The organism is Gilvimarinus gilvus, from assembly GCF_030518155.1.
GTDB lineage: Bacteria > Pseudomonadota > Gammaproteobacteria > Pseudomonadales > Cellvibrionaceae > Gilvimarinus > Gilvimarinus gilvus.
Map to the genome: position 1 here is coordinate 57,672 of NZ_JAULRU010000570.1, position 57,671 is coordinate 115,342.

Genomic DNA, 57,671 nt, shown 5'->3' on the forward strand with positions numbered 1-57,671 from the left:
AGCGATGGAGCAGGCGGAGCGAGAATTTCAGAAAGCACAGAAACAGCAAAACTCCCAGATGCAACAGCGCAATCAACAAGTACAGCTTCGAATGCAAAGCTTTGTCAAAGCCTTTGAAGGCGAAGTGGCCTATACCCTGTGCCGTTTCGGTGCGGCGCTAAAGTCTCTGCCGGATGATCAGTATATTTCCTTTGTACTAAAGGGCATGGGAGCGGAAGTAGCACATACTGAACCGCGGGATAACTTAGTTTATGTTTTTCGCAAGGAAGATGTTCTGAAGTGCGTGATAGGTCAACTGAACGAAGAATCCTTGCTCGAGGGCGCCGCAAAGGCGCGATAACGTAGACGAGTAGATTCGCAGACAAATTGGAAGCGAAAAAAGGTAGTAAGAATGACCGAAGACGCTGTTCAGTGGGCGTGCGAATCTGTTCGGTGGCTTGGCAAGCTAGTAAATCGACAGGAGCGTAACGTTGGCCCGCTCAGGGATGTACAAGCTGTGTTGCCACAGTCAGGTAGGTTGCTAAACTAGGTAAATACCCGCCGAGAGAAGCATGATTTACGGCATGTGAGCTTACACTTGCAGTGTCAAAAATTGAGTGAAAGATGTTTCAGTCCGATGATTTCGTTTTAACATAGAGAGCCTGGTTATGGGTATGCAGAGTAAAAAATTGAAATTGGCGCTTTTTTTGGTGTTCTATTTGTTTGCTGCAACGACAACATATGGGAAAGTCTTATTGGATACTGATGGCGCAGGCTTTAAGGCGACTTACTTCGCATCGGAAAATTCGAACAGGTATGGGGTCATAGTCTTAGGGGGATCGTCCGGAGGAAAGCCAAATAAGGAGGCGATCCAAATAAGGAAAATGGGATACAGCGTCTTATCATTGTCTTACTTTGATAGAAGTGGAGAGAACGAATTTCCGGAAACTTTAGAACTTATCCCCGTTGAGTATTTTGACAAGGCAAAAAACTGGCTGCTTTCGCGAGAGGAGACGAAAGATAGCGGTGTTATTCTGATTGGACTCTCTAAAGGTGCCGAGTTGTCGTTGCTTCTGGGGTCCCTTGATGACACCTATAAAGCAATCGTAGCCATTGCTCCAAGTCATGTAGTTTGGCAAGGTATTCCGAAGAATTTTTCTAATCTTACAAGTGCGCCATCTAGCTGGAGTCAAAGTGGAGAAGGCGTACCATTCTTGCCTTACGTTTCCAATGAAGAAAAGAAAAGACTTGGATTCGAAAATCGCCATAAGGCGTCTTTAACAAATGAAGCAGCTGTAACAAGAGCAAAAATTGACGTGCATGCCATTGAGGCGGATGTGCTATTAATATCTGGAGATAAGGATAAAGTTTGGCCTGCTTCCGAAATGGCGCAGAAAGTGTGCTCAGAGATTAATAGTTTCGAGAGTTCAGGTTGCGCTCACATTAGATACAAAGATGGCGATCACTTGCTAAGCGGTCATCAAAAAGAAGTGTTTTCAGAAATAAATCGCTTTCTCAAAAAGCAGGAAAATGGTAGTCATCCGTCCCCATAGCGATCGAGCTGTGAATGGCAATCGCTATGTTTCATTCTCCCACCTGAGCTGAAACATAAGTGCAATGTGTCTAGCGCTTTAATCAGTCGGCCTGGTTAACATCTACCAGGATAACCTGAATGTTTTCATTTTCGAAGTACTTCACCAATGCCGGATCTGCTTCGCTGTCGGTTATTAAAACATCGACTTCCGAGAGGGGGCAGAGGATAAAGTTACTGCGCTTGCCAAGCTTGGTACTGTCGGCCAGTACGATTAACTGATCAGCCTGTTTTTTTAGTTTTTGTTCAGTCTGAATGAGCAGTGGGTCGGATTCCATGACCCCGAACTTACCAATACCGGGGGTTCCCATAAACATCTTACTAGCTTGGTAATACTGAATGGTGTCATTTTCGAAAGCGCTCAAAATAATACCCTGCTTGCGGTAGAGTTCACCGCCGGGCAGTGTGATTTGGTTGTCGCTGGTCTCGACTAGCTCCTGCGCCAATACGAAAGAGTTGGTCAGTACATTCAGGTGCCGCTCGGCGAGAAATTCTCGCATCATATAGGTGGAGCTGCCGCCATTGATAATAATGAACTCTCCGTCTTCGCAAAATTTTACCGCTTCTTTAGCCAGAAGACGCTTAACATCGGCTCGCTGTTCTTTAGCGGCTAGAAACGCTGTGCCCGATAATTGCGGGCGACGCGAGCGCCTTTCCGAGCCGTGAAGGACTTCGGCTCCGCCGCGGATTTTTCGCAGCTGCTCGTGCTTAGCCAGTTTGGTTATGTCGCGGCGGATGGTCGCTTCTGAGGCATTGAGCTGAGTGGACAGGTCGTTCACGCTGGCGAACTGTTGTTCGTCGAGGATATCCAGAAGTAACTGGTGGCGTTGTTTTTCGAGCATAAGGAGTCGGTTCGCTGTAAGTGCAATCACTGAACGTAAGTTTGATCAAAATTTATCATGTAAGACGGTTGTTAACAAGCAAAATCAGTCGTTAATAATCATACAAGTGGTTGCATGATTACTCCACAGGAGAGTATGAGCTGTTTGCCCAGAGCTTCCCGGTACTGCAAATGGTTTTGCCTGATGTGGCTAAAGGGCCTTGTAATTAAGTCAGTATGCGCCGGGTCATGCGTCCCGCCTGTGTCCCCGGCGCAGTCCGGGTTGATGGTTATTGTCGTTAAGGGCTGTCAATAATTAGATAGTCCGCTTCCCGGGGGCCGTGTGCGCCTATCTGAATTTGCTGCTCAATATCCGCCGTGCGCGAGGGCCCGGTAATCCAGTTGACCGTGCGAGGGAGGGCGCTGCAGGCTCTGAGTCTTTGCCAGGCATCTTCCTGATAGCCGACGATATCTTTTCTGGCAATGACAATCACCAGTCGCTCTACCAAAAACAACAGCCCGCTGGGGCACTCATTGCTCAGAGACATCACGGTCCCGGTTTCGGCGATGCCGGTATGCGCCTGCACCACGCCCCAACTTCCGGCTGCGGCCGGTGTTTGCTCGGTGGTGTTCAAGCCACTCCAGTCCAGCGAGCGGTCGATAATATTCGGGGCTAGGTGAAAGCGGACCTCAGTGCTTGTGTGACGGGCATTGTCTCGCAGCCACTGGGTGACTTGATCCATGCTTTTAAGATTGGCGACCCGGGCACCGTTGCGGCGGGCCTCTTCGATGAAGGTGGCGATCGGGTCGGTCAGTCCCATTTCGGGCTGTACGGAATTCACGGTCTGACTTTGGGCGAGTGCTTGAAAGCTTGCCTCGATGCTGTCCGCGTCATACTCGCCACCGGTGTGGCGGGCGATGCGATCGAGAATTCGGCTGCGACTGTCCGTCATTATTTTTTCCCCTTTTGCCGTTGCTGCCACTGCGATTGAAAGCTGCCTTTGTCCGGTGCGGGAAAATCTCTGTGTTGAGTCCAGTCGGACATCAGCGGCAGTTTTTTAAAGCGGGGCTTTTGGCCGCGGACCATGGATACCAGCTTCAGACTGAACTGAGTGAGCTTTCGATACAGCGCTGGGTGCCGGCTTAGACGGCAGAATAACTTCACCGCCAGCGTAGAGGCGTTAGCATGTTTGGCTTCGCGCTGCTCTCGGTCACGCAGTTTACGCATCAGGCCGGGCAGGGGAATACGCACGGGACACACCGATTCGCAGCGACCGCAAAAGGTGCTGGCGTTGGGCAGTTGATTGTCTTGTTCTTCGTTGCGTAGAAGGGGTGTTAGCACTGCACCCATGGGACCGGGGTACACGCTGTTGTAACTGTGCCCGCCCACGGCTTGATACACCGGGCAGTGGTTCATGCAGGCACCGCAGCGGATGCAGTGCAGCATTTCCTCGTACTCGCTGCCCAGCAATTCGGAGCGGCGGTTGTCCAGCAATACAATATGAAACTGATCGGGTCCGTCTTTATCGCGCTGCGAGCGCGCGCCGGTAAAAAAGGAGGTGTAGGTGGTAATGTCCTGACCGGTGGCGCTTCGGCCCAGTACTCGCAAAATAGCACTGGCGTCTTCCCAGGTCGGGACGATTTTATCAATAGAGGTGGTAATAATGTGAGTGCGCGGGAGCGTTGCGGTCAAATCGCCGTTGCCCTCGTTAGTCACAATGGCAGCGGTGCCAGTTTCGGCAATCAGCATGTTGGCGCCGGTGATGCCTACGTCTGCCTGTAAAAAGCGATCGCGAATCACCGCGCGGGCTTCGTTGACGATATCGGCAACTTCATCCAGGGCGCGCTCACCGAGCGCATGATTATCGCGAAACAGTGACTGCACCTGGGCCTTGGTTTTGTGCAGCGCCGGTGCCACGATGTGGCTGGGCCGCTCATGGGCTAACTGCAACACATACTCGCCCAAGTCGGTTTCCTGGGGTTCCACGCCCGCCGCTTCCAGCGCCTCGTTAAGGTCCACTTCCTCGCCCACCATGGACTTGCCTTTGGTGGCGGTCTTGGCGTTCTGTTCTTGGCAAAGCCCGATCACAAGCTCGCGCATCTGTGCCGGGGTCTCGGCCCAATGCACTTGGCCGCCTGCCTGCTGAACTTTTTTCTCAAAGTGCAGCAGGTAAAGGTCTAGGTGTTGCAATGCGCGAGCACGCACACGCCGGGCCTGATCGCGCAACTGTTCAAAGTTACCGATTCTCTCGGTGGCGGCTTGTCGCTTGTACACAAAACCCGAACCGGCTTTTTCCAGCGCTTCTTGCAGATGATTGTCTTCCAGCGCTGCGCGGGAGCGAATAATAAAGTCGGGTTGTGTTTCCTGAATCTGGACCTGGCTCATGTCACTCTCCTTTCTCGACAGGGGAAGAGGATTCACCAATGGCGGGTGTATTGAGTTCGCCCGCCAGCACTTCTGCAATATGACGCACCTGAACCCGGTTCGGGTTGTCTGGCTCCAGGCGTTGTAGCTTGCCCGCGATATTGAGCAGGCAGGAGAGGTCGCCCCCCAATACCATGCTGGCGCCCGACTGGCGGATGTTGTTCACCTTATTGCCAACCATTCGGTTGGATACATCGGAGTACTTGACGCAAAAGGTGCCGCCAAAGCCGCAGCAAACGTCGGTTTCCTGCATTTCGGTCACATCTAAATTGGCGCAACGCTTTAGCAAAGTGCGTGGCTGTTGCTTAATGCCTAGCTCCCGTAAGCCGGCGCAGCTGTCATGATAAGTCACGGTTTGCGAACTGAGATCAACTCCGGCCTGAGCGGGGGAGTAGTCCAGTACCTGGGTTAAAAATGTGGTTAGTTCATAGACCTTTTCGCAAAACTCTACTACCGCCCGGTGTCGTTCATCCTGTTTATTAAATAACTCCGGGTAGTGGGTTTTGATTGTGCCGCCGCAGGAGCCGGACGGGATCACAACGTAATCGTACTCTCCGAACTGCTCGACAATATTCCAAGCCAGCGCGCGGGTTTCTTCCGGCTGGCCGTTGTTAAAGGCCACCTGGCCACAGCAGCTTTGTGGCGGTGCGTGGACATCACACCCGGCCTGTTCAAGCAGGCTGGCGGTGGCGAAGCCAATACTGGGGCGAATAAGATCAACCGGGCAGGTGACAAATAGCCCGACCTGAAGTGTGCGTTCTGATTGTTTTGGGGGCGTCTCGGTCATAGGGCTCGATCGCGTTGTGCAGAAACAGAGGTAAGAAAAAAGTGCCGACCGAAGAGAGAGTCGACACCAAAGCGAGAGTTACACAATGCCAGACCGGTTGCCGCCAGTATCCGGGCGTGCTTTGGCGGCCTGCTGGCGGTAGCCAGAGGCGCGGTATGTCGCCAGAGAATCAATGGCGGCGCCCTTGTTTTTACGGGCCATGGCCAGGATGGGAGAGACATCGGTGTTGAAGGCCGCCTTCAGGGTGTTGCTCGCCATGATGGCGTCGTTATCGCTCTGATAGCGCTCAAGCGCCTTGCGATCCACTAACAGCGCCTTGATAAAGGAACGCTGAACTTCCGTGGCAGAGTTGATCAGACTTTCGATCGGGTCGGTGACGTTGTGAGATTGATCCAGCATATAAGCGGGGGCGAAACCCGGTTGCTTGCGATACTCCGCATCCACCAGCTCGTTGAAGATCAGAAACTGCTGGTAGGGGTGCAGTGAGCCGCTGTCCAGATCGTCATCGCCGTATTTGCTGTCATTGAAGTGGAAGCCGCCCAGCTTTTTAAACTGAATTAAGCGCGAGACGATCATCTCAATATTGACGTTGGGCGCGTGGTGTCCCAAGTCCACCAGAGATTTACAGCGCTCGCCGGTTTCCATAGCGGCGAGAATGTTTGAGCCCCAATCTTGTATGACGGTGGAATAGAAAGCGGGCTCAAACATCTTGTGTTCGATGTGCATTTCCCAGTCCTCTGGCAGGCCTTGATAGATGGCTTTGGCGCTGGCGAGGTAGCGCTCGAAAGCGCGCTGGAAATGCTGCTGACCCGGGTGGTTGGAACCGTCACCCACCCAAACGGTGATGACCTTGGAGCCCAGTTGCTTGCCCCATTCAATCACCTGAAGGTTATGGGCGATTGCCTGCTCGCGCACGGCGGCGTCCGCGTGACTCAGGCTGCCGTATTTGTATGAGCATTCCTGATCGGGTTGGTCCTGAAACGTGTTGGAATTAACCGAACTCCAGCCCAGCCCGTATTGCGAAGAGTGCGCTTTCAGTTCGCTGAAGTCGTCTACTTTGTCCCAGGGAAAATGAGGGGAAATCTCGCTGGCGCAGCCGGACATTTGATTAATGACCGCGCAATCTTCTACTTTTTCAAAAATGTTGCGCGGCTCGCCCTCGCCGGGAAAACGCGCGAAACGTGTACCACCGGTGCCTGTGCCCCATGAGGGAACGGCGATGTCAAAGTCTTCGGCCTGGCGGATCAGCGCCTTGATGTCCAGGCCGCGGCGCTCAAGTTGCTCGCCCAAGGCGTCGTAATCTTTTTGCAGGTCGGGGGTCAGCTGATCGTTCTTCTCGGCGACCAAGTCGGGGGAAATTGGGTATTTCATATTATAGTCCCGTTGTTTCCGGTGGTTATTCTGTGAGCGCCCCCGCAGTGATGCGGGGCACTGTTCAATAGTTGTGCTTACACTCGCTTAGTTAGCGGGTAAACGATGGGGCATGGCCCGCGTCAACGTTGATAATATTGCCGGTAGACTTGGCTGACAAATCCGCGGCAAAAAAGTAGGTGGCCTCGGCGATGTCTTCGGGCAGAACGGAGCGCTTGAGCATGCTGCGCTGACGGTAGTGTTCTTCCAGCTCGTCATTGCTGATGGCGTACGCTGCTGCACGTTCTTTGCGCCAGTCGCCGTCCCAGATTTTGGAGCCGCGCAGCACGGCGTCGGGGTTGACCACATTGCAGCGAATACCTACGGGGGCGCCTTCTAGTGCAATACAGCGGGCCAGTTGGATCTCCGCTGCCTTGGCTGTGCAGTAGGCCGACGCGCCAGGTGAGGCGACCAAGCCGTTCTTGCTCACCACGAAGACCACCGAACCGCCGGTGTCTTGGCGCTTGAGCAATTTAAAGCCTTCGCGTCCCACCAGAAAATAGCCGGTGGCCAGAATATCGATGTTTTTGTTCCAAAGATCCAGCCCGGTTTCGTCCAATGGCGCCGAACTGGCTATGCCGGCGTTGGAGACCAGAATATCGATACCGCCGTATTCGCGCGCAACGCTCGCCATGGCGTCAATGACGGTTTCTTCTTTGGTGACGTCACACTGAACCTGCCGCACGGCATCTTTGCCAAAGACACTGATCAGCTCACCGCTGGCGTTTTCCAGCGCTTTGGTGTCGATGTCTGCCAGCATAACGCAGGCGCCTTCGCTCAGCATGCGAGCGGCGGTGGCCTTGCCAATGCCGCCCGCGCCGCCGGTAATAAACGCCACCCGGCCGGCCAGAGATTTGGGTTTGGGCATGCGCTGCAGTTTGGCCTCTTCAAGCAGCCAGTACTCGATATCGAACGCCTCTTGCTCCGGCAAGCCAACGTATTCGCTGACAGCGCTGGCCTCGCGCATCACATTAATGGCGTTGACGTAGAATTCTCCTGCGATGCGCGCGGTGGCCTTGTCTTTGGCAAAAGTGACCATGCCCACACCGGGTACCAGGTAAACCACGGCATTGGGGTCGCGCATGGCCGGGCTGTTATCGCGTTTGCAGCGGTCGTAGTATTCGGCATAGCTCTGGCGATAGGCCTCCAGCTGTTGATCGAGACCTTCGGTGCAGCGCGCCAGCTCGTCGTCTAAGTTGCTGGCTGTGGGGTCAAAATCCACCACCAGTGGACGGATCTTGGTCCGCAGAAAGTGGTCCGGGCAAGACGTGCCGAGCGCGGCCAAAGGTTCCAACTCTGCCGAGTTAACGAACTCGATCACGGTGTCCGAATCGTTAAAGTGACCTACTTTATATTGTTCGTTGGTAATCTTGCCGCGAATCAACGGCATTAGCTGACTGGCCACGGTTTTGCGTTGATCTGTTTTCAGCGGCTCCTGGTATTTGGGCCCGCCAAAAGCGTCGCTCGTGTTGTTGGTTTCCAGCCAGTCCTGTGCTTTTTGAATAATATCCAGCGTGGTCAAGTAGCACTCTTTGGCGTTCTCACTCCAGGTGAAAATACCGTGGCCTTCCAGCATGATGCCTTTGAGGTTCGGGTTGCTACGGGCTACTTCCTCTAATTTCAGGCCCAGGTCATAGCCCGGGCGCTGCCAGGGCAGCCAGCCCATCTGGCCTTCGAAAATGGTTTCGGTCAGCTCTTTGCTGTTTTTAGTGCAGGCGATAGCAATGGCCGCATCGGGGTGCATGTGATCCACATGCTTGTGCGGAATATAGGCGTGCAAAGGCGTGTCGATGCTCGCAGCCCGGGGGTTTAGGTTGAAGGTGCAGTGGGGCAGATAGCCCACCATTTCGTCTTCATGCTCAAGGCCCCGGTACAGAGACTTCAGCTGCTGCAGTTTTTCCATATAGAGCGTGGAGAAGCCGTTCAGCGCAATGGAGCCCAAATCGCCGCCGGAGCCCTTGACCCACAAGACCTCAGTGTCACCGCCGGTGAGGGGGTCGATCATACTGATCTTGGCAGAGGTGTTGCCACCGCCGAAATTAGTGATGCGTAAGTCGGAACCAAGCAGATTTGATCGGTACTGCAGCAGTTCCGGCTCGCTCATGTTGGCGGCTTTCTGATCATCCCATAGGTTCTGGAGTTTAGAGGACATAATCATTGGCTCTCGTTATAGGTGAACGGTGGGCGGCGTCACGGGGCCGCCTTTCTGATTGGCAATGATTGTATGTGATTGAAAGTGGGCGGTCAAGGAAGATATTTGTGTCTAATGTGCTTTTTTAAGGTTGTTTAAATTCATTTTTAACGTTAGTGTTCATTAATAATCAAATGCGTTCATTTTGCATGCATTGTTCTTCGATGATGTCGGAGATTTAACGCTTACGAGATAATAATGACGAATAATAATGAATTCGAGTGTACTCCGGTACGCCCCGAATGCCTCCAGCCGGCCCGCCATTTTGCGGCCAGTTACTCGGGCGAGCATGTGGCGGGAACCGAGTTTGTGATTGGCGCCCTATTCGTAGTTTGGGGTGTGGGCGTTCAGGACATATTGTGGGGGCTTTTGTGGGGTAACCTGCTGGCCGTTCTGAGTTGGGGGCTGATCTGTGCGCCCATTGCCGTCAGTACGCGCCTGACGTTGTATGCGTACCTTGAGCGAATCGGTGGCAAGGGCATTATCAATCTTTATAGTATCGTCAACGGCATCCTTTTCTGCGTGTTGGCGGGCACAATGATTACGGTGTCCGCTTCCGCCGCCCGAATCCTGTTTGATATTCCCCCTCAAGTCGATTGGTATCCCACCAGCCCCGGGTTTGTGGTCGTCGCTGTGCTGGTCGGCGTCCTGGTTACCTTTGTTGCTGCCAAGGGATTCCGTCGGGTGGCGATCTTTTCTCAAATCTGCGCACCCTGGATGATTCTGATGTTTCTGGTCGGAGCCTTGACCATGTTATCTATACTCGCAGCCCAGACGCCCGAGGTCCCCGGACAGGGTGTTGGGCAACGATTGCTGAGCATAGCCGACTCCCATATATGGCAAGGTGAAAAGGACAGTGAATTCAGTCTGTGGCACGTTGCCGCTTTCGCCTGGGTCGCCAACCTGGCGATGCACGGTGGGCTGTCTGATATGACCTTGTTGCGCTACGCGCGGCGCTCGTCCTATGGCTTTTTCTCTGTGTTGGGAATGTTCATCGGTCACTACGCGGCGTGGTTGTGCGCCGGTGTTATGGGGGCGGGCGCGGCCTTTTTACTTAAGACATCAATTCAGCAACTTGACGCGGGTGCCGTGGCCTATCAGGCTCTGGGGGCTACGGGCATTCTGGTGGTGATTATTGCTGGGTGGACCACTTCAAACCCCACCATATATCGCGCAGGACTCGCGTTTCAGTCCCTGCACCCGCGCTGGAACCGTTCAGTTGTAACAGTCGTCACCGGCGTGGTGACTACGGTGATTGCCTGTTTTCCGTTTGTATTTACCCAACTGATGGATTTTGTTGGTTTGATGGGATTAATTCTCGCACCGGTGGGGGCCGTGATTGTGACTGAGCACTGGCTGTTCCCTCGCATGGGGTTGACCCGTTATTGGAATCTCTACCGGGGTGGTTACCTGAACTGGCCCGCCTGTCTCGCATGGGGGTTATCACTGTTGGCCGCCTGGGGCTTTAACGCCCTGGGGCTACACCTGTTTTTCCTGTTACTGCCTACCTGGATTACGGCCACCCTGATCTATATCGCCCTGGCGACACTGAGCGGCGCGCGCGAGCTTTTTACTGAACAGGCCGCCAGGTACGAGCTAAATGAAGCCGATCGGCGTCAACGTGAACGTGAATACCTGATGCGCCAGCGAGGCAAGAAGTCGACTGCCGCTAGCGACCATCGCCCTGTTATACAGACGGTTGCGATCAGTGTCGCCGCGCTTTCTCTGGTGTGGTGTCTGGCTCTTGGAGTACAGGGGCTGCGCACCGGCAGTATCGAGTTGGTAAAAGACTGGCTGCTGATTCCTACGGTACTCTATATGGTTACAGCAACGCTCTGGTCGTTTTTGAAAGAGCAGCAGGGGCGTTCTTTTGGTAGTGATTAGAGAGTCGTGTTTGAATCGCAGATTCTGATCGTTGCCGTGAGACGATCAGGTCGTTAGATCCATGTTTGATAGTTGCCGTCGGCGTATCTGAGGTTAGTAAGCAGTATGAGTTGTGTTGTGGTACTGGATATTGGCAAAACCAATATCAAAGTGCATGTGCTGGATAAGCATATGGAAAGCGTCTTTGAGCAGGCAAAGCCAAATATAGTGATGGACGCCGATCCGTATCCGCACTTTGATGTGGATGCAATCTGGGATTGGTTTCTCTCGGTTTTGCAAGATGTGGCTGAGCAGTTCACGGTTCGTGCCATCAGTGTGACTACACATGGCGCGACGGCCGCCCTGATCGACCGATTGAGTGGTGGCAATGGTCTGGTGCTTCCCATACTGGATTACGAATTCACAGGTCCTGACAGTGTGAGTCATGATTACGCCGAGGTTCGCTCCCCGTTTGCTGAGACCAGCTCTCCCTCGCTGCCAGCCGGTATGAATCTGGGGCGCCAGCTTTATTGGCAGCAAAATCGCTTCCCGGATCAGTTCGGACAAGCGACGGATATTTTGCTTTACCCTCAGTATTGGGTTTGGCGTCTAACGGGCCGTTGTTGTTCGGAAGTAACGTCTCTGGGGTGTCACACCGACTTGTGGGCGCCAGCGAAAGGGGGCTACTCCCAGATGGTCGATCGCATGGGCTGGCGTTCGCTGTTTGCTGAGATCAAGCCTGCGGCCAGTATGGCGGGAGCGGTGTCGGCCGAGGTGAGTCAGAAAACCGGTTTGCCCGAGTCCTGCCTGGTGACGGTGGGTATTCACGATAGCAACGCCAGTTACCTGAGGTATGTCAAAGCGAGCAAGGGGGAACCTTTTTCGGTCATCTCTACCGGTACCTGGGCAATCACTATGACCAATGGTGGTAAGGATGTCGTTTTAGACGAATCCCGGGATATGTTGATGAACGTCGACTTTCAGCGCGCACCTGTGGCGTGTGCCCGGTTTATGGCCGGCCGGGAATACGAGACTATCTGCCATAAAATGGGGTCTTTCCCCAGTCAGCTCTTTAGTCTGCGTGAGATTGAGTTGATTCTAGAAACCGATTCCTACGCATTGCCGGCATTTTGCCAGGGATCGGGCCCGTTTTCCGGAAAAGTCGGTGCATTGCATGCGGACGCAAAGCTAATAAACGGGGCCGCTCTGGCGTCCTTATACTGCGCCCTTATGTTGGATTTTGAATTGGATCTGCTCAAGGCCGAGGGTGATGTTTTTCTTGAGGGTGCGTTTTTGAAAAACGCGCTGCTTTGCCAGTTGTTGGCCACTTTGCGTGGTGAGCAGCGACTATTTCTTTCCAGTGATTCCACGGGCACGGTCAGAGGTGCGGCCGCGTTGGCCGACCCTGAGGCGCCGCTCGCAGAGGACAGAGCAAGGTGTGAACCACTGTCGTTGCCCGGCCTCTTGTCTTATCGCGAGCGGTGGAGAGATCGCTGCCAGTCTTTGTAAACAATGAGGTATAAACATAATGAGAATCCGCGAACATCTGTCTTTGCAAACGGTGATAAAACGTAAAGGGGCGAGTGCTCTGCTCTGCGCTTTGTCACTGGCGATAGCCGCTTGCAGCTCGGAGCCCGAGCCGGCAGAAAACCAAAGTAATATAAAGAAGACTGACGCCGGCGCCCGTCAACTTGAACAACTGGATCGCGGGTTGATCGCCGTTCCGGCCGAAGAGGGCGTTTTGGTCTCCTGGCGAAAGCTACAACGTGATTCGGATCAGTTATCGCTTGTTTTGTACCGTAACGGTGAGCTCTTATCCAATCAGTTCGTTTCGCAAAGAACCAATTTTTTGGATCGACAGGGCGACACTGGCGCCGAGTATGAGCTGCGCTCGGGCGAGCGGGTGTTGGCCAGTGTAACTGCGTGGGACACTCCCTATCTCACTCTGCCCCTTGATCAGCCGCAGGGCGGAGTGACTCCCGACGGCGAGCGTTACTCCTATACCGCCAATGATGCGAGTGTCGGCGATTTGGACGGCGATGGGCGTTACGAGATTATTCTTAAGTGGGACCCCACCAATGCCAAAGACAACTCTCAGAGCGGTTACACCGGCAATGCTCTGATTGATGCATACACCCTTGAGGGGGAGAGACTATGGCGCATTGATATGGGGCGCAATATTCGCGCGGGCGCTCACTATACCCAGTTTATGGTGTACGACTTTGACGGCGACGGTCGCTCGGAAATCGCCATGAAAACCGCCGACGGCACAGTAGACGGCCAGGGCGGTATCATCGGCGATCCCGAGGCCAACTGGGTATCGGGTGAGAAAAAGCAGCAGGTTCGCGATCGCACAGGCTCAGAGGTGACTTCAGATGGACGCTACATTGGCAATCTTAAGGGGCGCATTCTGAATGGGCCTGAGTACTTCTCGGTATTTGAAGGCGCCACGGGCCGCGAGTTGGATACCGTTGCCTACATTCCCCAAAGAGCGCCCGGTAATGACAACCCCAGCCCCGAACAGATGAAAAAAATCTGGGGCGATGGCTATGCCAACCGCTCCGAGCGCTACCTGGCCGGCGTCGCTTATCTGGATGGCGAGCGTCCCAGTGCGGTGATGGCCCGAGGCTACTACGAACGCAGTGTGATCGCCGCCTACGACTTCAGTGATGGCGCCATTTCGCCCCGTTGGGTGTTTGACTCAGCGGTCGAAGGTGTACCGGAAAATTTCGGGGGCCAGGGTAACCATCAGTTGTCGGTCGCCGATGTTGATCGTGACGGTAAAGATGAAATTGTCTACGGCGCCATGACCCTCGATCATGACGGCTCGCCCAAGTGGACAGCGGCACTGGGGCACGGTGACGCCATGCATGTCTCCGATCTGGACCCAACGCGGCCCGGGCTGGAATTGTTCGGTGTGTACGAATCGGTTCGTCGTAATGGCGGTATTGGTTCTGCACTGATCGATGCGGAAGATGGTACTGTGCTGTGGAGCATGAGCGCCGAGAAAGACAATGGCAGGGGCCTGGCCGCCGACATTGACCCCCGGTATCCGGGGGCGGAAGTCTGGGCCTTAAACGCGCCGGAGTTGTTTAATATAAAAGGTGAAGCCGTCTCTGCCCAAAGGCCGCCTCAGGTTAACTTCGCCATTTGGTGGGACGGCGATTCACTGCGCGAACTGTTAGACGGTACCACTATTTACAAGTGGAATTGGAACACCGGCTCATCCGAACCTATTTTGCAGACCGAAGGCACCAAGTCCAACAATGGTACTAAGGCTAATCCCGCATTGGCCGCCGATATTTTGGGCGACTGGCGCGAAGAGGTCATCTTCCGCACCGAGGATAACCAGGCTCTACGCATCTACTCCACGCCCACTGCCAGCGATATCAGCCTGACAACGCTGATGCATAACGCTCAGTATCGTTTGTCGGTGGCCTGGCAGAATACTTCCTACAATCAGCCTCCGCATTTGGATTATGATGTTGGCGCGAAGGTGGATAGCCTAAAACATTAGTGTTTGCTACCGGTTCGATCAAAGAGCCTCCATTAAATAACCGGCTCCATTGGAGCCGGTTTTTGCATGTCTGGACAAGCTATGCATCAATTGCTTGAGAAGCTGGTATGGTGTTGATCAAGAGAAAAACCGGCCCTCGGAAATAGTGGCGTAAACTCAAGCATTAGAATCCAATTATGGGGCACGGGCTGCGCACCAGCTCGGCCTGTAGGGCTTCTAACAGCAAAACGTGCGTATAGCGATGCTATATCGCAGTCGCGGGCCGAGTAGCGATAGATGGGGGGTGATAGATGGGTGTTGATAGAAGCCGGGCGGGCAGTTGATCGATTGTTCAATTTTGGTATTACGCAACAGTGGAGGCTATATGCCGCGATTAAAAACTAAAGGCCCGGTGCGATGGGCGACGAGTTTTTCTGTAGGGTTGATGTGTTGTGCGAGTATGATTTCATACAGCTCTAATGATATCTCCTCTGAGAGTGACGATTGGAAGTCCCTGTTTAACGGCGAGGATCTTGATGGTTGGGTCGTAAAAATTCACCGTCACGAAGTTGGCGAAAATTATGCGAATACGTTTCGGGTTGTCGATGGTGTTATCCAGGTCAATTACGATGACTACGACGGATTCGGCGACCGTTTTGGTCACATTTTTTATCAACAGCCTTTTTCATCTTATCATCTGAAATTCGAGTATCGTTTTACCGAACAGTGGCTTGACGATGCACCGAGCTATGCTTATCGCAACAGTGGGGTTATGTTTCATTCACAGGGGCCCGATACAATTCTGAAAGAGCAAGACTGGCCAATCTCCATTGAATATCAAATGCTGGCAGAGAGGGGCGACGGAAAACCCCGGCCCACCGGGAATATGTGCTCCCCCGGCACTGATGTGTTTTATAAGGGCAGGCTTGATGAGCGCCACTGTATCAATTCGTCTTCTGCTACCTACCCGCCGGGCGAGTGGGTTATGGGTGAGCTTATTGTTTATGGCGACTCCCGGGTCGTACATAAAGTGAATGGAAAACAAGTCCTGGAATATACCAATCCCCAGATCGGTGGCGGCGTCGTGAGCGGGTTTGATCCAAAAGTTTGGGTTGAGGGACAGCCGTTAAAAGAAGGCTATATTGCGCTGCAGTCTGAGGGGCAGGGCGTTGAGTTCCGGGATATAAAAATTAAGCAGTTTGAATAAAACCTATTAGGTTTTTGCAGACGGCTAGTCTCCCTCTATGAAAAAGCCCCGGTATGAGTGCCGAGGCTTTTTCGGTAGTCAAAGGCACCTCGCGGCGCCTTTGTGAGGCTGCGATAATTACATTCTATAGGTGAAACCTAGCGAGAATGCACGGCCAGACCACTGCAGGTCATTGGTCCGTCCGGGGCCTGAGGTTTCCAGTTTAACTTCGCGGCCCAGGTTTCGGGCATCCACGTAGAATTTCAGATTTTCGTTTAATGTGTAGGCAATCTTACCGTCGATGTAACCGCTGGCATCAACAAAAACGGGTAGGCCATCAAATACTCGTGAATAGAATTCATCACGATAGTTATAGGCCAGTTTGATGCTCCAGGATTCATCCTCGTAGAAAGCTTCCAGGTTATAGGAGTTCTCTGACTGACCGCGTAGTGGCATTTGTTCGCCTGTCAGCGGGTTGAAGTCGTCAACGTTATCAGCCGTTATATAGGTGTAGTTTGCTTTTGCACCGGTGTTGCTGAGAAAGCCGGGCAAAAAGTCAAAGAAAGTAGAGGCCTGAATCTCAAAGCCTTTGGTCGTGATACCTTCTTTGTTCACTTGCTGCCGAACATCCCAAACAGTGCCATCGTTAAAGAAGTCAACATCTTGCTGCGTTTCCGCGCCAAAGATATAACTGGTGATATCTTTGACGAAGTAGGCGGCGGACAAAATTGACGCGTCATTCGGATACCAGGTCAGTGCGACTTCGCCCTGAGTGGCTCGGTAAGGGTCCAGATCCGGGTTGCCTGCGGTGCAGGTGTTGGGGGTCATCTGATCTACGGCGAGCGGATAGTCGCGCAAGGTACAATCGGCGTTGATGTTAAGGTCGTTAATATTTGGACGGGCCATTACCTTCGCCACACCTACGTATGCCTCAAGCCCTTCCATCATTTCCAGTGTCAGGTTCAGGCTGGGAAGAACGTCAACAAAGTCCTCTTCGACGGTTTGACGCCCCTCAAACGCGCGCGGATCATCGGGATCTTCAACCCCCGCTAGGTCTTCGCCGTTGGGTCCGTAGATGGGGTTGCCACTTTCGTCGGTCTGTTCCACCAGCACGCGGATGCGGGTGAAGCCTTCCGAAGCCGTCTCAGTGCGCGCTACGCGAACACCAAAATTACCGCGCAGAATCATGCTGCCGATGTCGGTTTCAAAATCTGCCTGAACGTAAGCGGACTGAGTCTGAACGTTGATATTGTAGCGGCTGTCAATGGGTTGCAAGTTGCCGCGTGCAGCCTCGGCGGAGCTGTAACCACTGCGCTCAAGCAGGGTGTTTAAATAGGGGTCAGTATCAATCGCCATATAGCTTTCGATAACGTCTACGTCCAGGTCGTAGTCGCGGAAAAACATATCGGTAGCGAAGCGGTTGTCGACTAATACGGCTTCATGATCGTCCTGGGTCCAGACTCTGGTTTCCCCATCGACTGTATATGGATTGCCAACGGTCTGCATGAGGTTGTAGCCCCAAGAATTGTTGGCAAAATCTTGGTCGGTGGCGATAAAACCGGTGCGGTATGCCTTAAAGAATGAGTCTTCGGGGCTGTAGATCAAATCAACCTGAGCAATGTTTTCGGAGGCCTCGTTCTGATATGGCGAGTACTTAAAGCGATCCAGAGAGGTGTACTGCGTACCATCGTTGTAATTGAAGGTGTCGAACGTGTCGTTTTCATCGTTTTGATTGATGATGTAAGCATCTGTGAAATCAATTTCCGGCAGTTCGCCGACTTGGGTGACCACAATACCGCCGACATTGTTCTGTGCCGATTGGGTGTCGCGAGAATCAATGTCCTCAAAGGTTGATGATCGCGCGATATAACCATCAATTTTCCAATTGTCATTGATGTAATCAAAGCCAGCGTGCATTACCTCACGTTCTTGGTCCCAATCAAAGTTCAACGTCCGATTTCTAATTGTGGCACCAATCGGTGTTCCCGCCGCGTTTACGCCATTGGTGACGAACTGCACAACGTTTTTGTCCCCATCGACCACGGCGCTGTCTAAATTGAATGCTGAGCCCACTTCAACTTGAAAATTGCGGTCGGTGGCAACCTTATGACGGCTACTGTCGGTGTAAGATACGTCGAAAGACCAGTGGTCGGTAAGTTGATATTGCAACTCAATGTTTGCGGATAAGCGATCCTCTTCGCGGCCCCAGATGCTGTAGCGAGGTGTGCTTGGGCTGTACTCGTACCACTGCTCCAGACACGCTGTTTCCCCCGCTGCATCGAGTCCGGCGTTCATACACTCTTGTTGGCTAGAGTAGTCTGCGTACAGTTGATCTATGGAGGTTTTATTGGGGTCCATGTCAACGTCGTGATACTTCTGCCAGTTGGTATTGCGCAGGCCGTTTAGCATGGTGTGTACTTCGGATCCGGTAATGTTGACTAATACGCCAAACTTATCGGTAACTTTATAGACGCCCGTCAAATTATACTTGGGCATTACCTCATCAATCATCGTGTTGTACTGGGCTTCCCCATTGATTGACAGAAAGTTTTCGTCGAATTCATTGGGCTTGCGAGTGTTAATTTGGATGGTACCACCCACGCCACCCTCGGTGAGGCGGGCCTCGGAACCTTTATAGACATCGATGGATTTGACCAGCTCTGAGGCCATATCCCGGAAATCGACGCTGCGGCTGCCGCCCATACCCATGGCGGTTACACCATTTAATTCAACGCGTACCAAACCAGATTCGACACCGCGAACGCTTACAGAGGTACCTTCACCCATGTCGCGTTCAAGTTGGATGCCCGATATCCGTTGCAGTGCTTCACCAATATTTTTATCGGGGAACTCACTAATATCTTCGGCAACGATGGAATCCATCATAGTGCCGGCTTCTCTTTTTCGATCCAGGGCGCTGGTATAACTATGGCGAATCCCGGTGATAATTACTTCTTCGAGTTGGAAGTTTTCACTCTCCTCTGCTTGAGGTTGGGCCTGATCTTCTTGCGCATATGCATGGGTGGCAGCAAGTGTGCCAATTGCGGCGCCCGCCAATATGGACGTTATACGTTTGGCCAACGAATTCTTTTTAAACAGAGAAAACTCTGAGTTGATGCAGTCAAGGTTATTAGACTGATTGTAATTATTCATTATGAAGTCCCGCCCTAATTGTTAGTAAGTGGAAATTTTATTGAATAGTGACTTTTCTAACAGAGGCCATGTTATAACCAAAAAATGTCAAATTCAATAAAATGCAGCCATAAATGAACGCGAAGCTTCAAGGGTAACGGTGCGCGATGATCGGTAACGATTGGTAACAGTTTTGTGGTCGTGGGGAAACAATGCACGCATTGTTCGTCGAAAAAGGTATGAGTGGTAATCATGGAGAACGATATTTTCAAAAGGTTGTATTGACCATAAGTGCGCGCGCTAGTGAATTCATGCCCTGTAGAGCCTTTGACCTGGTATTGCTGGTGTATTGAGGCTTAACGGAGGTCGAAGTTGGCGGGCACTTGGTCACATTGCGTTAGAGCTTGCAGTCGTGGGATATGCCCGGATATCGCTTTGCTTGTAGTGCTCCGCAATTGCCAGATGGTGCGGGTTAAAGAGAGCCTATAGATTGATTTTGCTGAAGAGTGTTGGAAACTACAGCCAAAAAACACTAGAATCGTGATCGAACCTGATGTAATGTGATTGTTGGTGGCTAATTCTTAGTGCGAAAATAATTATAAATGATTAAGATCGTTGCTATTTACCATTTATAAAAATAAATCGGATTCATCGCCACATGGTTTTCAGGCTTAGCTCTAACATCACTTTCTTAGAATCACTTTCGGAGACAGCATAATGAGAAAAGACGGAAGGTATTTCAAAGGCAAACGTTACACTTCGGCAGCACCGTTTGTGACACTGGCGTTCACCGCCGTGCTCGCCGGCTGCGGTAGTGACGATTACACACCCGCCGAGCCGTATCAGGCGCCTCCCGCGGAGGATGCCGAGCGCGATACCAGTGGCGGCTCTAACGTTCAGTATTTAGACCGGGGGCTGGTCGCTATGCCCGCCGAAGATGGAGGCAATGTTCTCAGCTGGCGCTGGTCGGGTCTCGATGAGCAACGAATTCGGTTTGAAGTTTATAAGAACGATGAGTTCTTCAGGACAGTTCGGCCCGGTGAGCCGACTTTCTTAGAAGATATTAACGGCGAGGCTGGAGACAGCTACCGTGTGGTCGCTCTGGTTGACGGCGAAGAGAAGGACTCTTCAGATATAGTTCAGGTCCAAGAAGGTCCTTATCTGGACATACCATTGAATAAGCCGGCAAACGGTTTTGTCGATGGCGTCGAGTACAGCTATATCGCCAATGACGCTTCTGCAGCTGACTTAAACGGTGATGGTCAGTACGAGCTCATTCTAAAGTGGGAGCCGGATAACGCTAAAGACAACTCTCAGGGCGGCAAGACCGGTGACGTGCTTATCGACGCGTATACCCTGGAAGGTGAACTTCTGTGGCGCATCAATCTAGGCCCCAATATTCGCGCGGGCGCTCACTACACTCAGTTTATCGCCTACGACTTTAACCAGGACGGCCAGGCGGAAGTTGCTATGAAAACGGCGGACGGCACCGTTGATGGTCGAGGTACCGTCATTGGTGATGCCGAGGCTGACTATCGCAATGATAGCGGGTACGTGCTGGACGGCCCCGAATTCCTAACCATATTTGAAGGTATTTCTGGTGAGGCGTTAAGCACTGTGGATTACAATCCACCGCGCGGCGACGACATTAATGCTATTTGGGGTGACGATTACGGCAACCGAGTCGATCGCTTTTTGGCGGGTGTTGCTTATTTAGACGGCAAAACACCAAGTCTGGTAATGTCGCGCGGCTACTACACGCGTTCGGTTGTGGCGACCTATAATTTTGACGGCAACAACCTTATCCAAAATTGGGTTTACGATTCTAATGAGGATGACTCAGCGGCCAGCTTGGCCGGTCAGGGAGCGCATAGCCTGAGTATTGCCGATGTTGACAGCGATGGTAAAGACGAAATTATCTTTGGTGCCGCCACGTTGGATAATGACGGTACGGCGCTTTATAGCACTGGGCTGGGTCACGGCGATGCGCTTCATGTGGCCGATATTATTCCGGGCAATGCAGGCCTGGAAATTTTTATGGTGCACGAAAGTTCTACGTCCTACATTACCGAAGAAGGTAATTTTGGTGTTGAAGTGCATGATGCCGCAACCGGTGAAATTCTGATCTCGCAGCCGAGTAACGGCGAAGGTGACGATGTCGGTCGTGGTGTTACCGGCGATATCGATCCAAACTATCCGGGTCTCGAAAGCTGGGGCTCGCGCGGTGGTTTGATGGCGGCCGACGGCTCGATCATTTCTGAAAACAAGCCCGCCATGAATTTTATGGTGTGGTGGGACGGTGATCTTAATCGGGAAATGTTGGACGGAACCGAAGTGACTAAGTGGAATTCGGAATCGCTTCTGGTTGAAAAAGACGCTTTGTTTAACGCCGGCACCTTCTCCAATGGTTTGGCTGTGTCTAATAATGGTACAAAGGCCACGCCTTCATTGTCTGCGGATATTCTTGGAGACTGGCGCGAGGAAATGGTGTTCGCCAATGAGGCCAGTACCCGCTTGATGGTCTACTCAAGTAACATTCCTACCGACGTTAGGTTGCCGACACTGATGCACGATCGGCAGTATCGTACGGCTATCGCCTGGCAGAATGTTGGCTACAACCAGCCGCCGCACCCAAGCTTTTATATGGGTTCGGACATGGAGTTGTATGATCATGTCATCAAAGAGTTGCCTCAATTTAAAACACAGGCCGTTAACGGTCAGATGGCAACCGGAGTTACCGCACAAGGTAATAACGACAATATTCTGGTCAAAGTTTTCCCTGGTAGCGCCGAACTTGGCTCGGCTACTATTTTCCGGGCTGAAGTCAATGATCGCGACGCCGCGGCACAAGTGGGCATGCTCGAAGGTGGTCAGACGTCTTTTGTCGACGAGTCTGCCGTTCCGGATGTGACCTATTACTATTGGGTTGAGGCCGACGTTGCCGGGTTGGATGGTGCCTATGCCGCCCGAATGACCTCCACGCTTATTCCACGGGTTGCCGTAGCGAGTCTGGATAACTATGTGGATCTGACCTGGGTCACAAGTCTCAATCTGAGTGATGTCTATATTTATCGAGCTCAGACCGAAGAGTTCGGCATGGTGCCCAATAAGCCTGCGTCTTCTTATGCGCGAGTGAATGGCAAAGCCAGAACTTGGAGTGATGCCGGTACCGAGGAGGGGCATAAGTACTATTACTGGGTTGAACTGGTTACGGCTGCGGGGGACTCCATTGTGGCCGATCCGGTGTTTGGCGAGAATTTGATTGTTGCCAAGACAAATCTTGATGCCACCTATCAAAACGGCATTCTTACCGTTTGCTGGAATCTCGAAAACGTCGAGCCGGGCGCTACCTATAACGAACTCTACCGCAATGACCGAAATCAGGCCGGTGGCCGCTCTCGGATCTTTCCCAACAGTGATCCGGCAACCATCTATAATGGCTGTTTTGACGATGTCGGGCCCGAGGGTGGTTTCGCAGAGGGGCAAGGCTACTGGTATATGTTCAAGCAGGTCGCTAGCAATGAGATCGTAGGGCCATTCGGTAACGGGCTCGAGAGCAACTTGACCAACCTTTCTGCCGGGCTAGATACTGAACTGGGTACAATTAATCTGACATGGGAGCTTTGGAATTTTGGACAGAGTATTGTCAGCGTTGACCTGTACCGTAACACCAGTGACTCGTTAAGCGGCAGAACTCTGGTGAGCGCGGACGTGCGCAGCAGCGATGGTCGTCTGCGTGACACGGGCGGCGACAACGGTTTCATCGAGGGCGAAACTTACTGGTATTCGTTTGAGGTGACGCTAGCTGATAGCACTGTGATCAATACCGATCCAGAGGGTGAAGTGTTGTTTGAGTTACCTGAGCCGGAAACCAATCTGATTACCCGTCTGGAAGATGGTGGGATTCGCATCGACTGGAATCTGGAAAATTTCCAGGGTGAGCTTAGCCAAATCGAGCTTCTTCGTAACACTGAAGCCTCGGATATGGGCGCTATCGTGGTTGCTTCTGAAGGGCTCGAGCCTCGCGGTGTGTTCGGCGAGTACGACGGCCTTGTAGAAGGGCAAACCTACTGGTACATGATGCGCGTTACTATGGCGGATGGCGAGGTTATAACCGGCCAGCCTCTGGGTGAGATCGTGTATGAAGCGAACCCAACCTCGACCAGTTTGACCATTAACGAAAACGAGGATGGCTATTGCGAGATATCGAACGGTGCCATTGAAAGCAACTGGGCAGGCTATGAGGGCGATGGTTTCTCTAACACGGATAATGCCGAAGGTGAGTTTGTTTCCTACAAGGTAAATATTCAGGAAGCCGGTACTTATCGCTTACTGCTGCGCTACGCCAATGGCGCTGGTGACAACCGCTTCGCTCTTGTCGATATCAACAGTCAGATAGGGGCTGCGACAATCGATATGGAAAGCACCAGTGGTTGGGATGTTTGGATGGAAACGCACGTTGATGTTGAGCTTGAATCGGGCGAAACGGACATCAAACTGCGTGCCGGTTCTGGCGGTGGTTTGGGTAACGTCGACTACCTGTTTATCGATGCCTTGACAACAGACGGTGCTCCGCAGGGGATTGCTTGCACACCGTAAGCATTGGGTTGCGGGGTGAATGAACCCCAACCTGTTAGACAAAAAAGCCAGGCTTACGCCTGGCTTTTTTGTCTGTACGATAATATTCAATTGCGTAGAGGGGCAGCGCAAAAGGCTTGCGAGACAGACCGCCGGTAATTTTCTATAGGCTTTTAAAATACGATTTCATCTTTTATAAGTCCGGAAAAACCCTTTGCGCCTAGTGCAGTATTTTCTTTGCTTCCGGTCACTAAGCAAGTGTCGTTTTGCCTTTACGTTATTTGATGCTTAATTTAAATAAGCTCCCATCCTTTTGTATTTCATTTGATTATTCCGTGGGTTATACTTGGCTGAAAATGATCGTACATGACGTAACATGATAAAAATGTTCCCGTTCACTTAAGTGGGTTCGCCGGCTTGCAATGGTAGGAGAATAATAATGAGGGCTTTTCCGAAGTGGCCCCATGCACTGAAAGTGCTGAGCGCAGGCGCTGTCATTGCAGTGACGGTCGCATACATTGTTTACACTGCGGTGGTTTCGAGTACCAATCGGGGAACGACTCTTTTTGTCGCCTACGCGCAAAACAGTCAGCCCGTCATCGATGCGTTGCAATTACTTGGTGAGAGAATAGAAAAGAAAACTGACGGGGCGGTGACTGTCCGTTTTTTTCCAGACAGCCAGCTCGGCGGTGAGCGCGAACTGGTAGAGCTGTTGCAAGTTGGCGCCATCGACATTACCAAAGTGTCAGCCGGCTTAATGGAAAGTTTTTCGCCTATATACGGTGTCTTCTCGATGCCGTTTCTTTTTGACGATACCGAGCACTTCTACCGTGTCATGGACAGCCCCAAAATCATGGCGCCGATCTATGAGTCTACTCAGCAAAACGGATTTGTGGGCATGGGCTATTACGACTCAGGTTCACGCAGTGTTTATGTCAAGGATCGTCCTGTTCGTTCGGTGGAGGATTTGGCCGGGCGGAAGCTCAGGGTCATGCAAAGTGAGGCGGCAATCGAAATGATGCGTCTTCTCGGTGCTACGCCGGTGGCCATGGGCCAGGCGGAGGTGTACACCGCTATGCAGCAGGGTATTTTGGACGGGGCCGAGAATAACGAATTCGCTTTGACCATCGCCCGCCACGCTGAAATTGCTAAACACTATACTTATACCATGCACACTCGTATCCCGGACGTGGTTTTGATCAGCAATAAAACGCTGGAAAAACTGACCGATGATCAGGTGGCCGCGGTTTATGAGGCCATGGAGGAGTCTATTGAATTTCAAAAGCGGGCCTGGGGCGAGTCAATCGAAGCGACTCGCAAAATGGCTGTGGATGAATTCGGGGTGACTTTCTATAAGGTTGATCGCAAGCCTTTTGTCGAGGCGGTTCAGCCCATCTATGAAGGCTTAAAGCCCTATCCCAAACAACATCAACTCTACCTTGACGTACGGGCGATGGGCGACTGAGCTCTGGCTCAGTCTGTGGCATAGCTTGGTAGTAGATCGGAGTAACCTATGATTAATCTGGTTCGAAAAATGCTCGACCGAACAATCGTGGCGGTGTGTAGTGCTTGGTTATTGGCCATGGTCGCCATGACGTGCTGGCAGATTGTCAGTCGGTATTTGCTGGACGTTCCGAGTACCTACTCGGAAGAGTTTCTCCGTTTTTCCTTGGTCTGGGTATCTATGCTCACCATGGCCTATGTTGTGGGCCTGCGCAAGCACGTTAGATTTACATTGTTTTCGGATAAAGCCTCCGAGCAAATGCAACGTTATTGGCAAATTTTAATCGAGCTGGCATTTTTGGCGTTCGCAGTTTTTGTGTTGGTCCAGGGCGGCTATCACGCGAGCAGTATTACCATGAATCAAATTTCTCCATCGCTCGGCCTGGCAATGGGCTATGTCTATTTAGCGCTGCCGATCGCAGGTGGATTTTTAGCGATGTACAGCCTGTTGAATTGCATACAATTGTTTACGGGTGAAATTGAGCCGTCTGAGGAGGGAGCCCAAGATGCTTGATGCAGCTTTTGTGTTAATGGCTTCTTTCGCGCTGTTGCTGGTGCTGGGCATTCCTATCGGTATTTGTATTGCAGTGTCATCGGTGATTACCATTGCTTTAGTGTTGCCGATGGATGTTGCACTGTTTACGACGTCGCAAAAGATATTTTCCAGCCTGGATAGTTTTTCTCTGTTAGCGGTTCCTTTTTTTATTCTGTCTGGCGTGATTATGAATTCCGGCGGCATTGCCATGCGCTTGGTCAATTTTGCCAAGTTGTTTAGTGGGCAGATCCCCGGTTCCTTGTCTCATACCAATATTGCCGGGAACATGATGTTCGGTGCCATATCAGGTTCCGCTATTGCTGCCTCTACCTCCATTGGTGGTGTTATGGTGCCCATGAGTAAAAAAGAAGGGTACAAAAATTCCTTCGCCGCGGCTGTTAATATTGCCTCGGCTCCTACCGGTATGCTGATTCCTCCCACAACGGCGTTTATTTTATATGCGTTGGCCAGTGGCGGCACTTCGATTGCGGCGCTGTTTGCCGGCGGCTTGATCGCCGGTTTGCTTTGGGGCGGCGGTTGCATGGTTGTGACTTATTTTATTGCCCGCCGCCGCGGGTACCGTTCGGAACGATTGGTGGAAAAAGGAACCGCTTTGCGAGTCACGTTAGAAGCGCTTCCCAGCTTGCTACTGATTATTGTGGTTGTGGTGGGCATCATAGGGGGCGTGTTTACCGCGATTGAGGCCTCAGCCGTTGCCGTCGTCTACACGGCTTTTCTTACCATGGTTGTGTATCGCTCGGTGTCGTTGAATGACCTGCGGGATATTCTTATTCAATCTCTGGTGATGAGCGGCATCATCATGTTTTTGTTGGGAACCTCTTCAGTCATGTCCTTCGCTATGGCCATTACAGGTCTGCCCGATTTGATCAGCAGCATTATTCTCGGCCTGTCCGATAATCCCGTTACCGTGCTGCTGGTTATAACCGTCTTCTTATTGCTGATTGGCACCTTTATGGATATTGGTCCGGCGATTTTGATTTTTACGCCGATTCTTTTACCCATTGCCTTAAAGATTGGTGTAGACCCGGTGCACTTTGGCATCTTGATGGTTTACAACTTGTGTATTGGCACTATCACACCGCCTGTAGGCAGTGGGTTATACGTTGGGGCCAGCGTGGCCAATGAGAAAGTCGAGAAAATTCTTCCCTCTCTTTTGCCGTTCTATGGGGTCATTGTTTTGGCTTTGATTCTAATTGCTCTGTTTCCACAGATTACCCTGTTTTTACCAAGGTTGTTGGATTTGTAGCTGCGCTTAATTGAACCGGCAAGCACATTTCCACAAGACCTTGCTAAGACAATGACCACCAGTGAGAGAACAATAAAATGCAGATATCGAGACGAAACGCCATGAAGCTGATGGCTTCCGCGACGGGCTTGGCGGCAACAGGATCCTCTTACATTTACGCCAGCGGCACTCAAACTCAGGGCGGCGGTTCTGTTGCGCCGCCATATCAAATGCGCAAGTTAGTACACGGCGTCTGCTACTACCCGGAGCTGTGGCCGGCGGAAGATGTGGACCGCGACATTGTGGAAATGAAAAAGCTGGGTATTAACCTGATTCGCATTGGTGAGTTCGCCTGGTCGAGCATGGAGCCGGAAGAGGGCAAAATATCCACCCGATTTTTTCGCGAGGTGATGGACAAATATCACGAGGCTGGAATCTCCGTGGTCTTTTGTACCCCCACTCCAACGCCGCCGGTTTGGCTGACTCATGGTCACCCGGAGCGCCTGTTTGTAAATTCTGACGGTGAACGGCTTATTCACGGAGCCCGGCAACACGTCAGCTACGAGCATCCGGTCGTGCGCGAGGCCTGTTTTCGTATTATCGATGCCATTGCCCGCGACCTCGGTGATCATCCCGCACTGATCGGTTGGCAAATTGACAACGAATTAAAGTGCCACGTGGCTGAAGATTTTAGTCCGGCGGCCGTTGCCTCCTGGCATCGCTGGCTAAAGGATCGCTTCGGTACCATTGATCGGCTGAACAAAGAGTGGGGCACCCACATATGGAGCACCTACTATCAATCCTTTGAGCAGGTTCCCGCACCGTTCAAAACCCCGTTTTTACACAATGCCTCGCTGAGCACAGCCTATCGAATGTTTAACCGCGAGCGCATTGCAGAGTTTTCGGATCAGCAGTGTGCGATTATCAGAAAGTACTCTGAGCACCCGATTACTCACAATACCAACCCGATGTTTTCGGTTAACCACGAACGTCTGTTCGAGAATTTGGATTTCGCTTCTTACGACGCTTACCCATCGAGCGAACAGTGGGATGCGCTGGTGTTTCGCAGTGATATGTATCGTGCGGCGAAGCCTGGACGTCCCTACTGGCTAATGGAAACCAGTGTGGCTCACAACGGTTGGTTGGGAAATCATAGCCCCATGCACCCGGAAGGTTTTCTCGCGGCCGAGGCGACTTTGGTGTACGCCATGGGGGGCGAGGGCTTTTGCTACTGGTTATGGCGCCAGCAACGCACCGGAGCCGAAATTAGTCACAGTGCCGTGCTCAGCAGTTGGTATAAGCCGTCGATTGGCTACTCTCAGGTTCAGAAAGTAGAACAGATGCGCCAGAAGCTGGAACCCCTGTTATTGCAAAGTAAGCCCTGGGTGCCAGAAATTGCGGTGACCTGGTCTGACCACGCCCGCGCCATGATTGAAACCGAGCCCATGGATCGGGACGAAGAATTCCCCGATAAGTATCAGGGCGTTGTGCAGCTGTGGCACAAAAAGATTTTTGAGTTGGGCTACCACCGCGAGGTTCGGTTTGAAGGCGCCGCCCTGGACGGTTTGAAATTTCTGGTTACCCCGGCCATGCCTTATGTGAGTGAAGAATTTTTGCAGCGGGTTATTGAGTTTGTAAAAGCAGGTGGCGTATGGCTGGTGGGGCCGGGTACGGGCATCCGTGGGCGCGAGCACACGGTGCCGACTACCTCGGGCCTGGGAATGGTCGATGATGTGGCCGGTGTCACCACCGAATATGTCTTCCCCCTGACCAATACCGGCATTCAGGGTAAAGCGAATGGTCAGGTGCTTGATTTCACCGGCTGGTGTGCAGCGGTTAAGCCAAATCATACGGACACTCGGGTGCTCGGAACCCTGCAAACCGAACTGGCTCCGGGCACCGCATTCCTGACCGAAAGAAAACTGGGCAAAGGCAAGGTGGTTCTGTTGTCCGCGCACCCGACCGGAGACGCCGGCGAGAAACTTCTCAACCAGCTCATCACCGGCTATGCCCAGGAGCTTGGGCTGACCGAGCCCTTCAACGTAAGCCCCGGGACCGTGGTCTCCCCCCGGGTGGATCATCAGGGAAATCCGTTGTGGGTGGCGGTCAATATGGATGGCGAGGGCGGTCGACTGGGTGTTCCCGATGGCGCGCAAGATGCCACTACAGGGGCGCGCTTACGGGGCTCGCGCATTGACGTGCCGGCCTATGGCTGGAGGGCTGTTGTAAAGCCGCAATAAAGGTCAATACGGCGTCCCCGGAGCGCCGCATGCCGTCATAGAAGTAGGGCTGGCCTCTTAAATAATCACAAAAATTCAAAACAAATCAATAGTTGTCATTATGTGTCGGTTGTGCTAGTTTCTGATCTTGCCAGTAGACAGCCTCAGGCCGTCGAAAAACGATAAAAGTAGCGCTGGAGTAGGCCGGATGAACCGACGTGAATTTCTGAAAAGAGGTGGTGTTGCCGCCTCGCTTCCTTTGACCCTCCAGGCTTTACCTAGCGGCTGTGCTACATCCTCTTCAGTGGCCTTACCCGCCCGTCAGTCCGGGCATCTGAGCTGGCTTGAGGGTAAACAGCCAAATGTCAAAGCGGGTACCACCTGGGGTCAGCCCTGGTCCCAAGGTGAGCTCGCGCCAGATCAAGCGTTGCGCTTGATTGCGAGCGACGGACAAACGATTCCCCTGCAGAGTTGGCCCACGGCCTATTGGCCGGACGGCAGCGTCAAATGGACGGCTCACGCGGTGCCGGCGGGTGTAACACTGGGTCAACAGTTTAGGGTGGAGAAGGGCAGTGGCCCCGCCCCCGCCCCACACCATCCGGTGCGCGTCAGCGTCGCAAACAGTACTATCGAAGTGGATACCGGTCTGGTCACTTATTCGATACCCAAAACCGGTGAGTACCTGATCCGCGCCATGTCACGAGGCGGAGCCGTGGTGGCGAAAAACGCCCGTATGGTGGGGCTGGTTCAGGATGAGGTAGACCCAAGCGCAGCGGTCTCGCGGGTTTCGTCTTTCCAGTCCCGCACCGATCGGGTCACCGTGGAGCAGGAAGGCCCCGTTCGCGCGGTGCTTAAGCTTGAAGGTGTACACCAGATTGAGGCGGGTAAAGAATGGCTGCCTTTCACCTTGCGCCTCTACTTTTACAGCGGTGCCGAATCGCTGCGCGTCAGCCACAGTTTCGTCTTCGATGGCGACGACCAAAAAGACTTTATTCGCGGTTTGGGGTTGCGTTTTGACGTCGTACAGCGCGACGAACTTTACGACCGTCACGTTCGCTTTGCTGGGGAAAATGACGGTTTGTGGGCCGAGTCCCCCAAGGGTATTACCGGCTTGCGCCGGGATCCGGGTAAGGCTGTGCGCGCTGCCCAGATTGCGGGCCGCAAAACGCCACCTCTGAATGAGTGGGAGCCGGGTGTCGCCGATCGACTGCACTGGGTACCGGTTTGGAATGATTTCACCTTGTCGCAATTGAGCGCCAATGGTTTTGCCATTAAAAAGCGCACCAAGGCCGGTCATGCCTGGATCAATGCCGATCAGGGCCACAGAGCCTCGGGTGCGGCCTATGTGGGCGGCGCTTCCGGGGGCGTATTGTTTGGTATGCGCGACTTCTGGCAACTGCATCCGGTGCAGATTGATATTCGCAATGCCGGCCTGGATGAGGCCGAAGCGACACTGTGGTTCTGGTCGCCAGAGGCGCCTCCCATGGAGGTGCGCTTTTACCACGACGGCCTGGGGCAGGAAACCCACGAGCAGCAATTGGATGCGCTGCGAATTACCTATGAAGATTACGAGCCCGGTTTTGGAACCGCTCACGGTGTCGCGAGAACAACGGATTTTGTACTGTGTGTATTGGCCGCTACTCCCTCGCGCTCGGCGACCGTGGACTGGGCCCGGGAAATTCGCACACCGGGACAAGTGGTAGCTGCCCCCGAGGATATTCTGAAAACCGGAGTTTTCGGTGGCTTGTGGAGTTTGCCCGATCGCTCCAGCGCGCAGAAAAAACAGATTGAAGACCGCTTGGCCTGGCAATTGGATTACTATCATCAGCAGGTAAATCAGCGCCACTGGTATGGCTTTTGGGACTATGGCGATGTCATGCACACCTACGATGTCGATCGCCATGTGTGGCGCTACGATATCGGTGGTTACGCCTGGGACAATTCCGAACTCTCGCCCGATTTGTGGCTGTGGTATTCATTTTTGCGTAGCGGCGACGCTCAGTCCTTTCGACTGGCCGAGGCTATGACGCGTCACAACCGGGATGTTGATATTTATCACCTGGGCCGTTTCAAGGGGCTGGGCACCCGGCACAATGTACAGCACTGGGGTTGCAGTGCTAAACAGTTGCGGATCAGCACGGCGGCGTACCGCCGGTTTCATTATTTCCTGACCGGCGATGATCGTACCGGCGATGTCCTGAACGAAGTGGTCGACGCCGGCGAAGCTCTGACCCGAGTCGACCCCACCCGCAAGCTTTCCAACCGAGAGCCGGTGCCGGGGCCCGAGAGAATGCAGGTGGGCACCGATTGGGGTTCGGTGGCGTCCAACTGGCTCACCGCCTGGGAGCGCACCGGAGACGACCGATATCGGCAGCGTCTGGTGGATGCGATGCGCACTATCGGCGGCCATCCGGATGGTTTTTTCGCGGGCACCTATGGTTTTGACCCAGAGACGAAAAAGCTATTGGCGCCCGCTGATCGCGAGGCGCAAGTGTCACACCTCAGTGCGGTATTCGGACTGGTGGAAATCAACGCCGAGCTGATTCAACTGCTGGATGTGCCCGAGTACAAAACCGCCTGGCTGCGTTACTGCCGGTTGTACAATGCCAGCGACGAAGAAAAGCAAGCCGCTGTGGGACGGGCATTCGGAACACATTTGGAAGCACCGCATTCGCGCCTTACCGCCTATGCGGCGGCGCAGGGCAAAGATTCGGCCCTGGCAAAGCGCGCCTGGAAAGAGTTTCGCTTACCGCAGGAGTTCGCTCTGCAGTGGACGGGCGAGCGCCAGGCGATTTTGGATGTAAAAGGCCCTCAGGTGCTCAACCCGGTGGTAGAGGCACCTTGGTTATCCACCAACGACAGCTCCCAGTGGGGCTTGGCCGCCATTCAGAATTTGGCGCTCATTGGCAACGACTTATAAGCGCCGGGCCGGTTTTTCACTAGGGCCTGTTGACACTAATTTAATACGACTTAATAGATTACTACTTTAGAGGTTTTAACGAGTATGCCAACTGTTGCACACAACATCGAGTACGCCACGGTCCGGGGCAGCATTGATAAGCTGATTGATAACCTGGTTAACATTAATGATGAAACCGGAGAGTTCCTGCTCAAGCTGGAAGACGGTCGGGTCATTGATACTAAGGGTTGGGCCGGTTGGGAGTGGACCCATGGTATCGGTCTTTACGGGTTGATGAAGTACTGGGACATCACCGGCGATGATAAGCCAAGGCAGATTATCGAAGACTGGTTTAGTGATCGTTTTAAGGAAGGCACCACCACCAAAAACGTCAATACCTACTCACCTTTTTTGACCCTCGCTTATATGCACGAGCGCACCGGTGACCGCTCCCATCTGCCGTACCTGGATGTATGGTCGGAGTGGGTGATGCGGGATATGCCGCGCACCACCGAAAATGGTCTGCAGCACATCGTCTACAACTCAGAGAACTATCAGCAGCTCTGGGACGATACCTTGATGATGTGCGTCATGCCTTTGGCCAAAATCGGTTTGGTTATGGATCGTCCTCATTATGTGGAAGAGGCCAAACGTCAATTTATGTTGCACGTGAAATACCTGGCCGATCGCAAAACCGGTCTCTGGTTTCACGGCTGGACTTTCGATGGTAATCATAACTTTGCCGACGCTCTGTGGGCGAGGGGCAACAGTTGGGTCACCATTGCCATTCCCGAATTTATCGAACTTCTGGATCTGGAAAAAACCGATGGCCTGCGCATGTTCCTGGAAGAAACCCTCGAGTCGCAGGTTAAGGCGTTAGAGAAAACCCAGCACAGCGATGGCCTCTGGCACACATTGCTTGACGACCCCGACTCCTACCTGGAAGCGTCCGCCGCGGCTGGGTTTGCCTACGGCATTCTCAAAGGTATCCGCAAAGGTTATCTGGACAAAAAATACGAAGAGGTCGGTATCAAGGCGGTCAAAGCGGTGCTGGATAACATCAGCGCGGATGGCGAGTTGCAGCAGGTTTCTTTCGGCACGCCGGTGTTCGATGACCTGCAGGGTTATCGGGATATTCCGCTTACGTCCATGCCCTACGGTCAGTCCATGGCCATTCTACTTCTTGTGGAATACATGAACTACTACATCTAATCGATGTTTACCCCGCCGCACCTGCAAAAGTGGGGCGGGGTTGTGATTCTCGATCTGATTGATCGCCGACCACTGAACCATGTTAATCCGGAGTGCGAGTAATGGAAAAGATCGCTTTGGTCATGCAGCTTAAGCCGGGCTTTGAACGCGAATACGAAAAACGTCACGACGAAATTTGGCCGGAGCTTGAGAGAGAACTTCGTAGTGCTGGCGTTTCCGATTATTCCATTTTTCTGCACCCGCAAACCCTACAGTTATTCGCCGTCTTAAAGCGCGAAGATAATCACACCATGGATGCGCTTCCGCAAACCGAGATCGTGCAGAAGTGGTGGCGCTATATGTCCGACATAATGGAAACGCAGGCCGATAACAGCCCGGTGACAATACCGTTAAACAAAGTGTTTCATCTGGAGTAATTCATGGGCGTGAGCAATAACACCAATTTGCGTCCGCAAGGGCTTTGCTTTCTGCTGCTCGCTTTAACTCTTATGTGGGTTGCGGGCTGCTCAACAACGTCCAGCCAAACAACACCCAACCAAGCAGCGCCCAATCAAACATCGGTAACCGACACCCGGCCAGAGCCTGGCCAGTTGCTTTATCGGGCGGACTTTGCCAGCCGCGAATCCGTGTCCGATTGGGTGATGGAAGGCCCGGGTGAAGTTTCTTTCGAGCAGGGCTGGATGGAAATGCTGTCCCCCGACGAGCAGGGCCATCATGTGTTCTGGTGTCCGCAAGACTTTCCCGATCACTTTATTGCCCAGTGGGATGCGCAAAATCTGGACCTGGAAGCGGGGCTGGTAATCGTCTTTTTTGCGGCTACCGGCGTCGATGGCCAAGATATATTTTCTCCCAAACTGCCCCCAAGGGATGGCGCCTTTACTCAGTACACCCAAGGCGAAATTACGAGTTACCACATTTCTTATTACGCCAATGCCGCCCACAACCCGGGCCGTGGTTATGCCAATTTGCGCAAAAACAATACCTTCAGTTTACTGCAGACAGGTGAAGTGGGCATACCGACGCAGTCCACGCGCCCACACGAGGTAACGCTGATAAAAGAGGGCGCCCGGATTCGGCTTTATGTGGACGACCGAAAGGTGATTGATTACACCGATGACACCCCGGTGGTGGGCGATGTCGATACGGGGCGCGCACTGGACACCGGCAAAATCGGATTCCGACAAATGAAGTGGACACACTTTCGCTACCAAAACTTTCGGGTGCGCGCCATTGATCAGTAATAGATCCAAATCTACAACCGGTATTTGTCAGTTCGCGCGGCACTGTGTTCACAAAAGACATAGTTCTGCAGCCAGTCAATAGCGTCGCAGTCATAAAATAAAATCTTAATGATCAAAGACAATGGATTGGATGCTTACTCGGTAAAGTTTTACTGCGCGTTTGAAAAACTGTTTGAGCGTCTCGTTATACGGTCTGTTGTCACGGTAAAACAATTGCAAGGCACGAAGATTATAAAAACCACGAATCTAGGATGGCCATGAAAAATGAAGTTTTCCAGAACTTTCGCATTGCTGACAATCGCGCTCTTGCCTTTTTCCGGGGCGACTCAGGCGCAAGACAAGCCCCAAATACAATTGCATTGGCTAGAACACGATAGTGCCCGTGCTTCCGTGGGCACCACTTGGGGCGTGCCCTGGCCGCAGGGAGCGGTCCAGAAACAGAGCGAATTCACTCTTAATTCGGAAGCCGGCCCTTTACCCGTGCAGAGCTGGCCCTTGGCCTACTGGCCCGATGGTTCTGTGAAATGGAGTGGCCACGCGATAGCGCCGCTTGCAGTGGATGCGACCGCACTGACTCTGCGCCCCGGCGCTAGCGCTTCGCCAGAACAGGCGCTTACGGTGACCGAAAATAGCGAGAGCATTCGCGTGGATACGGGCACAATTGAAGCGGTGATTGTTAAATCCGGTGATCGCTTGATTCAATCCATCACCCGGGACGGTCGTAAAACTTTAAATAACGGCCGCCTCGTGGTTCTGTCCCAGAATCGGGCTGAGCCCGAAGTGGGCGAACCGCTGACCGTAAACGCGTTTAACGGTCGCGTCGATAATGTCACTCTCGAACAGCAAGGGCCCCAGCGCGCGGTGGTCAAACTCGAAGGTAAGCACGTTGGTGACAAAGGGCGGGCCTGGATTCCTTTTGTGGCGCGCCTGTATTTTTATGCCGGCGACGACTCTGTGCGGTTAATGCACACCATGATTTACGACGGCGACCAGAAACAGGATTTTATTCGCGGCGTGGGGGTTCGTTTTGATGTCCCTATGGATGGCCCGCTCCATGATCGGCACGTGCGTTTTTCCGGGCAGGACGATGGATTATTTGCAGAAGCCGTGCGCGGGATTACCGGCTTGCGGCGCAACCCTGGCGAGGCCGTGCGCCAAGCGCAGATCGACGGTCGCGCTACTGCGCCTTTGGACGAGTGGGCAAAAAGTGTTTCCGATCGCATTGATGTCATCCCCGCGTTCGGTGATTACACGCTTACACAACTAACCGCCGACGCTTTTGAAATTCGCAAACGCACCCAGCCCGGTTTGGCCTGGCTGGATTCTGCCGAAGGCGGACGCTCGAGTGGCCTCGGTTACATCGGTAGCCCCGAGGGCGGGGTGGCCTTCGGTATTCGCGATTTCTGGCAAAGCCATCCGTCCCAACTGGATATTCGCAACGCCAGAACCGATAACGCCGAAGTGACCCTGTGGCTCTGGTCTCCCGAGTCTCGCGCCATGGACATGCGGTTTTATCACGACGGCATGGGGTTGGATACCCACGAAAAACAACTCGATGCCATGGGCGTGACCTACGAAGATTACGAGCCTGGGTTTGCCAGCGCCACCGGCGTGGCCCGTACCAGCGAATTGCGGATCTGGGCTTTGCCCGCCACACCGAATCGCGAAACCATGGTGCAGATGGCACGCACCCTGGCCGAACCACCGCAGATGGTGGCTCGCCCCACAGACTATGAGTCCGCCGGTGTTTTCGGTGCGGCCATTTGGGATCTGCAGGATCGCTCCACGCCCGCCAAAACCGCGGTTGAAGATCAGGTGGACTTTTATCTGGATCATTACCTGACTCAGGTAGAAGAGCACAACTGGTTCGGTTTCTGGGACTACGGCGATGTGATGCACACTTACGATCACGATCGCCATACCTGGCGTTATGACGTCGGTGGTTTTGCCTGGGCCAACTCCGAACTTTCTCCCGACATTTGGCTCTGGTATTCCTTCCTGCGCACGGGCCGGGCGGATGTGTTCCAGATGGCCGAGGCCATGACCCGCCACACCGGCGAAGTGGATGTTTACCACCTGGGGCGTTTTGAGGGGCTGGGGTCGCGTCACAATGTTAAACACTGGGGCGACAGTGCCAAGCAGCTGCGCATCAGTACGCCCGCCAACCGTCGTTTCTATTACTACCTGACGGCGGACGAGCGCGTGGGTGATTTGATGCGTGCGACCCTGGGTGCTGAACGTCGTCTACTGGACGTACCGCCGCTGCGCAAACTCAACCGCGACAGGCCGGACTTCACGGGGAAACCGTATTCCATGATGATGGGGCTGGGCACGGATTGGAACTCTGTGGCCGCCGCCTGGCTGACCGAGTGGGAACGCACGGGCGAGCCGGAATATCGGGACAAGCTATTGCGCGCGATGCGCAGCATCGGAGAGTTTGAGCACGGCTTGCTTTCATCGGGCACCGCTTACGATCCGGACACAGGTCGCTTCTATCGGGTGGGCGAGGGCGTCTCCGGTTCGCATCTGGCCATGGTATTCGGGGGCGTGGAGATTAATGCCGAACTGATTCAACTGCTGGATGTGCCCGAGTACGAGGCAGCCTTTATTCAGTACGGTCAATTTTTTAACGCCGACTCTGAAGAGAAAGCCGAGATTATCGGCCAGCCCTATAACCGAAACTTGAATTTAGGGCAGGCGCATTCACGCATGACCGCTTACTCCGCCTGGAAATTAAAAGATAAAGCGCTGGCGGAAAGGGCCTGGAATGAATTTTTCGGCGCGAGAGCCGGTATCGGGATTTACGGTACGCCTTACCCAACAAGAACGGTCACGCCGCCTGATGTTTTGGCGCCTGTGACCGAAGCCCGTGGGGTATCCACCAACGCTGTGTCCCAGTTCGGTTTAACGGCAATTCAGATTATGGCGTTGATTAGCGAGGAGGCCCCGGAAGAAGTTCCGGCGCGCGATTAATATGGAGTGTCGAATGATAGCGAGCGTTTCAAATCTTCTCGGCAGGCTTAGGCGGCGACTGCTATTTCTGTCCCTTCTGTGTCCGCTTTTTGCGCAGGCCGCAATCCAGCCGCTTGCTTCGGAGATATCTAAAAAGTCGCCGCTCAATGCGTTTGCACTGGTTGCCGGGAAACATGCCGCGCCTCTGGTGGTGAGTGAGGATGCGCCCACAGTGATTAAAATCGCCGTGCGCGATTTCGCCGACGATGTTGAGCGCGTAACCGGCGTGCGGCCGGACGTTCGTAAACGGCCACCCAACAATGCCCCTTACGTTCAAGTGGAAATTGCCCCCGAGCTGGAAGGTCGTTGGGAAGCCTTCCGACTTTCCGCCGATTCGAAAGTTCTGAGCGTTGAGGGCGCCGACCCTCGCGGTGTGGCCTATGGTGTATACGAGCTGTCGCGTCGTATCGGTGTTTCTCCCTGGTACTGGTGGGCCGATGTGCCAGTGGAACAGCGCGAGCAACTGTATCTTAGTGCCGGCACTGAGCCCATTGATGCCCCCGCCGTGCAATACCGCGGAATATTTATTAACGATGAGTGTTGGGGCTTGGAGGCCTGGGCCGAGAAAACCTTTGAGGCTATCGTTGCCGAGCAACCGGGCGTTAATAAAGAGGTGGGTACGCTTGGGCCGAAAACCTACGAACGGATTTTCGAACTTATGTTGCGCTTGCGCGCCAATGCCATCTGGCCCGGCATGCATCCCTGCACCACGCCTTTTCATCAGGTAGAAGGCAATAGCGCCTTGGCCGACGACTACGCCATTGTGGTCGGTTCAAGTCATGCCGAACCTATGCTGCGCAACAACGTGGGGGAGTGGGATCTGCCCAAGGATCAATACAATTTTCTGACTCACCGCGACACTGTTATGAATTACTGGGAGCAGCGGGTGAAGGAACGCCGCTCCGGCGAAAGCCTCTGGACCCTGGGTATGCGCGGCATACACGACAGCGGCATCATCGGTCCCAAGTCGCAGCAAGAGCGTATCGGTGTACTGGAAGACCTTTTCGATGCTCAGCGCAATCTGCTGGCGAAACACCTGGGCGACGGTGATCCCACCCGGGCGGCGCAAATCTTTGTCCCTTACAAAGAAGTGCTTAAGGATTACAACGCCGGCCTGAAAGTGCCGGAGGATGTCATCATCGTCTGGCCGGACGACAACTTTGGTTACATGCGCCGTTACGCCACGCCCGCAGAACGCGAGCGCCCCGGCGGACTCGGTGTTTATTATCACCTGTCCTATCTGGGTTCGCCGCTTTCCTGGCTTTGGTTCGATTCCCAGTCGGTGTCTCTGGTGTGGTCGGAAATGGTGCGCACCTACGAGCAGGGCGCGCGCTCTTTTTGGATGGGGAATGTGGGCGACCTAAAAGCTCATGAGCTGAGCACGGAGTTTTTTCTCGATCTGGCCTGGAACGCGAATCGGACTGATTCCGACGCGCCGATGCAATTCTTGCACGATATGGCCGCGCGGGATTTTGGCTCCGAACATGCCGAGGCTATTGCCGCACTGTGGAAACGTCATCAGCATTTGGCGTTTGCTCGCAAGCCGGAACATCTGCAGTGGCACCTCTCTTTGCAACCTTACAAGCCGACCGAATTAACGGATGCGGAAATAAAACATCGCCTTGCAGCCTATCAATCCCTGGTAGCGGATACCGCAAAAGTTGCCAGTGCGTTACCGGCCGCTGCGCAGGATGCGTTCTTCCAGCTGGTGGAGTATCCGGTACGCGCCGCCGCCGCTGCCAACGAACGCTATTTTCTGGTGGAGCTGGCCCGTCGGCAGAACGCTCGAGGTGCGCCCGCCGCACCGGCAACCTTTGCGGCAGCCGGGCAGGCCACGCAGCGAATCGAAGCGCTGACCGAGCGATACAATCAAGAGATTGCCGGCGGCAAATGGCAACATATTCTCACCACCGGGGGCGTCTCCCCGAATGATTGGCTGCGCTTCCAACCGGAGCCGATCCCACCCTTGGGTTCACAGGAAGCGGTGGTACGAAAATCGCTCACTACTGAAACAGGCGCGAGTGACTTCGCGGTTCATAACGCGCCCTCAGATGCTGGGACAGGGGATTTCTTCGAGTCTGAAGGTGTGGTGTCCATCAACGCCGGACATTTCACTGACCGCGAGGATAGTGGGAAGGGCGGTTGGCGTTCGGTGGAAGGCCTGGGCCGCACCGGCTCGGCGGTAACCATACTGCCGTCCACCCTCAAGTTTGATGCCGGTGATGCCCCGCGACTCAGCTATCGCTTTTATGTGGCCAGTGGCGGTCAAGCCCACGTTCATGTTCGGCTGCTGCCCACGCATCCGATCGTGCCCGGTAACGGATTGCGTTTGGCGCTGGCGCTGGATGATGGCAAGCCGCAACCGGTGACCGTGACCGAAGGTTTTGATACCTATAGCAGTGAGTGGAAAGAGCGGGTGTTGGCCAACGCTACCGAAGCCACCGTGAAACTTCCGCAGAACCTTGAGCCTGGCTGGCATACATTACACTTGGTGGCCGTAGATGCCGGTGTTGTGGTGGATAAAATCGTGATGGATTTTGGAGGGCTTGAGCCGTCCTATAACGGCCCGCCGGAGACCCGCGTGCAAAAGGCCGATACAAAAAAAGTCGAGCCGGTTTCCTACCGATTTGATTTCGGTAGCGTCAATGTGGCGGAAGGTGACACGGGCATTGGGTCAGATACTCGCTATTCCCCCGATCGCGGCTACGGCTGGGTGGGCGACAATACCCCCGAATGCGATACGGGCGATGCGTGCGTTGCCGATAAACCGTTTACCTTGGCGGTGGATGTCCCCGAAGGAAACTACAAGGTAACGGTTATTTTGGGTTCAGGTGAAACCTCAGCCGAGACCACGGTAAAAGCCGAGGCGCGTCGGTTATTGCTCCGCGGCGTTGCTACCGCAGGCGGTGAGCGCAAACAGGCGAGCTTTACGGTAAACCGGCGAAGCCCGCTACTTGAAGGCGATGGGGTAGTGGCACTCAATTCGCGCGAAACCGGCCCACCCATGGTGGCGCACTGGGATAAGCACCTGACTCTCGAATTTCTCGGTAACCCCGCCGCCGTGACCGCGCTTACTATTGAGCCGGCACCTAAGACGACCACGGTGTTTATTGCCGGGGATTCCACGGTCACCGATCAGCGCAATGAACCCTGGGCCGGTTGGGGACAGCTGCTACCCGCGTTTTTTAATTCGGATGTGGCCATCGCCAATCACGCAGAGTCGGGCCGGGCGCTGTTCAGCTTTGAGGCGGAACATCGGTTGGAAAAAGTTCTGGGCGCCATGAAACATGGTGATTATCTGTTTATCCAGTTTGGCCACAACGACCAAAAGGATAAAAGCGAAGGTGCCGGACCCTTCACCACGTATCAGCAAGATTTGCGCGAATATATTTCAGCGGTGCGCGCCAAGGGCGGCATACCGGTATTGGTCACGCCTATGGAACGTCGGCGCTGGCATAATGATAAGCCGAGAGAAACTCTTACCGATTATGCCGAAGCGGTGCGTCAGATTGGGCAAGAGCAGGGCGTGCCGGTGATTGATCTGCACCGGATGAGTCTGGAGTTTTACGCTGCACTGGGACAGGAAGATTCTAAAGAGGCGTTTGTTCACTATCCGGCCAATACGTTTCCCGGTCAGAGTAAAGCGCTAAAAGATGATACTCACCACAGTGCTTACGGCGCCGACCAGCTAGCACGCGCTGTGGTATCAGGTATCAGAGAAAATATACCGGCCTTGGTCGTGCATTTACGGGATGAGGTGCCGCCCTTTGATGCCGCGCGGCCGGACTCGCCGGAGGCTGTCGCCATACCGAAAAGACCGATGTTTAAAATACAGACACCTGAGGGAAATTGAGCGACCTGCAGGGCTTACTCTGCGCACTGACGCAGATGCTTTAAAATGCCCTGCACATTTTGGGGGTTGGTACTTTCGAGAATGGTATGAATGCCCGGCTTGAGTTTTTGCAGCATTGACATTAAATGACGGTGATCCATTTCGCCGGTACCCGAAGGTAGGTCGCCGTCTTTTAGCCCGTCTTTGATCACAAAATCTTTGCTGTGAATCGCCACAATGCGATCGCCAAAAAGATCAAACGCCTCGTCCATTAATTCTTGCTGCCGATGGCACTGATCCAGCGGGAAAAAGTTAACCGGATCGTAAATCACCTGAACATTGGGGGAGTTTACCGCCTCCAGTAACTCCAGCATTTTCTCGTAGGTGTGCACGGTATGGTGATGGGCGACGCCCTCAATGCCCACAATGGTTCCGTACTTCTCGGCGGTCTTTGCCATGCGTTTCACGGAGTCCACCAGCTCTATAAAAGACTCTTTGCTCTGGCTGTCCGGGTGATAGCTGCAGTCGCCATTTTTAGAGCCGGTTTCGGTGCCCACAATTGCACATCCAAAGTCCCTGGCAAAGCGCAGGTGCTCTTCAAAGCGTTTCAACCCTTGTTCCTTGGCGACAGGGTCTGGGTGGATGGGGTTGATGTAGCAGCCCAGTACGGCGATGGAGATGCCTTGCGCGGCGAATGCATCGCGAACCTGATTGGCAAAGCCGGGGCTTAATTGTCCGGGTTGCTCCCCGATCATGGGAAAGGATTTGGCGGGGGCAAGTTGTACGCAGGACACATCGTACTGGCCGATCAGGGCGGCAATCTCTGCGGGTGTGCCCTGGCCATAGTCGTGTGCTCTCAGGCCCAAATTCAGCATAATGTTTTGTCCTTTTCAAACGGTCGGTTAAAGTTAAGCGGCGGTGCTTATTGTGGCAGCACCGCTTGCAGTTCGTCGGCAACAATCTCGGCAGTGAACTGGGCACCCTCGAGCGAAGTGTGAGTGTGCTCATCGGCAAAAAAGGCTTCCACCTGTTCCGGTCCCAGCTCGTCGTAGCGCGCGGCCACTTGTTCGTGCAGATCAATCAAATGAACACCGCTTTGTTTGGCCACTTGTCGCGCCCACTGTGGGTAACTGTCCTCCGGGCGGGCGATATTCTCTGTACTCTCATCCCAAATCTTGCGCGGTACCGGTGTAAATAGTATGGGTTTTACACCCAGCGCCATCGCCTCGCCGATCATCTTGCGCAGGTACCAGCCGTAGGTGTGAACGGTCTCGGTTTTTCCTGTCAGCATATTGCCGATGGTTTCTTGCGCATTGCTTATGCCGTCAATGGTGCCGCGGGCACGTCGATCGTCGTTGAGTGCTGCCGAATCATTGTGGCCGAATTGGATCAGCATATAATCCCCGGGGCGAGTCATGTTCAAGGCCCGCTGCCAGTGTCCCCCGGTGACAAAGGTGCGGCTGCTGAAGCCGCCGATGGCGCGATTGACCAGGTTGTATGAATCGTCTTGGACGTAGTCCCCCAGAAAATCACCCCAGCCCCATTGGCCACCAGCGCCGTCTCCCCAACCGTTGCGAACAGTAGAGTCGCCCACCATAAAAATACTGTTTTTTTCGGGCGAGGCGACTACAGGTAGGCGCAAAAAAGTCCAGTCGTAGGCGATAACCTCGCGCCCTGTTTCAGAATACCAATCGTCCGCCAGAGTAGGGCGCAGTCCTTTTAAGGCCGATACGATGGTCTCAGCGTGAATCTCGGCGCCCGCCGCGTTGAAGTGCGTGTGGTCTTTGGGATAGAGCGCCGCTACTTTTGCAGGCCCGAGCTTTTCCAGTTTGTCGGCAACCAAGTTGGTGACATCAATAAACGGGGTGTCTAGCTCCCAGGCTAATTGGTGCGTCCAGTGGCCGTATTGGCCGTTGCGTCGCTCAATTCTGCCCTCGTCCCAGCGGTTGCGTACGGTCAGCGATAACAGTATCGGCGTGGCCTCCTTGGCGCGCACCTCCGCCACCATTTGGCGGATGTAGTGGCCAAAGGTGTAGACGGTTTCGTCTTTTTCGGTTACCTGGTTGAAGATATCCGTTTGCTCATCGTCCAGTCCGGGCAGGGAGCCTCGGGCGCGCCTGTCGTCGTTGATTTCACCGGCGTCGTTATGGCCAAACTGAATCAGCACTAGGTCGCCGGGCTGGACGTCGTTGATCAAACCCTGCCACAAACCCTCGGTGGTGAAGGTGCGGCTGCTTCTGCCCCCGCGAGCGTGATTATTTACGGTGACTTTATCTTGAGCAAAATAAGTTTGCAGGGCGGCTCCCCATCCCTGATGGTCTTTTTCTTGGTAAGAAGCCGCTGTCGAGTCTCCTGCGATATGAATATGCCGAGGGCGCAAGTCCTCGGCCAGGCTTGGTTGGCCAAACATGAGAGTGAGGACAATGGTAATGAAAGAAAATGCCCGTCCTGTCCGCATGCTGATTTCCTCTTGGGTTAAATAGTGGTTAATGGTTTTACTTTTATAGTTGTAAGCGCTGCCGCTTGTGAATCGCGAATTAACGGTTCTGTGCGTGGACATCTTTTTAATAACTTGGCTTGCCGAGCCAGGCAGGTGTCGCAAAGCAATCACTGTGCCTCCTCTAACGGTGACGTCGATCCACAGCGAATCACTCCATAGTATGTTTGTTCATTATCGGATGAGACCGACACTTTTGGTTCTGTTGCATAAGGGTATCATTATGTGATCTATAGTGACCAGATTTGTTTTAATGGGATTTATTATGATCTTTCGGCGCTGGCCGTGATCGAGCTGTTCTGGTCCCCAGTGTTCTAACGCGCCGAACATTCCAGCTAATCTCGTTTTTCTTACGCACTTGCGAACCAGTCAGTTTCGCTGCTGTGAGTCGATCATCGTTGACTCTAAATGATTGGAAATGATAATATGTGTGGATATAATGACTGTTAGTGATTGCTGTGTCGGTTGAGTTATCACGCATTGTTTATACCGCATTGCCCGAAAAGTTGGGTGTTCTGCCAGAGGGGAGCAGTATCGCATGACCAAATACAACGCATTCTACGGCCAGTCAGGGGGTGTGACGGCGGTTATCAATGCAACTGCAGCGGGCGTAATCGATACGGCTCGTACCCACTGTGACCGCATTGGCAGTGTCTATGCCGGGGTAAACGGCATTGTCGGTGCCCTCAATGAAGAGCTTGTCGATATCGGTCAGGAAAGTTCCGATAACTTGGCAGGTTTGCTGCACACCCCCTCTGGGGCGTTTGGCTCTTGCCGGTTTAAGTTGCAGGACTTGACAGCTCAGCGCGCTGAATACGTTCGCTTGCTTGAAGTCTTTAAGGCTCATGACATTCGCTATTTTTTCTACAACGGCGGCGGCGATTCCCAGGATACGACTCATAAGTTGTCTCAATGCGCAAAAGAAATGGGGTACCCGCTTACCTGTGTGGGCATTCCCAAGACGATCGATAACGATCTGCCGTTGACGGACAACAGTCCGGGATTTGGTTCGGTAGCCAAGTATGTCGCTATTTCCGCACTTGAGGCTTCGTACGATGTTGAGTCTATGCACAGTAGTTCCACTAAAGTATTTATTATGGAGGTGATGGGGCGGCACACTGGCTGGATTGCCGCTGCCAGCTGTCTGGCTCAGGATGAACGTGGCTTGGGGCCGGATCTTATTCTGGTGCCAGAAGTTGTCTTTGATAAGGCAAGTTTTCTAGCGCGCGTAGATCAAGTCGTTGCCGAGAAAGGGTTCTGTGTGGTCGTTGTCGCCGAAGGCATTAAAGCTGCTGATGGCAAATTTATTTCTGAATCCGGCTCGACAGATGCTTTCGGTCATACGCAACTAGGGGGCGTGGCGCCGCGCCTGGTGGACTTGATTAAGCAAAATCTTTCGTACAAGTGTCACTGGGCTGTATGCGACTACCTCCAACGCTCCGCGCGTCATATCGCCTCCCAAGTGGATGTAGATCAGGCCTATGCGGTCGGTCGCGCAGCGGCAGAGTATGCGCTACAGGGGCGTGACTCTGTTATGCCTGCAATCGTGCGAGACGAGCACCCTCCATACTCGTGGACGTTGACGCCGGTTCTTCTAAGTGATGTCGCGAATCGGGAAAAAGCGATGCCCGAAGAGTACATCAGTGAAGATGGGTTTGGTGTCACAGAAGCAGGGCGGGCCTATTTTGCTCCGCTCATACAAGGCGAAGCTCACCCTCCGTATGAAAATGGTCTGCCAGCCTATGTCAGGATGAGCAAGTCATTAGTCCGTAAAAAGCTGGCGTCTCATACTCCACAAAACAACTAACACTCCGCAAAAAAATAACTTCAGTTGCGCAGGTAAAGTGACCTGCGTTATTAATTCACACGAGGACGATAAATGAACGATGACGTTGTAAGTTTACTTGGTAAAGAAGCTGAATCATTGCTGCAACATCAATGCAAGGCGATACCTAAAGAAAGTATTATTTTGCCCAGCCCGGACTATATCGACAATACATTTAGCGCGACGGATCGTCCCCCCGCCGTGCTGCGCAATTACCAGTCTTTGCTCTCTGCCGGCCGGCTTGCCGGTACCGGGTATATGTCTATTTTGCCGGTGGATCAGGGGATTGAGCACTCAGCGGGTGCCACCTTTGCACCGAACCCAATCTACTTTGATCCGCAAAACATTATCGAGCTTGCTATTGAAGGCGGATGCAATGCCGTGGCATCCACCCTAGGTGGACTGGGCGCCGTGTCTCGTCGCTACGCTCATAAAATCCCTTTTATTGTAAAGCTGAACCATAACGACGCCATGGTTTACCCCTCCAGTTACGACCAGCGATTATTTGGTCAGGTACGCCAGGCATACGATATGGGGGCCATAGGCATCGGCGCCACGGTTTATTTTGGTTCTGAGAGTTCGCGTCGCCAGTTGCAGGAAATTTCCGAAGCTTTTCGGCAGGCTCATGAGCTCGGCATGGTGACGGTTTTGTGGTGCTACCTGCGCAACGATGGTTTTACAACGGATGCTGGGGATTATCATTTGGCCGCCGACCTGACCGGTCAGGCGAATCATTTGGGTGTGACCATTCAGGCGGACATCATTAAGCAAAAAACGGCCGAAACCAATGGCGGTTTTAAGGCCGTAAAAGTGGGTAAAACCCACTCAAAAGTCTATGACGAGTTGACTACCGAACATCCCATTGATTTGGGGCGCTATCAGGTAGCGAATTGTTATATGGGCCGTATTGGTCTGATTAATTCCGGCGGTGCCTCAACAGGCGAAGGCGATTTGGCCGAAGCGGTTCGCACCGCTGTAATCAATAAGCGCGCCGGTGGTATGGGGCTTATTTCAGGTCGCAAAGCGTTTCAGCGTCCATTTGCCGAAGGTGTGGAGCTGCTGCAGGCTATTCAGAATGTCTATCTTGATGAGGGTATCTCCATCGCCTGATGAGTTTCTTATTTTTAGGGACGAAAGCTTCGTGAGCACTTTTAAAGGTTGGCGTTTTGGGCTCCCCAATTCTGGGGAGAGCTTGGGGCTTCACTAAAAAAGGTTTTTATTGCTATGAATATTATTGAAGAGCGTTATGCAGTCCATCAGGACGATTACAAACGCTACGACACAGAAAAACTGCGTCAGCATTTTTTGATAGAGAAAATTTTCGCCCCCGATGAGGTGTTGTTTGTCTATGCCCACTACGAGCGCATCATGGTGGGCGGCGCTATGCCGGTAAAGAGTGACGTAGCTCTGGAGCCGGTCTATCAGCAAAAGGCCAGTCACTTTCTCGAGCGCCGGGAACTAGGTGCAATCAATGTCGGCGGTAAGGGCTCAATTACAGTCGATGGCGAGCGGTTCGAGCTGGATACTAAAGAGGCGCTCTATATTGGTCGGGGTGCCCAGGAAGTGGTGTTTGCCAGCGATGATGCCTCTAAGCCTGCTAAATTTTATATGAATTCCGCACCGGCTCATCACAGTTATCCGCACAAAAAAGTGGGAATGTCGGATGCCAAGGTTCTCGAGCTGGGCTCTAGTGAAACTTGTAATGAGCGCCGCATTAACCAGTTGTTGATCAATGGTGTGGTCGAAACCTGCCAGTTGCAAATGGGTATGACTGAATTACAGCCGGGCAGTATTTGGAACACCATGCCAGTGCACACTCACAGTCGACGCATGGAAGCCTACTTTTATTTCAATATTCCCGAAGAGCAGGCGGTCTGCCATTTTATGGGGCCGGCCAACGAAACCCGTCACATTTGGGTGGGCAATGAGCAGGCAATAGTGTCACCGCCCTGGTCCATGCACTCGGGGGTGGGGACTGCCAATTACACCTTTATTTGGGGGATGGCGGGCGAAAATCTCGACTATACCGATATGGATTTTCACAAGCCGCATACTTTGAAGTAGCGTGTCCAGACGAATGCAAAATTAGGTATTACTATGACCAGCGAACTATTTTCTCTTAAAGGCAAAACCGCTTTAATAACCGGCGCCACCCACGGTATTGGCATGGCTATGGCCATGGGGCTGGGTAAAGCGGGCGCTACGATTGTGATCAACGGTCATTCTTCTCAGGAAAAAATCGATCGCGCCGTGCAAGCCTATAAGGATGCCGGTATCCGGGCCCAAGGTTATCGTTTTGATGTAACCGACGAGAATCAAGTGATAGCCGCGGTGGAAAAAATTGAGCAGGAAGTGGGGCCGATTGATGTGTTGGTTAATAACGCCGGCATCATCAAGCGAGTCCCGCTGTTGGATATGCCGGTGACCGAGTTTGAGGAAGTTGTTAAAACCGATTTAACCGGCGTATTTACCATGACCCGTCCAGTCGCTCGCAAAATGGTAGAGCGTGGGGCCGGTAAAATTATCAACATCTGCTCGATGATGAGCGAGCTTGGCCGCAATTCAGTAGGTGCTTACGCCGCTGCCAAAGGCGGGCTGAAAATGTTGACCCGCAATATGGCAACAGAGTGGGCCAAACACAACGTTCAGGTTAACGGTATAGGCCCGGGTTACTTTGCCACCAGCCAAACAGAGCCTATTCGTGTGGAAGGCCACCCAATGAATGATTTTATTGTCAATCGTACCCCCGCTGGAAAATGGGGGGATCCGGATGATCTGCAAGGCGCGGCCATTTTTCTTTCCAGTTCCGCGAGTAATTTTGTGACCGGTCAAATTGTTTATGTCGATGGCGGCATTCTTGCCACTATTGGTCGACCTGCGGGTGAAGATTAAATGGAGAAAATGGGCCGCTTCGGTTGTATCGATTTAGGGGGATGATTGAATGGCGGGGGCGGGATACGAAATTTCGTTCGTCCTCCGTTCCCCTTTATCCGCTTTCCCCGTTTTATTTATCGCTGACCTCAGACCTCTGGCAGTCTTTCAATCAATAAACCCCGCGAATATGCGCAGCCACTTCATCCTTGTAGAAGCCTTTTAATTCAGCGTGAAGCTCCGCAGATAACGAAGGTAACTCGCTTACTTTGGCATTCTCGACAGCTTGTTGCGCTCGGCTGGCACCCGGGATAATCGTTGTTACAGCCGGGTGGTCGAGTATCCAGCGCATCGCCATTTGCGCTGTGGTATAGCCCTCGGGGGTCAGCTCTTTAATGCGCCCGGCCAGCTCAACACCCTTCGTAAAGGGAATGCCGGCAAAGGTTTCGCCAACGTTAAACGCTTCGCCGTCTTTGTTGAAATTGCGGTGGTCAGTTTTATCAAACTGCGTGTCGGCTTTGAACTTACCGCTTAGCAAACCACTCGCCAGCGGCAGGCGCGCAATAATCCCAATATTTTTCTCAGCCGCCATTGGCAGCAGTTCGTCCACTAATTTTTGCCGGAAAATATTAAAGATGACCTGCAGCGAGCTAAGATCTTCTTGCTCTGCGCAAATCAAACCTTCCTCGACGGTCTCGACACTGGCGCCGAAAAACTTAATGTGCTTTTCCTGTTGTACGGTGCGCAGCCAGTCAAAAATTTCGCCCCGGCGCATGACTTCGGTGGGAATACAGTGCAGCTGAATTAGATCAATGCTGTCGCACCGCAGCCGATCTTGCGCTCGTTTCAGATTGTCGCGTATATCGGTAAGGCTGTAACCGTCTGGGTAAGTGCCCGCGCCACGACCATATTTACTGGCAATCACAGGTTTAGGGTTTAGCGAACCCAGGTGCTGTCCCACAAAGCTTTCACTGGCGCCGGCGCCATAGACGTCGGCGGTATCGAAAAAGTTAATGCCGGAGTCGAGGGCCGCGGCAAAGATTTCCTCAATGGTATTGCTGTCAATGGGTCCGAAGTCGCCGCCCAGCTGCCAGCAGCCCAGGCCAACCTCGCTGATGTCAAAGCCAGTGTTACCGAGGGTACGTGTTTTCATGGGTTCTCCTATGCGTAGATTTGCCGCTCTTATGGCAGCTGATTAATAGGCGCCTATGCTAGCAGAACCTGTACGCCATCGCTGAACGTTAACATTCCTTAAGGCAATAAGGGCCAGTCATGCCGAGCTCTCTTCGTGCTAGCGCTGACTTGAAGCATATTGCGCCTCGTAAAAATAGATGCTACATTAGAAGTCTATCTGCCACATAAGTAGTAGATGTGGTTTCAAAGTAGTAAAAGGAGATTGGGTTGAAAACACTAATGAGTACGGTGGTTGGGTTAGCGTTATGGTTGGTGAGCAGTGGGGCAGTGGCATTAGAAAGTGCAAAGCCGTATAGCATTGACAGAACCTATACACACTCCATAACGTCGAGCATTAATGGCAAAGAATATGAGCTTTATGTCCGTGTTCCCAGATCGTATGAGACGTCAGATAAGCGCTATCCACTGGCGGTACTAAACGATACGGGCGCGTCCTTTCCCACGGTGTCCGGTGTGTTGCAGTTGCTGACAGTGAAAGATATGCAAGAAATAGTGGCCGTGGGTATTTCTTATTCGGTAGGAGACGATGGCGGAGTCAGCCGCACGCGCGACTATACGCCAACGTTTGCACCGGACGAAACGTCATTTCATTCGGTGGCGTCGAAGCAAGCGTCCGGTCACGCCAGTGACTATTTGGCGTTCATTGAGCGTGACGTATTTCCGTTTCTCGCCAGCCAATACCGGCTGAATATGGACAGCAAGGCTTTAATTGGGCATTCTTTTGGCGGCCTGTTGGGCGCCTACGCACTGGTTACCAAGCCAACACTGTTTGATCATTATATTATTGGCAGTCCTTCGCTGTGGTATGACGACAAAGTCATGTTTGATCTCGAGCGCAAGTATGCAAAGAGCAATAATATGATGCCCGCCAATGTCTATATGTATGTTGGTGATAAAGAAAACAACAACACACATTCCATGGTCGACGACTTAAAGCAGTATGAGGCGCAATTGCGTCAGCGCCAGTATAAAGGGTTATCGCTACAGGTTGAGATTGTGCCGGAGGCAACACATCACAGCGCGTTCCCTCATCTATTAACCTACGCTCTGCCTAGAGTTTTTCCTTTAGACTAAGCTGCCTGGGAGTTAAATAATGCGTGGGATTATAGTGGTTGCAGCCATGGTGTTCAGCCAAGCTGTATTTGCTGGCAGCATTGCGATTACGTTTGATGACTCTCCAACCTGGGATAGTCACTATTTAACTGGGCCTGAGCGAACGGAAAAATTAATCAAAGCGCTGGATCGGGCGGGTGTCGAGCAGGCAATGTTTTTTGCCAATACAATAAGGATGGATGAAGCTGGCGAGAAAAGATTGCGCGCATTTGCCAGCGCCGGGCACCTGATTGCCAATCACAGCCACAGTCATAAGTCGGCGGGAAAATTGACGACGGCGGAGTATTTAGCAGATGTAGAATTGGCTCATAACAGGCTATCAGCGCTGCCAGGTTTTGCACCTTTTCACCGGTTTCCTTACTTAAACCGCGGTGAGGGAATAGCTCAAGTCGCTGAGCTCAATGCCGGTATAAAGGCAATGGGCTATGCCGATGGCTACGTGACGGTAGATAACTATGACTTTTATATCAGTCATTTGTTTGATCAGGCAATATCCGCAAACGCCAGCGTGGATTATCAAGCATTGGAGTCGCTGTACGTTGATGCGATGTGGCAAGCCATCGAGTTTTACGACAATATGGCAATAGAATTTTTAGGGCGCTCACCGCATCATGTGCTGTTACTGCATGAAAATGACGCAGCTGTTTTGTTTGTCGAGGCGCTTGTGGCTAAAATTCGCAGCGAAGGCTGGGACATTATTCCCGCTAGTGAAGCCTATCAAGATCCGATATCCCAGTGGTTTGATGCCGACGGTATGCATGGTCAGGGGCGTGTGGCCGCCATCGCCCAGCAAAACGGCGCCAAGGCTGAAACCCTTAAACATCCATACGAAAATACCGATACGTTGGATAAACTATTTCGCACTAAGGCACTTGGCCAGGAGTTACAGTGAGCAATTTACCCGAGCTGTCTAAATCAGAACACGATGTGTTGAACGTGCTGTGGGCGCGGGACCAAATGAGCGTACGCGAGGTTCATGATCTGTTGGCAACAGATGGTTCGCGTGCTTATACCACAACAAAAACCGTGATGGATCGCATGTTGCAAAAGCAACTGTTGCAGCGGGAAAATTTTCACGGCGTATTTGTGTATCGCGCGGCGATTAGTCGTCCGCGCGGGCTCGCCCGGCTTGTTCACAATTTTGCCAGGCGAGTGTTGGAGGTTGATAACGTCTCCGCAGTCTCCCTATTTTCCGGTTCAAAAAAAATATCGAAGGCAGAACTGGCGGAACTGGAGGCCTTGTTGCAGAAGCTGGATGACGAAGAGAGTGCGTCGCAATGAATGTGGCGATTGATTTTCTCGCGGGCCTTACGGCGGACCTGGTCTTGCAGTGGCAAGTGGTCGCTGTTTGGTTCATTGTTTTATGCCCGATAGCGGTTTTGGTTCAAAAGCGTCTGCCTGGTTTGGCCGCGGGGTTATGCTGGTTGGTATTGTTGCGCGCGCTTGTGCCGGTAGGCGTGGGGCCAGCGCCTTGGTGGGGCTGGCACGATGCGACAGCGGTATGGGCCGCTTTGCCGACTCTTCCGCACATATCAATGCCTGTCAGTGTTGAAAGCCCGGGGGCAAACGTGCAGCAATGGCTGGCAGTCGCCTTGGGGTTGTTTTTATTCTTGGCCTGGTTGCTGGCAGCTTCTTTCTTGCTGTGGCAATATCAGCGCGAACGCTATCGGTTGCGTCGCCTCGCTTTTGGGGCTGCCGATAGCGCTTCGATCTGGATGAAATCGACGTTTGCGCAGTTAAAAAAACAATTCAATGTAAAGTATGCGCAGCTGGTTGTGACAGACCTTGCCGATTATGCCTACACCATTGGCAGCCGTCGCCCGGTGGTGGTATTGCCCGCATCGATGCTCAATGTTGAGCCCGAGCTGGTTGAGGCTGTACTGGCCCACGAGTTAATGCATGTAAAACGGCGCGATGATTTCAAACTTCGTTGCCTTAATTACACTCGCGTTGCCTGTTGTTATTTCCCCCCGTTGTGGTTTTGTGCCCGGATGATTATTCAGTGCAATGAAAAACAGTGTGACAGGGCGGTTATCTGGCAGTCTGGCATTGACCGAAAACGCTATGCACGCAGTTTATTTGCCGCCGCGCAATTGCACGCGCTGGGTTCTACGGCGGTGATGCAGTTGTCGCCGGGTGAGCTTTTGGTTGAGCGTATGCAGTCTATTTATGAGCCGGGAGCTTTGATCGTGCGCAGCGTCTGGCCCGTCCGGTTATTGATTGCTGCGGTAGTTTTTGTGCTGTTTCCCGCTCACGCTGGAATGAGCGGTGCTTCTTCAGTCAGGGGACTGATCTCACCCGTGCCGGATGCAAGGTTATCATCCGGGTACGGAGAGCGCTTTAATCCGTTTGTGGCCGGTGAGGTAAATTTTCATCACGGTGTCGATCTTGCTGCAGCGCAAGGTGATCCTGTGCAATCGGTAGGAACCGGTCGCGTGCTAAAGGTTGGCTACGATGATGTGCGGGGCAACTATGTCGTGGTTGGCCATGCCGCTGGCTTAACAGCCAGTTACTCCCACTTGCAGCGTTCCTCGGTAGCCGTTGGAGACATAGTGCTGCAGGGCCAGCATCTCGGTGCGGTAGGGAAAACTGGCCGGGCAACCGGCCCCCATGTGCATTTTGAATTGGTACAGGCTGGCCAAGCTGTAAACCCCGCTGACTATATCGATTTCGGACGTCACGAAGGTTAACGTGGGTTGGTTTACTCGGTCAGGCAGTTGGGGTCAAATTTATAACCGCCCTGTAACCATTCGCAAATTTCCTTAGTGATTGGTGAGCTGTGCTGTTGGCTGCTGTAGCGTTCGATAAGAAGCTGTTTTTGTTGCTCGCTTAGTCCGTCAAGGCCCAGCGTCTGCAAGTTTGGAATATCGTCAATCAGGTGGTTTGCCAGTTCATCCGGGTACAGGGAAAATAGCGTCTCGCGAGTGGCGGTGTCTTGCTCGTAGTGCTCATCGGATACCGCGCGGCCGAGGCTTGCCAGGGCGGGCAGTGATGCGAAGAACTGATTCATCGGGTTGGCGGCGATGCCACTGACCAACGGTGCAGCGTCGGCTCTATCTGCGCCCGGTGCCTCTAGATACAAATGTTTGGAGCGCACGGCGCCATCGTTGACCGGGTAGTTGTCCCACAAAAAGGGTTTGCGTCCGAGTCTCTCGGTAATCTCTCGCAGGTGTTGCTGCGGGTAGCTGTCGCTGCACACCTTGGGGCCAGTCCAGAAAATATCGATGGCCGCGTCCAGGCCTGCGCCTATGTCTTCCAGGTAGTTTGGTGGGGCGGTGCCAAACACTTTTTCCAATATCGGATCGGTTGAGTAATAGGTGGGGCAGAGAATAATACGGCGCGCATTACTGGTGTCAGCGGCGCGATTGGCCAGCGCGCTTTGGCGCTCGGCCAGTTGCGGCATATCGCCGCGCATATCATCAAACAAAAGCGCCAGATAATCTAAGTTTAAAGTGTTCAGTTGTTCGAGTTTTTTATCGAGAGCTGCTGTGTCGGCTACGCCTGCATGGCTACATAAATCCAAGGGGCTCAGGCCAACACCGAAATCGACGCCGGCGGCCCGGTAGGCTTCGCGGGTTAGATGCAGTTGCTGCCAATCCCGGGACGAGTGGGGCGCTCGCCACTGACTGCGCAGGTGCTTATCGGCTTTGGGGGCGTAAAGGTAAAAACTGAGGCGACGGCTCTTTAAAAAAGACGCCAGCTCACGGCGGTTTTGCCATGTCCAGCATCGGCCAAAAAAACCTTCAATTACACCGGCTGCGATTCGGGTGTCGTGTGTCATACTTGTTATCTTATAGTAGATATCGCCAGAAGTGATAGCGGTGCGGTGCGTGGCACCTGATTATTCATGGTTCAGTAAGCTTTTTCAATATTTTCAACAACCTGCATTTGTATGACCAATGCTGGTAAAGGCCCGCTTGCTGGTGTCTCAGATTGACAGGGAGGGGCTGTGTCACTATGATAGCGGCCTTTTTGCACCGCACTGCCTATAAATGGTCCCTCGGGGCCAGAGTCCCGTTTTTTCACGGTATTCAATACCTTAGATGCACCACATTGGCGCGTCTGGTGAAAGGGCGCGACAGTGTTGGTGTTGCCGTACAACAGTAACGTAACAGAGGATGCGGAGTACATCATGCCCAGCCGTACTGAATTGACTGCCTGGCAGGCCCTTCAAGCTCACGCCAGTGAGATGAGCAAACGTCACATGAGTGACCTGTTTGACGAAGACGATCTGCGATTTGCCAAATTTTCCCTCCAGTCCCCCAATATACTGCTCGATTACTCCAAAAACCTGATTACCGAAGAAACCCGCACCAAGCTGCTGGATCTGGCAGAAGCTTGTGAAGTGCAATCGTTCCGCGACAAGATGTTCGCCGGTGAAAAAATCAACCGCACCGAAGACCGCGCCGTATTGCACGTAGCCTTGCGTGATCAATCGGGTGAACCGTTAGAAATAGACGGTGAAGACGTTCGCTCGCAAGTGAAGCACGAGCTCGAGCGCATGCGTGCACTGGTCGCGCAAGTGCGCGGCGGCGACTGGCGCGGTTATACCGGCAAAGAAATGACGGATATCGTCAGCATTGGCATTGGTGGTTCCAACCTGGGCCCATTGATGGTGACCGAGGCCTTGTCGGCCTACAATGACGGCACCCTTAACGTTCACTATGTTTCCAACGTTGATGGTTTCCAGATTGCCGATACCCTGCGCGATCTCGACCCTGAAACCACCTTGTTTGTTATCGCCTCCAAAACCTTCACCACCTTAGAGACCATGACCAATGCCAGCTCGGCAGAAGCCTGGTTCCTCGATAAGGCCGAAGACAAAAGCTACATAAACCGTCACTTTATTGCCGTATCCTCTAATCGCCCTAAGGCAATGGAGTTCGGTGTTGCCGAAGAAAACATCTTCGACATGTGGGACTGGGTCGGCGGTCGCTTCTCGCTTTGGTCCGCTATTGGCTTGCCTATTGCGCTGAACCTTGGCTTTGAGGTTTTCGAGGAGCTGTTGGAAGGCGCCTTTGAGATGGATGAGCATTTCCGCAGCGCACCACTGGCCAAAAATGCGCCGGTTATGCTGGCGCTGATGGGTGTGTGGAACAACAACTTCTTGGGTCGCAACGCACACGCGTTGCTGCCCTACGATCAGTGTCTGCACCGTCTGGCCGCTTACATGCAGCAAGCCGAGATGGAAAGTAACGGCAAGAGCGTCAACTGGAGCGGTGAACGTATCGATTACTCCAGCGTACCGCTGATTTGGGGTGAGGTTGGCATAAACGGTCAACACGCCTTTTATCAGTGTTTGCATCAGGGCACTCAGATCGTACCGGCTGACTTTATCGGTTCGGTTGAACCAACTTTACCGATCAAAGGCCATCACGACGCGCTTATGGCTAACTTCTTTGCTCAGTCTGAGGCCATGATGCGTGGCATCAGTGCCGATCAGGTGCGTGAGGAGCTTGGCGCCAAAGGTATGTCGCCTGAGCGCATTGAAGAAATCGTCGAGCACAAGGTGCACGAGGGCAACCGCCCCACCAACACCATCTTGATGCAGAAGGTTACTCCGCGTTCACTGGGCTCTCTGATTGCATTATACGAGCACAAGATTTTTGTCCAGGGCATTATCTGGGAAGTGCACTCCTTCGATCAGTGGGGTGTTGAGCTCGGCAAGGTTCTGGCCAAAGGCATTCAGGATGAATTGGCACCAGAGGCGGCAATTGACGACAAGCATGATTCGTCGACTCGCAATCTGATAGAATATTACAAGGATGCGCGGCCATAAGGCTGCCGTCGCCCTTGTCCAGAGGGTAAAATATGGGGCCTAGCCTCGCCAGATGCCACAGTTCACAAGAGCTGGGGCGTCTTTTTGTTGTTATTAAAACATCGTTAAATCAATGAGAGCGCTCAAAGCGCCGGACCACAACAGAGCGCAAAGCCGGGTGGTCGCCACGTTACTCGTGGTAAGAGAGACACACACAACAAGCCATACTGAGCCTGCGGTGAGCGCGCCTCGCCTCGGGCTTGTGTATTTCTGAGCAAAAATGGATCAGTGGTAACGAAATGACCGATAGCAAGATCGCTGCAATTACCGACCGAATTATCGAAAAGAGCCGCGCCACGCGCGAGGCCTACTTAGACAAAATCGAGCGCGGGCGCTCTAACGGCCCGGCCCGCAAGCGCCTGTCCTGTGGCAATTTGGCGCACGGCTTTGCCGCTTGTGGTTCCTCCGATAAACAGGCGCTGGCCGAAGGAGATGCGCCCAATCTGGGTATTGTCTCTGCTTACAACGAGATGTTGTCAGCCCACGAACCCTATGTTTCCTACCCTGATTTGATCAAAAAAGCAGCTCACGAAGTGGGTATGACCGCTCAGTTCGCCGGCGGCGTGCCCGCGATGTGCGACGGGGTGACTCAGGGGCGCGAAGGCATGGATCTGTCGCTGTTCTCGCGCGATGTTATTGCCATGTCGACAGCCATTGCGCTGTCCCACGATATGTTTGACGGCGCCTTGTGTCTGGGCATTTGCGACAAGATTGTCCCCGGCTTGACTATCGGTGCTCTGTCCTTTGGTCAGTTGCCCGTTATTTTTGTACCCGCAGGCCCAATGCCACCGGGTTTGCCGAACGCTGAGAAAGTTCGCGTCCGCCAGTTGTTTGCCGAAGGCAAAGTTGGCCGTAAAGAATTATTGGAAGCCGAAAGCGCCTCTTATCACAGCGCCGGCACCTGTACTTTCTACGGCACCGCCAACTCCAACCAAATGTTGATGGAGATTATGGGGTTGCACTTGCCGGGTAGCTCCTTCGTTAACCCGGGCACCGAGCTGCGCAATGTGCTGACTGATGCGGCGGTTAAACAGCTTGCGGCAATTACCACCCACGGCAACTACACGCCTATGGCGGCCGTGGTTGATGAAAAATCTGTGGTCAACGGTATGGTCGGTTTGCTCGCCACCGGTGGCTCCACCAACCACGCCATTCACTTAATGGCCATGGCACGCGCCGCCGGTGTTATCGTCGAC

Annotated in this window: 38 protein-coding genes (2 of these 38 cut by a window edge); 27 read left to right on the forward strand and 11 right to left on the reverse strand. The window is 53.2% G+C overall.

What is annotated here, in order from left to right:
* Positions 1 to 340, forward strand: the 3' portion of a protein-coding gene (locus QWI17_RS12490; RefSeq protein ID WP_302722844.1) for a hypothetical protein. 506 nt of this gene lie to the left of the window's left edge; 340 of the gene's 846 nt are visible here — the last part of the coding sequence; the start codon falls outside the window, past its left edge; it ends in the stop codon at positions 338 to 340.
* 313 nt (positions 341 to 653) lie between these two features.
* Complete coding sequence (locus tag QWI17_RS12495) at positions 654 to 1,532, forward strand: acyl-CoA thioester hydrolase/BAAT C-terminal domain-containing protein (RefSeq protein ID WP_302722845.1); 879 nt, start codon at positions 654 to 656, stop codon at positions 1,530 to 1,532.
* Positions 1,533 to 1,614: 82 nt separating this feature from the next.
* On the opposite strand, the gene QWI17_RS12500 is transcribed toward QWI17_RS12495, so the two are convergent.
* The 6 genes from QWI17_RS12500 to QWI17_RS12525 all read right to left on the reverse strand — a co-directional run bounded on the left by QWI17_RS12500 (position 1,615) and on the right by QWI17_RS12525 (position 9,164).
* Positions 1,615 to 2,412 carry a DeoR/GlpR family DNA-binding transcription regulator gene (locus QWI17_RS12500; RefSeq protein ID WP_302722846.1) on the reverse strand — a complete coding sequence of 266 codons (798 nt, stop codon included), beginning with the start codon at positions 2,410 to 2,412 and terminating at the stop codon, positions 1,615 to 1,617.
* Positions 2,413 to 2,689: 277 nt separating this feature from the next.
* Positions 2,690 to 3,343 (reverse strand): LutC/YkgG family protein, encoded by a 654-nt coding sequence (locus tag QWI17_RS12505; protein WP_302722847.1) that lies wholly within the window; start codon positions 3,341 to 3,343, stop codon positions 2,690 to 2,692.
* Entirely contained in the window at positions 3,343 to 4,776 is a 1,434-nt protein-coding gene (locus QWI17_RS12510; protein WP_302722848.1) for a LutB/LldF family L-lactate oxidation iron-sulfur protein, read from the reverse strand. The genes QWI17_RS12505 and QWI17_RS12510 overlap by 1 nt, the downstream gene beginning before the upstream one ends.
* Position 4,777: 1 nt before the next feature.
* Positions 4,778 to 5,602, reverse strand: coding sequence for a (Fe-S)-binding protein (locus QWI17_RS12515; protein ID WP_302722849.1), 825 nt, complete (start codon positions 5,600 to 5,602; stop codon positions 4,778 to 4,780).
* A 78-nt stretch (positions 5,603 to 5,680) separates the two neighbouring features.
* On the reverse strand, positions 5,681 to 6,973 hold the full coding sequence (gene rhaI, locus QWI17_RS12520) for an L-rhamnose catabolism isomerase (protein WP_302722850.1): 1,293 nt from the start codon (positions 6,971 to 6,973) through the stop codon (positions 5,681 to 5,683).
* Between the two features lie 91 nt (positions 6,974 to 7,064).
* Entirely contained in the window at positions 7,065 to 9,164 is a 2,100-nt protein-coding gene (locus QWI17_RS12525) for a bifunctional rhamnulose-1-phosphate aldolase/short-chain dehydrogenase (protein WP_302722851.1), read from the reverse strand.
* Positions 9,165 to 9,401: 237 nt separating this feature from the next.
* Here QWI17_RS12525 and QWI17_RS12530 point away from each other — a divergent pair, with 237 nt between their 5' ends.
* The 4 genes from QWI17_RS12530 to QWI17_RS12545 all read left to right on the forward strand — a co-directional run bounded on the left by QWI17_RS12530 (position 9,402) and on the right by QWI17_RS12545 (position 15,769).
* Complete coding sequence (locus tag QWI17_RS12530) at positions 9,402 to 11,087, forward strand: purine-cytosine permease family protein (protein WP_302722852.1); 1,686 nt, start codon at positions 9,402 to 9,404, stop codon at positions 11,085 to 11,087.
* A gap of 105 nt (positions 11,088 to 11,192) precedes the next feature.
* Positions 11,193 to 12,575 (forward strand): FGGY-family carbohydrate kinase, encoded by a 1,383-nt coding sequence (locus tag QWI17_RS12535; RefSeq protein ID WP_302722853.1) that lies wholly within the window; start codon positions 11,193 to 11,195, stop codon positions 12,573 to 12,575.
* 19 nt (positions 12,576 to 12,594) lie between these two features.
* Positions 12,595 to 14,583: a rhamnogalacturonan lyase gene (locus QWI17_RS12540; protein WP_302722854.1), complete on the forward strand. Its 1,989-nt coding sequence runs from the start codon at positions 12,595 to 12,597 to the stop codon at positions 14,581 to 14,583.
* 364 nt (positions 14,584 to 14,947) lie between these two features.
* On the forward strand, positions 14,948 to 15,769 hold the full coding sequence (locus tag QWI17_RS12545) for a 3-keto-disaccharide hydrolase (RefSeq protein WP_302722855.1): 822 nt from the start codon (positions 14,948 to 14,950) through the stop codon (positions 15,767 to 15,769).
* 117 nt (positions 15,770 to 15,886) lie between these two features.
* On the opposite strand, the gene QWI17_RS12550 is transcribed toward QWI17_RS12545, so the two are convergent.
* On the reverse strand, positions 15,887 to 18,901 hold the full coding sequence (locus QWI17_RS12550; protein ID WP_302722856.1) for a TonB-dependent receptor: 3,015 nt from the start codon (positions 18,899 to 18,901) through the stop codon (positions 15,887 to 15,889).
* Between the two features lie 696 nt (positions 18,902 to 19,597).
* On the opposite strand from QWI17_RS12550, the gene QWI17_RS12555 reads away from it, so the two are divergent.
* The 11 genes from QWI17_RS12555 to QWI17_RS12605 all read left to right on the forward strand — a co-directional run bounded on the left by QWI17_RS12555 (position 19,598) and on the right by QWI17_RS12605 (position 41,178).
* Positions 19,598 to 23,479, forward strand: a complete 3,882-nt coding sequence (locus QWI17_RS12555) for a rhamnogalacturonan lyase family protein (protein ID WP_302722857.1) — start codon at positions 19,598 to 19,600, stop codon at positions 23,477 to 23,479.
* A gap of 418 nt (positions 23,480 to 23,897) precedes the next feature.
* The gene (locus QWI17_RS12560; RefSeq protein ID WP_302722858.1) at positions 23,898 to 24,923 is read left to right on the forward strand and encodes a TRAP transporter substrate-binding protein; all 1,026 of its coding nucleotides are present in this window, start codon (positions 23,898 to 23,900) and stop codon (positions 24,921 to 24,923) included.
* 48 nt (positions 24,924 to 24,971) lie between these two features.
* Entirely contained in the window at positions 24,972 to 25,475 is a 504-nt protein-coding gene (locus tag QWI17_RS12565) for a TRAP transporter small permease (RefSeq protein WP_302722859.1), read from the forward strand.
* The gene (locus QWI17_RS12570; protein ID WP_302722860.1) at positions 25,468 to 26,763 is read left to right on the forward strand and encodes a TRAP transporter large permease; all 1,296 of its coding nucleotides are present in this window, start codon (positions 25,468 to 25,470) and stop codon (positions 26,761 to 26,763) included. Before QWI17_RS12565 ends, QWI17_RS12570 begins: the two co-directional genes overlap by 8 nt.
* Positions 26,764 to 26,864: 101 nt before the next feature.
* Positions 26,865 to 28,982 carry a beta-galactosidase gene (locus tag QWI17_RS12575; RefSeq protein ID WP_302722861.1) on the forward strand — a complete coding sequence of 706 codons (2,118 nt, stop codon included), beginning with the start codon at positions 26,865 to 26,867 and terminating at the stop codon, positions 28,980 to 28,982.
* 187 nt (positions 28,983 to 29,169) lie between these two features.
* Positions 29,170 to 31,881, forward strand: coding sequence for an exo-rhamnogalacturonan lyase family protein (locus QWI17_RS12580; protein WP_302722862.1), 2,712 nt, complete (start codon positions 29,170 to 29,172; stop codon positions 31,879 to 31,881).
* An 84-nt stretch (positions 31,882 to 31,965) separates the two neighbouring features.
* Positions 31,966 to 33,072 (forward strand): beta-galactosidase BglB, encoded by a 1,107-nt coding sequence (gene bglB, locus QWI17_RS12585; protein WP_302722863.1) that lies wholly within the window; start codon positions 31,966 to 31,968, stop codon positions 33,070 to 33,072.
* 101 nt (positions 33,073 to 33,173) lie between these two features.
* Positions 33,174 to 33,488, forward strand: coding sequence for an L-rhamnose mutarotase (gene rhaM / locus QWI17_RS12590; protein WP_302722864.1), 315 nt, complete (start codon positions 33,174 to 33,176; stop codon positions 33,486 to 33,488).
* A gap of 3 nt (positions 33,489 to 33,491) precedes the next feature.
* Positions 33,492 to 34,313 (forward strand): DUF1961 family protein, encoded by an 822-nt coding sequence (locus tag QWI17_RS12595; protein WP_302722865.1) that lies wholly within the window; start codon positions 33,492 to 33,494, stop codon positions 34,311 to 34,313.
* 264 nt (positions 34,314 to 34,577) lie between these two features.
* A complete protein-coding gene (locus QWI17_RS12600) occupies positions 34,578 to 37,286 on the forward strand; it encodes an exo-rhamnogalacturonan lyase family protein (protein WP_302722866.1) in 2,709 nt (902 codons plus the stop codon).
* 13 nt (positions 37,287 to 37,299) lie between these two features.
* The gene (locus QWI17_RS12605) at positions 37,300 to 41,178 is read left to right on the forward strand and encodes a glycosyl hydrolase 115 family protein (RefSeq protein WP_302722867.1); all 3,879 of its coding nucleotides are present in this window, start codon (positions 37,300 to 37,302) and stop codon (positions 41,176 to 41,178) included.
* A gap of 14 nt (positions 41,179 to 41,192) precedes the next feature.
* Here the strand turns inward: QWI17_RS12605 and QWI17_RS12610 are convergent, their stop codons facing one another.
* Together QWI17_RS12610 and QWI17_RS12615 are read right to left on the reverse strand one after the other, a co-directional pair.
* A complete protein-coding gene (locus QWI17_RS12610) occupies positions 41,193 to 42,032 on the reverse strand; it encodes a sugar phosphate isomerase/epimerase family protein (protein ID WP_302722868.1) in 840 nt (279 codons plus the stop codon).
* A gap of 47 nt (positions 42,033 to 42,079) precedes the next feature.
* Positions 42,080 to 43,615: a rhamnogalacturonan acetylesterase gene (locus QWI17_RS12615; protein ID WP_302722869.1), complete on the reverse strand. Its 1,536-nt coding sequence runs from the start codon at positions 43,613 to 43,615 to the stop codon at positions 42,080 to 42,082.
* Positions 43,616 to 44,192: 577 nt separating this feature from the next.
* Here QWI17_RS12615 and QWI17_RS12620 point away from each other — a divergent pair.
* From QWI17_RS12620 to QWI17_RS12635, 4 genes are all read left to right on the forward strand, one after another.
* Positions 44,193 to 45,461, forward strand: coding sequence for a 6-phosphofructokinase (locus QWI17_RS12620; protein WP_302722870.1), 1,269 nt, complete (start codon positions 44,193 to 44,195; stop codon positions 45,459 to 45,461).
* A gap of 72 nt (positions 45,462 to 45,533) precedes the next feature.
* Positions 45,534 to 46,589, forward strand: coding sequence for a class I fructose-bisphosphate aldolase (locus QWI17_RS12625; protein ID WP_302722871.1), 1,056 nt, complete (start codon positions 45,534 to 45,536; stop codon positions 46,587 to 46,589).
* A gap of 114 nt (positions 46,590 to 46,703) precedes the next feature.
* A complete protein-coding gene (gene kduI / locus QWI17_RS12630) occupies positions 46,704 to 47,543 on the forward strand; it encodes a 5-dehydro-4-deoxy-D-glucuronate isomerase (RefSeq protein ID WP_302722872.1) in 840 nt (279 codons plus the stop codon).
* A gap of 33 nt (positions 47,544 to 47,576) precedes the next feature.
* A complete protein-coding gene (locus tag QWI17_RS12635; RefSeq protein WP_302722873.1) occupies positions 47,577 to 48,371 on the forward strand; it encodes a gluconate 5-dehydrogenase in 795 nt (264 codons plus the stop codon).
* Positions 48,372 to 48,522: 151 nt separating this feature from the next.
* On the opposite strand, the gene QWI17_RS12640 is transcribed toward QWI17_RS12635, so the two are convergent.
* Positions 48,523 to 49,503 (reverse strand): aldo/keto reductase, encoded by a 981-nt coding sequence (locus QWI17_RS12640; protein ID WP_302722874.1) that lies wholly within the window; start codon positions 49,501 to 49,503, stop codon positions 48,523 to 48,525.
* Positions 49,504 to 49,751: 248 nt separating this feature from the next.
* Here QWI17_RS12640 and QWI17_RS12645 point away from each other — a divergent pair, with 248 nt between their 5' ends.
* The 4 genes from QWI17_RS12645 to QWI17_RS12660 are packed head-to-tail and all read left to right on the forward strand — an operon-like array spanning position 49,752 to position 53,347.
* Complete coding sequence (locus QWI17_RS12645) at positions 49,752 to 50,618, forward strand: alpha/beta hydrolase (protein WP_302722875.1); 867 nt, start codon at positions 49,752 to 49,754, stop codon at positions 50,616 to 50,618.
* Between the two features lie 19 nt (positions 50,619 to 50,637).
* The gene (locus QWI17_RS12650) at positions 50,638 to 51,549 is read left to right on the forward strand and encodes a polysaccharide deacetylase family protein (protein ID WP_302722876.1); all 912 of its coding nucleotides are present in this window, start codon (positions 50,638 to 50,640) and stop codon (positions 51,547 to 51,549) included.
* Positions 51,546 to 51,938: a BlaI/MecI/CopY family transcriptional regulator gene (locus QWI17_RS12655; protein ID WP_302722877.1), complete on the forward strand. Its 393-nt coding sequence runs from the start codon at positions 51,546 to 51,548 to the stop codon at positions 51,936 to 51,938. The genes QWI17_RS12650 and QWI17_RS12655 overlap by 4 nt, the downstream gene beginning before the upstream one ends.
* Positions 51,935 to 53,347 (forward strand): M23/M56 family metallopeptidase, encoded by a 1,413-nt coding sequence (locus QWI17_RS12660; protein WP_302722878.1) that lies wholly within the window; start codon positions 51,935 to 51,937, stop codon positions 53,345 to 53,347. The genes QWI17_RS12655 and QWI17_RS12660 overlap by 4 nt, the downstream gene beginning before the upstream one ends.
* Before the next feature lie 11 nt (positions 53,348 to 53,358).
* Here the strand turns inward: QWI17_RS12660 and QWI17_RS12665 are convergent, their stop codons facing one another.
* Complete coding sequence (locus tag QWI17_RS12665; RefSeq protein WP_302722879.1) at positions 53,359 to 54,438, reverse strand: beta-N-acetylglucosaminidase domain-containing protein; 1,080 nt, start codon at positions 54,436 to 54,438, stop codon at positions 53,359 to 53,361.
* A gap of 351 nt (positions 54,439 to 54,789) precedes the next feature.
* On the opposite strand from QWI17_RS12665, the gene pgi reads away from it, so the two are divergent.
* Positions 54,790 to 56,436 (forward strand): glucose-6-phosphate isomerase, encoded by a 1,647-nt coding sequence (pgi, locus tag QWI17_RS12670; RefSeq protein ID WP_302722880.1) that lies wholly within the window; start codon positions 54,790 to 54,792, stop codon positions 56,434 to 56,436.
* 278 nt (positions 56,437 to 56,714) lie between these two features.
* Positions 56,715 to 57,671: the 5' portion of a phosphogluconate dehydratase gene (gene edd, locus QWI17_RS12675; RefSeq protein WP_302722881.1), read on the forward strand. The gene runs 858 nt beyond the window's last position; the window shows 957 of its 1,815 coding nt (coding positions 1–957); it begins with the start codon at positions 56,715 to 56,717; its stop codon lies off the right edge, out of view.

Excerpts from the sequence above, each read along its gene's own strand:
- QWI17_RS12495 (WP_302722845.1), top strand. The coding sequence starts at position 654 with ATGCAGAGTAAAAAATTGAAATTGGCGCTTTTTTTGGTGTTCTATTTG.
- QWI17_RS12500 (WP_302722846.1), bottom strand. The coding sequence starts at position 2,412 with ATGCTCGAAAAACAACGCCACCAGTTACTTCTGGATATCCTCGACGAA.
- QWI17_RS12505 (WP_302722847.1), bottom strand. The coding sequence starts at position 3,343 with ATGACGGACAGTCGCAGCCGAATTCTCGATCGCATCGCCCGCCACACC.
- QWI17_RS12510 (WP_302722848.1), bottom strand. The coding sequence starts at position 4,776 with ATGAGCCAGGTCCAGATTCAGGAAACACAACCCGACTTTATTATTCGC.
- QWI17_RS12515 (WP_302722849.1), bottom strand. The coding sequence starts at position 5,602 with ATGACCGAGACGCCCCCAAAACAATCAGAACGCACACTTCAGGTCGGG.
- rhaI (WP_302722850.1), bottom strand. The coding sequence starts at position 6,973 with ATGAAATACCCAATTTCCCCCGACTTGGTCGCCGAGAAGAACGATCAG.
- QWI17_RS12525 (WP_302722851.1), bottom strand. The coding sequence starts at position 9,164 with ATGTCCTCTAAACTCCAGAACCTATGGGATGATCAGAAAGCCGCCAAC.
- QWI17_RS12530 (WP_302722852.1), top strand. The coding sequence starts at position 9,402 with ATGACGAATAATAATGAATTCGAGTGTACTCCGGTACGCCCCGAATGC.
- QWI17_RS12535 (WP_302722853.1), top strand. The coding sequence starts at position 11,193 with ATGAGTTGTGTTGTGGTACTGGATATTGGCAAAACCAATATCAAAGTG.
- QWI17_RS12540 (WP_302722854.1), top strand. The coding sequence starts at position 12,595 with ATGAGAATCCGCGAACATCTGTCTTTGCAAACGGTGATAAAACGTAAA.
- QWI17_RS12545 (WP_302722855.1), top strand. The coding sequence starts at position 14,948 with ATGCCGCGATTAAAAACTAAAGGCCCGGTGCGATGGGCGACGAGTTTT.
- QWI17_RS12550 (WP_302722856.1), bottom strand. The coding sequence starts at position 18,901 with ATGAATAATTACAATCAGTCTAATAACCTTGACTGCATCAACTCAGAG.
- QWI17_RS12555 (WP_302722857.1), top strand. The coding sequence starts at position 19,598 with ATGAGAAAAGACGGAAGGTATTTCAAAGGCAAACGTTACACTTCGGCA.
- QWI17_RS12560 (WP_302722858.1), top strand. The coding sequence starts at position 23,898 with ATGAGGGCTTTTCCGAAGTGGCCCCATGCACTGAAAGTGCTGAGCGCA.
- QWI17_RS12565 (WP_302722859.1), top strand. The coding sequence starts at position 24,972 with ATGATTAATCTGGTTCGAAAAATGCTCGACCGAACAATCGTGGCGGTG.
- QWI17_RS12570 (WP_302722860.1), top strand. The coding sequence starts at position 25,468 with ATGCTTGATGCAGCTTTTGTGTTAATGGCTTCTTTCGCGCTGTTGCTG.
- QWI17_RS12575 (WP_302722861.1), top strand. The coding sequence starts at position 26,865 with ATGAAGCTGATGGCTTCCGCGACGGGCTTGGCGGCAACAGGATCCTCT.
- QWI17_RS12580 (WP_302722862.1), top strand. The coding sequence starts at position 29,170 with ATGAACCGACGTGAATTTCTGAAAAGAGGTGGTGTTGCCGCCTCGCTT.
- bglB (WP_302722863.1), top strand. The coding sequence starts at position 31,966 with ATGCCAACTGTTGCACACAACATCGAGTACGCCACGGTCCGGGGCAGC.
- rhaM (WP_302722864.1), top strand. The coding sequence starts at position 33,174 with ATGGAAAAGATCGCTTTGGTCATGCAGCTTAAGCCGGGCTTTGAACGC.
- QWI17_RS12595 (WP_302722865.1), top strand. The coding sequence starts at position 33,492 with ATGGGCGTGAGCAATAACACCAATTTGCGTCCGCAAGGGCTTTGCTTT.
- QWI17_RS12600 (WP_302722866.1), top strand. The coding sequence starts at position 34,578 with ATGAAGTTTTCCAGAACTTTCGCATTGCTGACAATCGCGCTCTTGCCT.
- QWI17_RS12605 (WP_302722867.1), top strand. The coding sequence starts at position 37,300 with ATGATAGCGAGCGTTTCAAATCTTCTCGGCAGGCTTAGGCGGCGACTG.
- QWI17_RS12610 (WP_302722868.1), bottom strand. The coding sequence starts at position 42,032 with ATGCTGAATTTGGGCCTGAGAGCACACGACTATGGCCAGGGCACACCC.
- QWI17_RS12615 (WP_302722869.1), bottom strand. The coding sequence starts at position 43,615 with ATGCGGACAGGACGGGCATTTTCTTTCATTACCATTGTCCTCACTCTC.
- QWI17_RS12620 (WP_302722870.1), top strand. The coding sequence starts at position 44,193 with ATGACCAAATACAACGCATTCTACGGCCAGTCAGGGGGTGTGACGGCG.
- QWI17_RS12625 (WP_302722871.1), top strand. The coding sequence starts at position 45,534 with ATGAACGATGACGTTGTAAGTTTACTTGGTAAAGAAGCTGAATCATTG.
- kduI (WP_302722872.1), top strand. The coding sequence starts at position 46,704 with ATGAATATTATTGAAGAGCGTTATGCAGTCCATCAGGACGATTACAAA.
- QWI17_RS12635 (WP_302722873.1), top strand. The coding sequence starts at position 47,577 with ATGACCAGCGAACTATTTTCTCTTAAAGGCAAAACCGCTTTAATAACC.
- QWI17_RS12640 (WP_302722874.1), bottom strand. The coding sequence starts at position 49,503 with ATGAAAACACGTACCCTCGGTAACACTGGCTTTGACATCAGCGAGGTT.
- QWI17_RS12650 (WP_302722876.1), top strand. The coding sequence starts at position 50,638 with ATGCGTGGGATTATAGTGGTTGCAGCCATGGTGTTCAGCCAAGCTGTA.
- QWI17_RS12660 (WP_302722878.1), top strand. The coding sequence starts at position 51,935 with ATGAATGTGGCGATTGATTTTCTCGCGGGCCTTACGGCGGACCTGGTC.
- QWI17_RS12665 (WP_302722879.1), bottom strand. The coding sequence starts at position 54,438 with ATGACACACGACACCCGAATCGCAGCCGGTGTAATTGAAGGTTTTTTT.
- pgi (WP_302722880.1), top strand. The coding sequence starts at position 54,790 with ATGCCCAGCCGTACTGAATTGACTGCCTGGCAGGCCCTTCAAGCTCAC.